51 protein-coding genes (2 of these 51 cut by a window edge) are annotated in these 57,204 nt (G+C 74.3%); 21 read left to right on the top strand and 30 right to left on the bottom strand.

What is annotated here, in order from left to right:
- The 4 genes from ACIQG9_RS09025 to lipA all read right to left on the bottom strand — a co-directional run.
- Positions 1-113, bottom strand: partial view of a DUF4191 domain-containing protein gene (locus tag ACIQG9_RS09025; protein ID WP_400399503.1) — the beginning only. It extends 577 nt beyond the left edge of the window; only the first 113 of its 690 coding nucleotides appear in the window; its start codon is at positions 111-113; its stop codon lies beyond the left edge, outside the window.
- Positions 114-123: 10 nt separating this feature from the next.
- A complete protein-coding gene (locus tag ACIQG9_RS09030; protein WP_400399505.1) occupies positions 124-1,608 on the bottom strand; it encodes an NAD(P)/FAD-dependent oxidoreductase in 1,485 nt (494 codons plus the stop codon).
- A gap of 72 nt (positions 1,609-1,680) precedes the next feature.
- Positions 1,681-3,405, bottom strand: coding sequence for a DUF423 domain-containing protein (locus ACIQG9_RS09035; RefSeq protein ID WP_400399507.1), 1,725 nt, complete (start codon positions 3,403-3,405; stop codon positions 1,681-1,683).
- Between the two features lie 79 nt (positions 3,406-3,484).
- Complete coding sequence (gene lipA / locus ACIQG9_RS09040; RefSeq protein ID WP_400399508.1) at positions 3,485-4,531, bottom strand: lipoyl synthase; 1,047 nt, start codon at positions 4,529-4,531, stop codon at positions 3,485-3,487.
- A 356-nt stretch (positions 4,532-4,887) separates the two neighbouring features.
- Between lipA and aspS the strand changes: the two genes are divergently transcribed.
- Entirely contained in the window at positions 4,888-6,174 is a 1,287-nt protein-coding gene (gene aspS / locus ACIQG9_RS09045) for an aspartate--tRNA(Asn) ligase (protein ID WP_400399510.1), read from the top strand.
- Between the two features lie 111 nt (positions 6,175-6,285).
- Here aspS and ACIQG9_RS09050 read toward each other — a convergent pair whose 3' ends face one another.
- The 3 genes from ACIQG9_RS09050 to ACIQG9_RS09060 form a co-directional block, all read right to left on the bottom strand.
- Positions 6,286-6,678, bottom strand: a complete 393-nt coding sequence (locus ACIQG9_RS09050; RefSeq protein ID WP_400399512.1) for a VOC family protein — start codon at positions 6,676-6,678, stop codon at positions 6,286-6,288.
- A gap of 4 nt (positions 6,679-6,682) precedes the next feature.
- Positions 6,683-7,321 (bottom strand): lipoyl(octanoyl) transferase LipB, encoded by a 639-nt coding sequence (lipB, locus tag ACIQG9_RS09055; protein ID WP_400399514.1) that lies wholly within the window; start codon positions 7,319-7,321, stop codon positions 6,683-6,685.
- 121 nt (positions 7,322-7,442) lie between these two features.
- Entirely contained in the window at positions 7,443-9,269 is a 1,827-nt protein-coding gene (locus ACIQG9_RS09060) for a DUF2079 domain-containing protein (RefSeq protein ID WP_400399516.1), read from the bottom strand.
- A gap of 134 nt (positions 9,270-9,403) precedes the next feature.
- On the opposite strand from ACIQG9_RS09060, the gene ACIQG9_RS09065 reads away from it, so the two are divergent.
- Together ACIQG9_RS09065 and ACIQG9_RS09070 are read left to right on the top strand one after the other, a co-directional pair.
- On the top strand, positions 9,404-9,793 hold the full coding sequence (locus ACIQG9_RS09065; protein WP_400399518.1) for an SCO5389 family protein: 390 nt from the start codon (positions 9,404-9,406) through the stop codon (positions 9,791-9,793).
- 191 nt (positions 9,794-9,984) lie between these two features.
- A complete protein-coding gene (locus tag ACIQG9_RS09070) occupies positions 9,985-11,202 on the top strand; it encodes an alpha/beta hydrolase family esterase (protein WP_400399520.1) in 1,218 nt (405 codons plus the stop codon).
- 128 nt (positions 11,203-11,330) lie between these two features.
- Here the strand turns inward: ACIQG9_RS09070 and ACIQG9_RS09075 are convergent, their stop codons facing one another.
- A complete protein-coding gene (locus tag ACIQG9_RS09075) occupies positions 11,331-12,230 on the bottom strand; it encodes a TIGR01777 family oxidoreductase (RefSeq protein ID WP_400399522.1) in 900 nt (299 codons plus the stop codon).
- Positions 12,231-12,282: 52 nt separating this feature from the next.
- Positions 12,283-13,281: an aldo/keto reductase gene (locus ACIQG9_RS09080; protein ID WP_400399524.1), complete on the bottom strand. Its 999-nt coding sequence runs from the start codon at positions 13,279-13,281 to the stop codon at positions 12,283-12,285.
- A 54-nt stretch (positions 13,282-13,335) separates the two neighbouring features.
- Between ACIQG9_RS09080 and ACIQG9_RS09085 the strand changes: the two genes are divergently transcribed.
- Positions 13,336-13,707, top strand: coding sequence for a MerR family transcriptional regulator (locus tag ACIQG9_RS09085; protein WP_400399526.1), 372 nt, complete (start codon positions 13,336-13,338; stop codon positions 13,705-13,707).
- A 9-nt stretch (positions 13,708-13,716) separates the two neighbouring features.
- Here the strand turns inward: ACIQG9_RS09085 and ACIQG9_RS09090 are convergent, their stop codons facing one another.
- The 5 genes from ACIQG9_RS09090 to lpdA all read right to left on the bottom strand — a co-directional run bounded on the left by ACIQG9_RS09090 (position 13,717) and on the right by lpdA (position 20,172).
- A complete protein-coding gene (locus ACIQG9_RS09090; protein ID WP_400399528.1) occupies positions 13,717-14,679 on the bottom strand; it encodes an LLM class flavin-dependent oxidoreductase in 963 nt (320 codons plus the stop codon).
- A gap of 113 nt (positions 14,680-14,792) precedes the next feature.
- Entirely contained in the window at positions 14,793-15,308 is a 516-nt protein-coding gene (locus ACIQG9_RS09095) for a hemerythrin domain-containing protein (RefSeq protein WP_400399530.1), read from the bottom strand.
- Between the two features lie 77 nt (positions 15,309-15,385).
- A complete protein-coding gene (locus tag ACIQG9_RS09100; RefSeq protein ID WP_400399532.1) occupies positions 15,386-16,723 on the bottom strand; it encodes a low temperature requirement protein A in 1,338 nt (445 codons plus the stop codon).
- Positions 16,724-16,894: 171 nt separating this feature from the next.
- Positions 16,895-18,712: a 2-oxoglutarate dehydrogenase, E2 component, dihydrolipoamide succinyltransferase gene (gene sucB, locus ACIQG9_RS09105; protein WP_400399534.1), complete on the bottom strand. Its 1,818-nt coding sequence runs from the start codon at positions 18,710-18,712 to the stop codon at positions 16,895-16,897.
- Positions 18,713-18,783: 71 nt separating this feature from the next.
- Positions 18,784-20,172, bottom strand: a complete 1,389-nt coding sequence (gene lpdA, locus ACIQG9_RS09110) for a dihydrolipoyl dehydrogenase (RefSeq protein ID WP_400399536.1) — start codon at positions 20,170-20,172, stop codon at positions 18,784-18,786.
- A 180-nt stretch (positions 20,173-20,352) separates the two neighbouring features.
- Here lpdA and ACIQG9_RS09115 point away from each other — a divergent pair, with 180 nt between their 5' ends.
- The gene (locus ACIQG9_RS09115) at positions 20,353-20,682 is read left to right on the top strand and encodes a hypothetical protein (protein WP_400399538.1); all 330 of its coding nucleotides are present in this window, start codon (positions 20,353-20,355) and stop codon (positions 20,680-20,682) included.
- 62 nt (positions 20,683-20,744) lie between these two features.
- Here the strand turns inward: ACIQG9_RS09115 and ACIQG9_RS09120 are convergent, their stop codons facing one another.
- Positions 20,745-22,316 (bottom strand): leucyl aminopeptidase, encoded by a 1,572-nt coding sequence (locus tag ACIQG9_RS09120; protein WP_400399539.1) that lies wholly within the window; start codon positions 22,314-22,316, stop codon positions 20,745-20,747.
- Between the two features lie 161 nt (positions 22,317-22,477).
- On the opposite strand from ACIQG9_RS09120, the gene gcvT reads away from it, so the two are divergent.
- Complete coding sequence (gene gcvT / locus ACIQG9_RS09125; RefSeq protein WP_400399541.1) at positions 22,478-23,608, top strand: glycine cleavage system aminomethyltransferase GcvT; 1,131 nt, start codon at positions 22,478-22,480, stop codon at positions 23,606-23,608.
- Between the two features lie 243 nt (positions 23,609-23,851).
- Here gcvT and ACIQG9_RS09130 read toward each other — a convergent pair whose 3' ends face one another.
- The 4 genes from ACIQG9_RS09130 to ACIQG9_RS09145 form a co-directional block, all read right to left on the bottom strand.
- Positions 23,852-25,147 carry a DUF2314 domain-containing protein gene (locus ACIQG9_RS09130; RefSeq protein ID WP_400399543.1) on the bottom strand — a complete coding sequence of 432 codons (1,296 nt, stop codon included), beginning with the start codon at positions 25,145-25,147 and terminating at the stop codon, positions 23,852-23,854.
- Between the two features lie 65 nt (positions 25,148-25,212).
- On the bottom strand, positions 25,213-25,986 hold the full coding sequence (locus tag ACIQG9_RS09135) for an adenosylcobinamide-GDP ribazoletransferase (protein WP_400399545.1): 774 nt from the start codon (positions 25,984-25,986) through the stop codon (positions 25,213-25,215).
- Positions 25,976-28,090 carry a bifunctional adenosylcobinamide kinase/adenosylcobinamide-phosphate guanylyltransferase gene (locus ACIQG9_RS09140; RefSeq protein WP_400399547.1) on the bottom strand — a complete coding sequence of 705 codons (2,115 nt, stop codon included), beginning with the start codon at positions 28,088-28,090 and terminating at the stop codon, positions 25,976-25,978. Before ACIQG9_RS09140 ends, ACIQG9_RS09135 begins: the two co-directional genes overlap by 11 nt.
- Before the next feature lie 48 nt (positions 28,091-28,138).
- Positions 28,139-29,770: a protein kinase gene (locus tag ACIQG9_RS09145; RefSeq protein ID WP_400399549.1), complete on the bottom strand. Its 1,632-nt coding sequence runs from the start codon at positions 29,768-29,770 to the stop codon at positions 28,139-28,141.
- A gap of 138 nt (positions 29,771-29,908) precedes the next feature.
- Here ACIQG9_RS09145 and ACIQG9_RS09150 point away from each other — a divergent pair, with 138 nt between their 5' ends.
- Positions 29,909-30,109: a hypothetical protein gene (locus ACIQG9_RS09150; RefSeq protein ID WP_400399551.1), complete on the top strand. Its 201-nt coding sequence runs from the start codon at positions 29,909-29,911 to the stop codon at positions 30,107-30,109.
- The gene (locus ACIQG9_RS09155) at positions 30,109-30,903 is read left to right on the top strand and encodes a site-2 protease family protein (RefSeq protein WP_400399552.1); all 795 of its coding nucleotides are present in this window, start codon (positions 30,109-30,111) and stop codon (positions 30,901-30,903) included. The genes ACIQG9_RS09150 and ACIQG9_RS09155 overlap by 1 nt, the downstream gene beginning before the upstream one ends.
- Positions 30,904-30,972: 69 nt before the next feature.
- On the opposite strand, the gene ACIQG9_RS09160 is transcribed toward ACIQG9_RS09155, so the two are convergent.
- Both ACIQG9_RS09160 and ACIQG9_RS09165 read right to left on the bottom strand, forming a co-directional pair.
- Positions 30,973-31,971 carry an aldo/keto reductase family protein gene (locus tag ACIQG9_RS09160; protein WP_400399554.1) on the bottom strand — a complete coding sequence of 333 codons (999 nt, stop codon included), beginning with the start codon at positions 31,969-31,971 and terminating at the stop codon, positions 30,973-30,975.
- A gap of 82 nt (positions 31,972-32,053) precedes the next feature.
- Entirely contained in the window at positions 32,054-36,997 is a 4,944-nt protein-coding gene (locus tag ACIQG9_RS09165) for a WG repeat-containing protein (protein ID WP_400399556.1), read from the bottom strand.
- 162 nt (positions 36,998-37,159) lie between these two features.
- Between ACIQG9_RS09165 and ACIQG9_RS09170 the strand changes: the two genes are divergently transcribed.
- From ACIQG9_RS09170 to ACIQG9_RS09180, 3 genes are read left to right on the top strand one after another with little or no spacing between them, the layout of a single operon-like run.
- On the top strand, positions 37,160-38,008 hold the full coding sequence (locus ACIQG9_RS09170) for an ABC transporter permease (protein ID WP_400399558.1): 849 nt from the start codon (positions 37,160-37,162) through the stop codon (positions 38,006-38,008).
- The gene (locus ACIQG9_RS09175) at positions 38,001-38,846 is read left to right on the top strand and encodes an ABC transporter permease (protein ID WP_400399560.1); all 846 of its coding nucleotides are present in this window, start codon (positions 38,001-38,003) and stop codon (positions 38,844-38,846) included. Before ACIQG9_RS09170 ends, ACIQG9_RS09175 begins: the two co-directional genes overlap by 8 nt.
- On the top strand, positions 38,843-39,823 hold the full coding sequence (locus ACIQG9_RS09180) for an ATP-binding cassette domain-containing protein (RefSeq protein ID WP_400399562.1): 981 nt from the start codon (positions 38,843-38,845) through the stop codon (positions 39,821-39,823). The genes ACIQG9_RS09175 and ACIQG9_RS09180 overlap by 4 nt, the downstream gene beginning before the upstream one ends.
- Before the next feature lie 19 nt (positions 39,824-39,842).
- Here ACIQG9_RS09180 and ACIQG9_RS09185 read toward each other — a convergent pair whose 3' ends face one another.
- From ACIQG9_RS09185 to nadA, 3 genes are all read right to left on the bottom strand, one after another.
- Positions 39,843-40,448, bottom strand: coding sequence for a DUF3043 domain-containing protein (locus tag ACIQG9_RS09185; RefSeq protein WP_400399564.1), 606 nt, complete (start codon positions 40,446-40,448; stop codon positions 39,843-39,845).
- An 80-nt stretch (positions 40,449-40,528) separates the two neighbouring features.
- Positions 40,529-41,884, bottom strand: coding sequence for a UDP-N-acetylglucosamine 1-carboxyvinyltransferase (murA, locus tag ACIQG9_RS09190; RefSeq protein WP_400399566.1), 1,356 nt, complete (start codon positions 41,882-41,884; stop codon positions 40,529-40,531).
- A 236-nt stretch (positions 41,885-42,120) separates the two neighbouring features.
- Entirely contained in the window at positions 42,121-43,320 is a 1,200-nt protein-coding gene (gene nadA, locus ACIQG9_RS09195; RefSeq protein ID WP_400399568.1) for a quinolinate synthase NadA, read from the bottom strand.
- 94 nt (positions 43,321-43,414) lie between these two features.
- On the opposite strand from nadA, the gene ACIQG9_RS09200 reads away from it, so the two are divergent.
- The 4 genes from ACIQG9_RS09200 (at position 43,415) to ACIQG9_RS09215 (ending at position 46,752) form a co-directional block, all read left to right on the top strand.
- Positions 43,415-44,551 carry a glycerate kinase gene (locus tag ACIQG9_RS09200; RefSeq protein WP_400399570.1) on the top strand — a complete coding sequence of 379 codons (1,137 nt, stop codon included), beginning with the start codon at positions 43,415-43,417 and terminating at the stop codon, positions 44,549-44,551.
- Between the two features lie 159 nt (positions 44,552-44,710).
- Positions 44,711-45,079 (top strand): iron-sulfur cluster insertion protein ErpA, encoded by a 369-nt coding sequence (gene erpA, locus ACIQG9_RS09205; protein WP_400399572.1) that lies wholly within the window; start codon positions 44,711-44,713, stop codon positions 45,077-45,079.
- A gap of 192 nt (positions 45,080-45,271) precedes the next feature.
- Complete coding sequence (locus ACIQG9_RS09210; RefSeq protein WP_400399574.1) at positions 45,272-46,249, top strand: carbohydrate kinase family protein; 978 nt, start codon at positions 45,272-45,274, stop codon at positions 46,247-46,249.
- Positions 46,246-46,752 carry an AAA family ATPase gene (locus ACIQG9_RS09215; protein WP_400399576.1) on the top strand — a complete coding sequence of 169 codons (507 nt, stop codon included), beginning with the start codon at positions 46,246-46,248 and terminating at the stop codon, positions 46,750-46,752. Before ACIQG9_RS09210 ends, ACIQG9_RS09215 begins: the two co-directional genes overlap by 4 nt.
- 113 nt (positions 46,753-46,865) lie before the next feature.
- On the opposite strand, the gene ACIQG9_RS09220 is transcribed toward ACIQG9_RS09215, so the two are convergent.
- Positions 46,866-47,093, bottom strand: coding sequence for a sulfurtransferase TusA family protein (locus tag ACIQG9_RS09220; protein ID WP_400399578.1), 228 nt, complete (start codon positions 47,091-47,093; stop codon positions 46,866-46,868).
- Positions 47,090-48,241, bottom strand: a complete 1,152-nt coding sequence (locus ACIQG9_RS09225; protein ID WP_400399580.1) for a cysteine desulfurase family protein — start codon at positions 48,239-48,241, stop codon at positions 47,090-47,092. Before ACIQG9_RS09225 ends, ACIQG9_RS09220 begins: the two co-directional genes overlap by 4 nt.
- 170 nt (positions 48,242-48,411) lie before the next feature.
- On the opposite strand from ACIQG9_RS09225, the gene coxB reads away from it, so the two are divergent.
- Entirely contained in the window at positions 48,412-49,383 is a 972-nt protein-coding gene (coxB, locus tag ACIQG9_RS09230) for a cytochrome c oxidase subunit II (protein WP_400399583.1), read from the top strand.
- Positions 49,384-49,393: 10 nt separating this feature from the next.
- Positions 49,394-49,819, top strand: a complete 426-nt coding sequence (locus tag ACIQG9_RS09235; protein WP_400399585.1) for a cytochrome c oxidase subunit 4 — start codon at positions 49,394-49,396, stop codon at positions 49,817-49,819.
- Between the two features lie 318 nt (positions 49,820-50,137).
- Here ACIQG9_RS09235 and ACIQG9_RS09240 read toward each other — a convergent pair whose 3' ends face one another.
- The 4 genes from ACIQG9_RS09240 to ACIQG9_RS09255 all read right to left on the bottom strand — a co-directional run bounded on the left by ACIQG9_RS09240 (position 50,138) and on the right by ACIQG9_RS09255 (position 53,170).
- Positions 50,138-50,347 carry a hypothetical protein gene (locus ACIQG9_RS09240; protein WP_400399587.1) on the bottom strand — a complete coding sequence of 70 codons (210 nt, stop codon included), beginning with the start codon at positions 50,345-50,347 and terminating at the stop codon, positions 50,138-50,140.
- 119 nt (positions 50,348-50,466) lie between these two features.
- Positions 50,467-51,513: an anthranilate phosphoribosyltransferase gene (trpD, locus tag ACIQG9_RS09245; RefSeq protein ID WP_400399589.1), complete on the bottom strand. Its 1,047-nt coding sequence runs from the start codon at positions 51,511-51,513 to the stop codon at positions 50,467-50,469.
- Positions 51,514-51,598: 85 nt separating this feature from the next.
- Positions 51,599-51,994: a hypothetical protein gene (locus tag ACIQG9_RS09250; protein ID WP_400399591.1), complete on the bottom strand. Its 396-nt coding sequence runs from the start codon at positions 51,992-51,994 to the stop codon at positions 51,599-51,601.
- A 177-nt stretch (positions 51,995-52,171) separates the two neighbouring features.
- The gene (locus ACIQG9_RS09255; protein ID WP_400399593.1) at positions 52,172-53,170 is read right to left on the bottom strand and encodes a cytochrome c oxidase assembly protein; all 999 of its coding nucleotides are present in this window, start codon (positions 53,168-53,170) and stop codon (positions 52,172-52,174) included.
- 108 nt (positions 53,171-53,278) lie between these two features.
- Here ACIQG9_RS09255 and ACIQG9_RS09260 point away from each other — a divergent pair, with 108 nt between their 5' ends.
- The 4 genes from ACIQG9_RS09260 to ACIQG9_RS09275 form a co-directional block, all read left to right on the top strand.
- Positions 53,279-53,878 (top strand): heme-copper oxidase subunit III, encoded by a 600-nt coding sequence (locus tag ACIQG9_RS09260; RefSeq protein ID WP_400399595.1) that lies wholly within the window; start codon positions 53,279-53,281, stop codon positions 53,876-53,878.
- A 72-nt stretch (positions 53,879-53,950) separates the two neighbouring features.
- Positions 53,951-54,784, top strand: coding sequence for a cytochrome c (locus ACIQG9_RS09265; RefSeq protein WP_400399597.1), 834 nt, complete (start codon positions 53,951-53,953; stop codon positions 54,782-54,784).
- A gap of 67 nt (positions 54,785-54,851) precedes the next feature.
- Complete coding sequence (locus ACIQG9_RS09270) at positions 54,852-55,937, top strand: ubiquinol-cytochrome c reductase iron-sulfur subunit (RefSeq protein ID WP_400399599.1); 1,086 nt, start codon at positions 54,852-54,854, stop codon at positions 55,935-55,937.
- Positions 55,934-57,204: the 5' portion of a cytochrome b N-terminal domain-containing protein gene (locus ACIQG9_RS09275; RefSeq protein ID WP_400399601.1), read on the top strand. It continues 358 nt past the right edge of the window; the window shows 1,271 of its 1,629 coding nt (coding positions 1-1,271); the start codon lies at positions 55,934-55,936; its stop codon lies off the right edge, out of view. The genes ACIQG9_RS09270 and ACIQG9_RS09275 overlap by 4 nt, the downstream gene beginning before the upstream one ends.

The raw sequence follows: 57,204 nt of genomic DNA on the forward strand, positions 1-57,204 counted from the left end.
GCCGCGGCGGTCAGCGGCGCGAACCACCTGTCCTGCTTGGCGGTGAACCGGAACACCATCCCGATCTGCTTCAGCCGCTGGCCGAACGAGACCTTCTCCTGGGGCTTTGCCATGACCCAGAGTCTAGTGGGCGCCGTCAGGACGGATGATCCCCGGCCTGGCCGGGCGGGGCAGCACGGGTGCGGAGCGGCCGGTGCCGCCCTCCTCGTGGTAGTCGTCGTCGACGTTGACCGCCCACACGTCGTGACCGGTGCCGTCGAGGATGTTCTCCGCCGCCAGCATCGCGGTGAGCATCGAGTGGTCCTGGTTGTTGTAGCGGTGCATGCCGTTGCGCCCCACCGGGTGCACGTTCGGCGCGACCTCGGCCAGCCAGCGGCGGATCACCTCGACGGCCTCGGCGTACCCCTCGTCGTAGACCGGGTACGCCTTCGGCATCCGCACCACGTATCCGTCGGTGACCGAGCCGGGGCGGACCAGGCCGAGGCGCTCCAGCTCGGCGGTGCCGTAGCCGACCAACTCCGGGTCGGGGGCCGACCACAGGTCGTCGCCCTCGTTGACGAAGTACTCCAGCCCGAGGCAGGTGCCGCCGTCGCGGACCATCTCCGGCGACCAGGCGCCGAAGTTCTGGATCCGGCCGACCCGTACCCCCGGGGTGTGCACGTAGATCCAGTTGTCGGGGAAGCCGGCGTCGGCCGGCACCACCAGCGCGACGGTCAGGAAGTCCCGGTGCCGCAGCGCGTCGGCGGCGGCCCGTACCGGCTCGGGGGCCGGCGGGTCCATCGCCCGGACCAGGGCGGGCAGCGGCATGGTGGACACCACGTGGTCGGCGGCGATCCGCCGGTCGCCGTCCGGGCCGGTGACGGTCACCGCCACCACCCGGCCATCGGCCCGGTGCACCGCCCGGACGGTGGTGTCCAGCCGGACCGTGCCGCCGGCCTTGGTGACCAGTTCGGCGCAGCGTTCCCACATCATCCCGGGGCCGAGCCGGGGGTAGCGGAACTCCTCGATCAGGCTGGTCACCCCGGAACCGCCGCGCCGGGGCAGCAACGCCTCGCGGACCGCCGCGCCGAGCGAGAGGTTGCGGATCCGCTGGGCCGCCCAGTCCGCCCGCAGCGCCGTCGCGGGCAGGCCCCAGACCTTCTCGGTGTACGTCTTGAAGAACATCCGGTACAGCCGGGCGCCGAACCGGGCCGACACCCAGCCCTCGAAGTGGCTCTGGTCGGCCGGCGGGCGCACCCGCGCCCACAGGTACGACCCGACGCACCGGACCGCCTCGACCACGCCGAGGTTCCGCAGCGCGTTGCCGGCCCGCAGCGGGTAGTCGAAGAGCCGGCCCCGGTAGTGGATCCGGCTCATCCGGGGGCGCAGCGGGAAGTCGGCGGGTGGCAGCAGCTCGTGCCAGAACGCCTCGACCCGGGGCACCTTCGTAAAAAATCGATGCCCACCGATATCGAATCGCCAACCGTCCCGCTCTACGGTACGGCTGATGCCGCCGACCACGTCGTCGGCCTCCACCACCTCGGCCGGGGCGTGCCGTCGGGTCAGCTCGTACGCGGCGGTCAGGCCGGCGGGACCAGCACCGATGACGACCGTGTGCGGCTGGGCCATTAAAGACACCACCATCGATGCGTTGGGGTCGGGGTTGGCGGAATCTAGCACGATCGTGCCCGGTCTGGGGGGTCAGTGACCGGCCAGCCAGATCCGCCAGCCCGACACCGTCACCGGCGCGTACCCGGGCGGGGGCGACCGGTCGAGCCGGGCGGCCAGCGGCGAGCCGACCGGGGCCACGTAGCCGGGGTCCGTCGCCCCGGCCACCGCCCGCCGGTACGCCGGCACCCGGTCGAAGCCGGGCCGCAGCCGGTCGTCCAGCACCGCGCAGACGATCTCCTCGCGGGCGGCGAAGGTGAGCCGGTTGCAGGTCCAGTACTCGCCGTACACGTGCCGGACGTCGCGGGCCCGCAGCGCGTCGACCAGCGTCCGGTGCCGCTGCGCCTCCGCCCGGTTGCCCGGCACGGTGCCGACCGTGCCGGCCGTGGCCACCACGGCGGTACCGACCAGCGCGGCCAGGACGCCGACGGCCGCCACCCGGCCGACCCGCTGCCGGGGTGCACCGGAATCCACCCCGGCGCGGCCTGGTGCGCCGCCGTCCGGCGCGTCGACCCGGGCGGCACGTGGTGCGGTGTCGCGGGCGGCCCGCCACAGCGGCCAGAGCAGCGCGGGCAGCGAGACCGCCAGGCAGGACAGGTAGCGGGAACTCTCCACCGGGGTCCGGCCGGCGGCGCTGCTGACCGTGTAGGCCAACAGCGTTCCCACCGCGCCGGCGACCAGGGCGAGCCGGACCGCCGCCCCGGCCCGCGCCGGACCGCCCGGGTCCGAGGGCTGCGGGTCGCCCGCGCCGGGGCGCAGGGTGCGCCAGGCCGACCAGCCGGCCAGCGCCAGCAGCACCGGCAGGGCCACCGACCACCAGAGCTGCCAGGGCGCGCACCCGCCGGGGCCGCACAGGCCCATCCCGAGCGAAGGGCCCAGCAGCAGCCCCCCGGACAACCGGTCCGCCCAGCCGGCCGCCGCGTCCCCGCCGCTGGCCGCGAGCGCCGCCGCCACCGGGCTGCGGCCGGGCCCGACGCTGTGCCCGAGCAGCGGCGCGGCACCGAGCAGCAGCCCACCGGCCAGCAGGAAGCCGGCCCGGCCCCGCAGCTCCCGGCCGGTGGCGCCGACCAGCACCACGCCGAGGGCCAGCAGGTACGGCAGCAGCAGCGGGTCGACCCAGACGGTCAGCCCGGCGAGCAGCCCCCAGCCGGCGAACCGCCACCGCCGACCGCCCGGCAGCGCCCCCGTCCCGTCCGGTGCCGGGCGTACTCCGTCGCGAACGGCGCGGCGTCCGGTCGCCAGGTGGACGGTGAGCAGGGCCAGCGCCAGGCCGATCGGGTTCAGTTCGGGATACCCGCCGCCGGCGATGAGTTGGTTCTTGACCACCCGGTCCGAGCCCAGCGCCAGCACCGTCACCACCAGCAGCGCGAACCAGCGGTCCCCGCCGAGGCGGCGGGTCAGCCGCCAGCCGAGCGGCAGCAGGAGCGCGTACAGGGCCAGCAGCGGCAGGCGCAGCGCCAGCACCGAGGGGCCGGTGAGGGCGACCAGCGGGGCGGCCAGGTACGCCTCCAGCGTCCCCATGTACGCCTGGCCGTAGAAGAAGACGGGGAAGGCGTCGCCCCGGGCGATGTGCAGGGCGGCCAGCCCCATCGTCGCCTCGTCGCTGTTGGTGCGCGGGGTGTCGGCGAGCAGCAGGGCCAGCCGCCAGCCGACCGCGGCGACACCCACCAGCAGGGCGAGCAGCACCGGTGGCGACGGCCACCGGGGCGGGTGGGGGCGTGCCGTGTCGCGCGCCGGTCGGCGTACCCCGGTGGTCATGCCTGTGATCATGGCATCCGGTCACCGGCGGCGGTGGGTGACGCGGCGGTCGGCGGGGTGACGGGCCGACCGGGCGGGCTCAGCCGGTGACCGGGACCTGCTCGCGGGCCTCCAGGGCCTGCTTGTAGAGCCGCCCCGCCCGGTACGACGAGCGCACCAGCGGGCCGCTCATCACCCCGGCGAAGCCGATCTCCTCGGCCTCCTCGCGCAGCTCGACGAACTCCTCCGGCTTGACCCAGCGGCTGACCGGGTGGTGCCGGGGGGTGGGGCGCAGGTACTGGGTGATGGTGATCAGCTCGCAGCCGGCGTCGTGCAGGTCGCGCAGCGCCTGGGACACCTCGGCCCGCTCCTCGCCCATGCCCAGGATCAGGTTGCTCTTGGTGACCAGGCCGTCGGCGCGGGCCTGGCGGATCACGTCCAGGGAGCGCTCGTAGCGGAACGCCGGCCGGATCCGCTTGAAGATCCGCGGCACCGTCTCGACGTTGTGCGCGAGCACCTCCGGGCGGGAGCCGAAGACCTCGGCGAGCTGGCCGGGCACCGCGTTGAAGTCGGGGATCAGCAGCTCGACCCCGCAGCCGGACTGCAGCGCGTGGATCTGCCGGACCGTCTCGGCGTAGAGCCAGGCGCCGCCGTCGGGCAGGTCGTCGCGGGCCACCCCGGTGATGGTGGCGTAGCGCAGGCCCATCGCGGCCACCGACTCGGCCACCCGGCGCGGCTCGTCGGCGTCGAACTCGGCGGGCTTGCCGGTGTCGATCTGGCAGAAGTCGCAGCGTCGGGTGCACTGGTCGCCACCGATGAGGAAGGTGGCCTCCCGGTCCTCCCAGCACTCGTAGATGTTGGGGCAGCCGGCCTCCTGGCAGACGGTGTGCAGCCCCTCACGCGAGACCAGCCCGCGGAGTTGGGTGTACTCCGGCCCCATCTTGGCCTTGACCTTGATCCACGGCGGTTTGCGCTCGATCGGCGTCTCGGCGTTGCGCGCCTCGATCCGCAGCATCCGTCGCCCCTCGGGGGCGACCGTCGCGGAGCGCGCTGCCTGCTGGGTCGTCGGCGCGGAGTGCTCGATCGTCACAAAACCGAGCCTACGCCCGACGGCGGCCGTCGATGTACGTCGGGCGACGGGCGTCACGTCGCAGGTGTTGTGACACCGGCCACCGGCGGCCGGAAAAGCTCGTTACACCCGAGGGGCGCGGGTGCTAGCGTGCCCGGCAAAGCTGTGACGGAGCCGAGTACCGGCCCGATCCGCCAGTGCAGAGAGCCGCCGGTTGCTGGGAGGCGGTCTGGCGTCGGGCCGCGAAGACCCTCCCGAGCTGCGGGAAGAACGGCGCGTCCCCGCGCCCAGTAGAGCCCGTCCGGCTGGCCCCGGTCACCAGGCGACGAACGAGGCCCCCGTTCGCGGGGGCGAAGGTGTGGTGGCACCGCGAGGCTCCCGCTCGCCCACACCTCCCGGGGATCGCGTTGCGATTGATCGAGGAGGTAACCGCCGTGCAACGCATCCTGTCCGCCCAACTCCCCGCCCGGGTCGGCGCCGCCGTCCGGATCGCCGGGTGGGTGCACCGCCGCCGGCTGCTCAAGTCGGTGGCCTTCCTGATCGTGCGGGACGCCGCCGGCCTGGCCCAGGTGGTGGTCACCGACCCGGCCGTCCGCGCGGTCGTCGCGGCACTGCCCGAGGAGACCGTGGTCGAGGTGGTCGGCACGGTCACCGCTAACGGCACGGCGCCCGCCGGGGTCGAGCTGACCGACCCGACGGTACGTCCGCTCGGCCCGCCCGCCGAGCCGCCGCCGTTCGACCTGTACCGGCCGGCGCTCACCGCGACCCTGCCCACCCAGCTCGACCACGCGCCGGTGGCGCTGCGTCACCCCACCCGGTCGGCGGCGCTGCGGATCTCGGCGGCGGCGGTCGCCGGTTTCCGGGCCGCGCTGGACGCCCGGGACTTCGTGGAGGTGCACACCCCGAAGGTGGTCGCCTCGTCCACCGAGAGCGGGGCGAACGTCTTCGCGCTCGACTGGTTCGGCCGGCCCGCCTACCTGGCCCAGTCGCCGCAGTTCTACAAGCAGTTGCTGGTCGGTGTCCTGGAACGGGTCTACGAGGTCGGGCCGGTGTTCCGGGCCGAGCCGCACGACACCGTCCGGCACCTGGCCCAGTACACCTCGCTCGACGTCGAGCTGGGGTTCGTCGCCGATCACCGGGACGTGATGGTGGTGCTGCGCGACACCCTGGCCGGGATGCTCGCCGGGGTGGCCGGGCGGGCCGCCGGCGCGGTGGCGGCGCTCGACCTGGACCTGCCCGAGGTGCCGGCGGAGATCCCGGCCGTGCACTTCACCGAGGCGCTGCGGATCGCGGGCGCGCCGGCCGACGAGCCGGACCTGGCCCCCGCCCACGAGCGGGCGCTGGGCGAGTGGGCCCGCGCCGAACACGGCTCGGACTTCCTCTTCGTCACCGGCTACCCGATGGCGAAGCGGCCGTTCTACACCCACCCGGACCCGGCCCGGCCGGCGTACTCCAACGGCTTCGACCTGCTCTTCCGGGGTCTGGAGCTGGTCACCGGCGGCCAGCGGCTGCACCGGCACGAGGATTACCTAACGGCGCTCGCGGCGCGCGGGGAGCCGGTCGCCCGCTACGCCGGGTACGTCGACGCGTTCCGGCACGGGATGCCGCCGCACGGCGGCTTCGCCATCGGCCTGGAGCGTTTCGTGGCCCGGCTGGTCGGCGCGGCCAACGTCCGGGAGGTGACCGCCTTCCCGCGTGACCTGCACCGGCTCACCCCCTGAGCACCCGCCGGGACACCGGGCCGGGCACCCTCCGTGCCCGGTGTCCTGGGGCGGCCGGCCGGAGCGGGCGGGGGCGGTGGCGCGGTCCCGGACCGGGAGCGGTGCCGGGGGTCAGGCCGGGCCGAGCAGGTCCCAGCGGTTGCCGGCGATGTCGCGGAACACCGCGACCCGACCGTACGGCTCGGTGCGGGCGGGCTTCACGAACTCGACCCCGGCGTCGACCATCCGCCGGTGGGTGGCGTCGAAGTCGTCGACCTGGAGGAAGAAGCCGACCCGGCCGGCCACCTGGTCGCCCACGGCGGCCTGCTGCCGTTCACCGTCGGCGCGGGCCAGCAGGAGGCCGGTCTGCGCGCCCGGCGGGCGGACCACCACCCACCGTTTCGGGCGTCCGTCGTTGGTCAGCGAGGGCTCGTCCGCCACGAGGTCGAAGCCGAGCACCTCGGTGAAGAACGCGATGGCCGGGTCGTAGTCGGCGACGACGACGGTGACGAGGTCGATCCGCACCGGCTCAGCCGAGCAGGGTGGGCAGGCGGCGCTCGACCACCGGGAGGACGTCGGCAACGGTGACCGGGCGGCCCAGCTCGGCGGTGAGTGAGGTGGTGCCGGCGTCGGCGATGCCACACGGCACGATCCGGTCGTAGGACGACAGGTCGCAGTCGCAGTTGATCGAGAAGCCGTGCTGGGTCACCCCGCGGGCGACCCGGATGCCGATGGCGGCCACCTTGCGGGCCGGGCCCCGGTCGTCGGCGGGCACCCAGACCCCGCTGCGCCCCTCGACCCGGCCGGCGGTCAGCCCGAACTCGGCGCAGACGTCGATCAGTAGCTGCTCGGTGCGGCGGACGTAGGCGACCACGTCCACCGGGTCGGGCAGCCGGACGATCGGGTAGCCGACGAGCTGCCCCGGGCCGTGCCAGGTGATCTTGCCGCCCCGGTCGACGTCGACCACCGGCGTGCCGTCCATCGGCCGGTCCCACGGCTCGGTGCGCTTGCCGGCGGTGTAGACGCTCGGGTGCTCCAGCAGCAGCACTGTGTCGCCGCGCGCACCGGTCGCCACCGACTCGTGCAGCCGGCGCTGCTCATCCCAGGCGGCCAGGTAGTCGACCACGCCCGCCCGGACGGCCGTCAGGCCGGAAGTCGTCACGCTCACCCCGACAGCCTAGCCCCGCGAGGGCCAGGTCCCGGGCGTGAGCCTCGTCGCGCCGCCGCCCGCGATCGTGCCGTGGTGGCCCCGCCCGGGGCCGGTCCGGGCCGGAGGTGCGGGGCCGGGGTCAGGGAGCGGGGGTGGTGGTCCAGAGCCAGACGTCGTCGACCCGGCGGGGTGCGCCGAGCAGGGCGGTGGCGGTGCGGCGGAGGGCATCCTCGTCGAGGTCGTACTTGGCGCCGTGCACCTCGTCGGGGAGGACGACCGCCTGCACCCCCCAGTAGCGCAGGTCGGCGCGGGCGAGCCGGATGCTGCCCTCGGTGATGATCGGCACCAGTCCGGTCCGTCCGGCCTGGTCCATCAGGGTGTCGAAGGTGCGCGGCGGAGGGCCGATCCGGCCCCGGCCGTCGGGTCCGCCGGGGCCGAGGAAGAACCCGGCCGGAAGCCGGAACTCGCCCTGCCGGTGGGCCAGGGCGTACGCCTGCCAGCGCTGCCCGTCGGGGGTGACGTCGAGGGTGAGCGGGATCGGGGTGAGCACGCCGCCGGGTGAGACGTACTGGCGCCAGGTGCCGGCGGTGATGAACTCCGGCACCGGCGGGCGGGCGCTGGTCAGCAGCGGGGTCGGCAGCAGCGGCAGCAGCGCCGCGACGAAGCCGGCGACCCACGCCCACACCGCGCCCCGGCGCGGGGGCGTCGCCCGGAGCCGGTCGACGGTGTACGCCAGCAGCACCCCGATCACCGGGGCGACCACCAGCGCCAGCCGGGACGGCAGCGCGGCGTTGACCACCGGCAGGTTGTCCAGCACCCCGAACGGCAGCAGTTGGCCGGTGCGCCGCCCGTCCCACTTCGCCAGCGGCCCCCAGGAGAGCACCGCGAAGAGCGCGGCGGTCACCCCCAGCGCGGCCAGCGTGGCCCGGCGGCCGGGGGTGGCGCGGCGCCACAGCACGCCGAGACAGACCACCGCGAGCACCAGCAGCGGCAGCCCGAAGAAGCTGTTCTCCTCGGTCGGGTTGGGCGCCAGCGAGGTGCCCCACCCGGCCGCCCCGGCCAGCGACCGGCGCGGGAAGGCGCCGAACGCGGCGATGTCCTCGGAGTGGATGCCCGGGTCGAACCCGGTGCCGTGGAACCGCTGCGGCCCGGCGAAGTGCAGCCAGAGCGGGTACGCCAGCAGCACCCCGGCGACCAGCGCGGTCACCCCGAGCCCGCGCAGGAAGGTGGGCAGCGCGGCGCGCGCCTCGGCACGGCGGGCCGGGTGCAGCGCCCAGACGGCGAGGAACACGGCGAGCGCCAGGGCGGTGAAGAAGAGCCCCTCGGCGGCGATCGAGAAGGCGACCGCGACCAGTACGCCGAGGACGACCCCGCCGCGCAGCCAGCGTCCCGGCCGGCGCAGCGCGAACACGCCCTGCGCCAGCAGTGGCACCAGCCAGCCGGCGGTCCAGTTCAGATGGGCGTTGGCGTGCGCGACCATGCCGGGGGAGTAGGCGATGAACAGCGCGCCGACGCCGGCCGCGAGGCGGCTGCGGACCAGGTGCCGGGAGAGCAGCCAGTACCAGGCCAGCGCGGTGGCGGCCAGGTTGAGGGTGAGGATCACCAGGAACGTCGCCGGTGGCCCGATCAGGTACGTCAGCGGCGCGAAGACCGCCGCGTACACGGTGATCGAGGTGTTGACCGCGAGGTTCACCCCGTCGGGCACGTTGATCAGGTGGGTGAAGAGCGGGTTCTCCCCGTGGGTGAGCGCGTTCGCGCCGAAGGCGAGCAGCCACTCGAAGAGCGCCTGGTCGCTGGAGTTGACGGTGATCGCCCGGTTGTTCGGGTCCCGCCACAGCCCGCTGGTCACCCAGACCGCGAGCGCCACCGCGACGATCAACACGGTCAGGTCGGCGCGGCGGTCCCGGCCGGTGGGGGGCACGGCGGCGGGCGGCTGGTCGGCGGCCACGGTCGGGGAGGACGGCACGGAGCGGACGTTACCAACCGGATCTGGACACGCCGTCCGGACCCGGAACCTTGATTCCTTGTTGGAAATGACTTCCAATTGCATCAGTCGCGCCGGTACGCGGACCGCGTCAGTGCGCAGATCGGAGGAGAAGAATGTCTCTCGACGTACCCACCGCCCTGCTGGAGCGGGCCGAGACCGGTCGGGTGGACGACGACGAGTTCGTCGACTGCGTCCGGCGTTCGCTGCCGTACGCCTGGTCGGTGGTCGCCGACGTCGCCGGGCGGGCGGCCGGCGGCGGCCGGATGGCCGAGCACGCCGTGCCCCCGCCCACCGAGGTCGAGCGTGGGCAACTGCTGCGGGCGCTGGCCAGCGACGCGATCCGGGGTGGCCTGGAGCGGCACTTCGGCGTGACGCTGGCCTTCCAGAACTGCCACCGGGTGGCCGCCTTCCCGCCGGCGCTGGCCGGCGGTGAGGTCTGGCGGGAGTTCGTCTCGCCGCTGGCCCAGATCCGCAACCAGACGCCGGAGTTGCGCAACTGCTGACGCGTCCGGGGGTCCGCTCCGGCGGGCCCCCGGACCGGGTCCGCTCCCGGCGGCCGGCGGCCGGCGACCGCTGACCGCCACATCGGCGACAGCGAATGTGTGAGCGGCGGCCATGTCGCCACTTCGCAACACGGACGTAACGTCGCGGCAACTCGGGGTGACCCAGTTCACAGTCGCGACAGGAGGCCACCGTGCGCCGCTCCTCATCCATTCTCACCCGGCTCGCCGGGGCGGTCGCCGGGGCAGTGCTCGCGGCGACCGCCCTGGTCGCCGCCGCCGTGCCCGCCCAGGCCGCCACCCTGACCCAGGTCACCGGCTTCGGCTCGAACCCCGGCAACCTCGCCATGTACGCCTACCGCCCGGACGGCCTGCCGGCCAACGCACCCGCCGTGGTGCTGCTGCACGGCTGCACCCAGAACGCCGCCGGCTACTTCGCCAACTCCGGCTGGCAGAAGTACGCCGACCAGTGGAAGTTCGCCCTGATCGTGCCCCAGCAGTCCAGCGCCAACCAGGCGCTGAGCTGCTTCAACTGGTTCACCGAGGGGGACATCACCCGGGGCCAGGGCGAGGCCCTGTCGATCCGCCAGATGATCTCCTACGCGACGTCGACCTACGGTCTGGACGGCAGCCGCGTCTTCGTCAGCGGGCTGTCGGCCGGCGGCGCGATGACCTCGGTCATGCTCGCCACCTACCCCGAGGTGTTCGCCGCCGGCTCGGTCATCGCCGGCATCCCGTACCGCTGCTCGCCGCCGGCGTCGACCAGCACCTGCCAGTACAGCGGGGTGGACAAGACCCCGGCGGCCTGGGGCGACCTGGTCCGGGCGGCGTACTCCGGCTACACCGGCCGGCGACCCCGGGTGGCCATCTGGCACGGCACCTCGGACAGCACCGTCGTGCCGGCCAACGCCACCGAGTCCCGCGACCAGTGGACCAACGTGCTCGGGGTGTCCCAGACCCCGACCAGCACCTCGTCCCTGCCCGCCGGCACCAGCCTGGAGGTGTACGGCAACGACGCCGTCCGGGTCTACCGGGTCTCCGGCATGGGCCACGGCACCCCCGTCGACCCGGGTTCCGGCGCCGACCAGTGCGGCACCGCCACCTCGTACTTCCTGGACACCATCTGCTCGACGTACCGGGACGCGCTCTTCTTCGGCCTGAACGGCGGCGGCCCGCCCAGCCCCACCCCGACCGTCTCCGCCACCGCGTCGCCCACCCCCACGGCGTCGCCTACCACGGCCCCGACCTGCGTCACCGCCAGCAACTACGCGCACGTCGCCGCCGGCCGCGCCTACCAGTCCGGGGGCTACGCCTACGCCCTGGGCAGCAACCAGCGGATGGGCCTCTACAACACCTTCTACACCAGCACCCTCAAGCAGACCGCCCCCACCTACTGGGTCATCGGCTGCTGACCGACGCCCGCGGTCACCCGCACGGGGAGTGACCTTCCGCAGACCGGTATGCCGGTCCGGCATGTTCATGCCGGACCGGCATACCCGCCCCGGCCAGGTGACCGCCGAGGCGCACGCGCCGCCGAGTCCTAGTCGGTCAGGGCGGCGCGCAGCGCCGGGGGCAGGTCGGGGTGGGCCCACCGGAAACCGGCCTTCGCCAGCACGCCGGGGAGGACCCGGGCGCTGGTCAGGGCCTCCTGGGCGAAGCCGCCGAGGGCGACCCTGAGGGCGAGCCCGGGGATCGGGATGATCGCCGGGCGGTGGAGCTGGCGGGCCAGCTCCCGGGTGAACTCGGCGTTGGTGACCGGGTTCGGGCCGGCGCCGTTGACCGGGCCGGCGATCTCGTCGGCACCGAGCAGGAACACCACGGCGTCCAACCAGTCCCGCAGCGAGATCCACGGTAGCCACTGCCGGCCGCTGCCCAGCCGCCCCGCGATACCCAGTTTGAACGGCAGCAACTGCGGCTTGAGCAGCCCGCCGTCGCGGTGCAGCGGCAGCCCGGTCCGCAGCCGCACCACCCGTACGCCGGCGTCCTCGGCCGGCCGGGTCGCCGCCTCCCAGACCCGGCAGACGTCGGCCAGGAAACCCTCACCCGCCGGGGCGTCCTCCTCGACCACCCGGTCACCGGTGTTGCCGTACCAGCCGACCGCCGAGGCGTTGAGCAGCACCCGGGGCCGGTCCGCCGCCGGCAGCCCGGCGATGGTGATGGCCAGGGTGGTGGTGCTGTCCACCCGGCTCGACCGGATCAACCTGCGGTACTCCTCGTTCCACCGCCGGTCGCCGACCCCGGCGCCGGCCAGGTTGACCACCGCGTCGGCGGCGGCCACCAGGTCCGGGTCGAGCTGCGCGGCCGACGGGTTCCACTGCCGCTCGTCGGCGTTGCGTGGTGGCCGCCGGACCAGCCGGGTCACCTGGTTCCCGTCGGACGCGAGGCGGTCGACCAGCCGGGTGCCGAGGAAGCCGGACGCGCCGGCGATGAGGATCCGCATGTTCACATCTTCGGGCACGCGGGGGTGGTCGGATGCGGCGAACGCCCCCGACTCAGTGCACCGGGGTCGGACGGAGATCGGCGAGGAGCCGTTCCACCTCGGCGAACGCGTCCGCCGGCAGCGGGCCGAGGGCGAGGGTGGCGAAGTTCTCCGTTGCCTGCGCGACCGTCCGGCAGCCGGGGATCGGCACGGTCCGCGGGCTGCGGGCCAGCAACCAGCCCAGCGCGCCCTGGGCGAGGGTACGTCCGTCGGCGGTCAGCGCCCCCCGGATCGCCTCGACCCGGGCCGACCACTCGGGCGTGGGGCGGCCGTCGGTGAACCAGACCAGCCAGTCCGGCGCGATCCCGCGTACGTCGTCCCGGCCGACCGCCCGGTTCGACCCGGTGAGCAGGCCCATCGCCAGCGGCCCCCGGTTGAGGCTGGCCAGGTCGAACGTGTCGCAGACCGCCAGCATCTCCGCGTTGTCGTTCAGCACCGACTCGTCGTGCTGCACGACGGCGCAGTGCGGGCCCGCCTCGGCGAACGCCCGGGCCGACGCCGGGTTGTCGGTGCTCCAGCCGTACGACCGGATCTTGCCCTGGGTGACCAGGCCCTCCAGGGTGTCGACCAGGTCGAGCGCGACGGGCGCCGGCAGGTCGTTGATGTGGAGCTGGTAGAGGTCGACGTAGTCGGTACCCAGCCGGCGCAGCGACTCCTCCAGGCTGGTGACGGCGTACGCCGGGCTGGCGTCGGTGCCGGTCCACTGTCGGGTGGCCTCGTCCGCCCGGTTGGCGAACTTCGTGGCGATCACCGCCCGGTCCCGCCGGCCGGCGAGGGCCCGCCCGAGCACCCGCTCGCTGTGCCCGGCGCCGTAGTTGCTGGCCGTGTCGAAGAGGGTGACGCCCAGGTCGAGGGCGCGGTGGATGGTGGCGACCGACTCGTCGTCGTCCACCTGTCCCCACCCGAACGGCTGGCCGCCGTCGCCCCACAGCGGTCCACCGATCGCCCAGCAGCCCATGCCGACCGCGCTGGCCTCGATCCCGCTGCGGCCCAGAGTCCGTGTCATCGTCATGCCGTCCAGTTTTCAACCTGGAGCGCACTCCAGGTCAAGCGCTAGCATCCGGGAATGTACCCACCGTCGGAGGCCGCCCGCCGGAGCGGCTTCAGCCTCGACACCCTCCGCTACTACGAGAAGATCGGCCTGCTCAGCGACATCGGGCGTACCCTGGGCGGCCGTCGGGTCTTCACCGACGACGACCTGAGCTGGCTGCTGCTCTTCCGCTGCCTACGGGACACCGGCATGCCGATCGCCGAGATGTGCCGCTACGCCGAACTGGCCCGGGACGGGGAGCACACCGCCCGGGACCGGCAGGAACTGCTCGAACGGCATGCCGCCCGGGTCGAGGAGCAGATGGTGGTGCTCCAGCGCCAGCACGACCACCTGCGCGAGAAGATCCGCTTCTACCGCAGCGTCACCGGGGCCGCCCCCGCCTCCTGACCGGCCGGCTCACTCGCCGGTCCGGCCGTCGACCGGCTCCCGGAGGACGTCGGCGGGGCCGGCCAACCGGGCCAGCACCGGGGCCAGCGGTTCCCGCGCGTCCCGGCGGACCACGAACCGGGTGACCCCCCAGCGGCGCTGGTGCCCGGCGACCGCCGCGACGATCTCGTCCACCGTGCCGATCAGCACGAACGGGGTGGCCAGCAGTTCGTCGACGGTCAGGCCGAGCCGGGCCGCCAGGTCCGCGGCGGCGGCCCCGGCGTCGTCGGTGACCACCACCTGCTGCACCAGCGCCTCCAGCGCCGGTGGGTCGTCCCGCCCCGCGGCACCGGCGGCGACGTGGGCGAGCTGGGCCTCGATCTGGTCGGACCGCCAGCGCACGTCGTGGCGGTGGCCGTCGGCGAGGGTACGCCCGAAGCCGGTCAGCCCCACCACGTCGGCATGCGCGCCGGCCCACCGCAGCAGGGTCGAGTTGGCGGTGCCCACGGTGAGCGGGATGCGCCGCTGCACCGGCCGGGGCTCGGCCAGCCGGGCGGCCCGCATCGCCAGCTCGGCGGAGTCCACGCTGACCTCCGCCCCGTCCAGCAGGGCGCGGACCGCCTCGGCGACGGCGACGCAGCGGCGTACCCGGCCGGCGACGTCGGGGCGTTCCCGGCCGACGGCGGCCCACTCGGCGGGGGTGTGCCCGGCCCCGACACCGAGCCGCGCCCGGCCGCCGGAGACCAGGTCGAGGGTGGCCACGTCGGCGGCGAGCAGGATCGGTTCCCGGACGCCGAGGTTCGACACGTACGAGCCGAGCCCGATCGTGGAGGTCACCGACGCGGCGGCGGCCAGCGCGACGAACGGTGCCGTCACGTCACCGGGATGGTCGGCGGCGAGCAGGGCGTCGTAGCCGGCGGCCTCGGCGCTGCGGGCCAGGTCGACCCAGCTCGCCGCGTCGGTCGGGGTGGCCTGGAGGGAGAAGACGGTCACCGGCCCAGCCTGCGTGGTCACCGGCCGGCGGGCCAGCCCGGACCGGCCGATTCTGCCGACCGGCGAATTCGCCCACCGCTGAATCCGGTGCCGGACGGACCGCCCCGGTCACCTCAACCGGCGGGTGGGGCCAGGCCGAACAGCGCCTCGGCGTCGCCGGCCTCGGCGCGCAGCGCGTCGAGCGCGGCGACGATCCGCCGTTCCTCGAAGCCGAAGTGCGATTCGAGGATGGCGCCGAGCCCGTCCAACTCGCCGCGTACCCGCTCGGTGGCGGCCGGGTCACCGGTCGGTGGCTCGGCGACCAGCTCCTCGATCCGGCGCACGATCGCGTCGACCATCCGATGGTCGTGGGCGAGCTGCGCCAGCACCGGGCGTAGCTGTGGGGCCTCCTCGGCGAGCACCCGGAACGCCCCGGCGTCCTCGCCGGTGTGGTGCCGGGTCAGGGCGGCGCAGAAGGTGAGGCAGTGGGCCCGCAGGCCACGCAGCCGGTCGCCGCCGCCCGGCGGCCCGCCGGCCGGGTCGAGGCCGGCCCGGAGCCGGGCCAGCTCCTCGCGGAGCCAGTCGTGGATCTCGATCAACTGGGTGCCGAGTGCCGCGAGGCGGTCACCGGGTGCTGCGGAGGGGTGCACGTGGGTCCCATGCCGTCCCGCGCCTCCATGCCCTCGGCGGTCTCCTTGCCGGGTGCACCGCGACGCTGGAACGGAGTCTACGCCGGACCCGTCGTGTCGCGGGGCTCGTCCTCGTGCCAACGGGCCCGCCAGGCGGCCTCCTGCGCCTCGTGGTTGACCCGTTCGTCGTGCACCGCCTTGCGCAGGGCATTACGGGAGTCGGCCATGGTCGCCACCTCCACCGCGATCAGGCCGACGCAGATGGCGGTCAGCAGCGCGAGCGCGGCCAGCGCCGGCAGCCGCCCCGCGACCGGCATGCCGGCGGCCAGCACCACCAGCACGCCGACCCGGCTCCAGCTCAGCGTGTGCAGGGTGCGGAGCTGGAACAGCATGTTGGTGGCGAGATAGCAGATCACCCCGCCGAACAGCAGCGGCACGGCCGGTCCCTGGGCCTTCTCGCCCACCCCGCCCGCCGGGTCGGTGACCGCCCGGACCAGCTCGTCGCTGCCGATCGCGAACAGGATGATGCCCGCGATCATCGGCAGGTAGAGGTACGCGTAGGCGTCCCGGGCCATGGTCATCCGGGCGTGGCCGGTCGCCGCGTGCAGCGCGATCCGGGCGGCCGGGCCGATCAGGTCGAAGTGCGCCCACCAGAGTGCGGCGGTGAAGACGATGCCGAGCGTGGCCGCGGCGATCGCCGGCCAGGTGACCGGCTTGCCGAGCACGTTGCCCCCGACGCCCACCGAGATGATCGACTCACCCAGCGCGATGATCAGGATCAGGTCGTACCGCTCGGTCCAGTGTTCGGCGGAGGTCACGCTCCAGCCCCAGGTGCCGGCGACCAGCCCGGTGCCGTACTGGACCAGGACCACCAGGATCCAGAGCACGTCCCGGACGATCCCGGCCCGGCCCGGATCGCCGATCGCCACCGGGACCAGCGCCGCCGCCAGCAGCAGTACGACGCTGGCCACCAGCTCCGGCATGAAGTGCAGCAACTGGCGGCGGTCGACCGGATTGTCCCGACCGGCCCGCAGGAACAGCACCAGGTGCACGCCCCGGACGGCCACGTAGCTGACCGCCACCACCATCGGCCCGGCGAGACCCCCGTGCGGGGTGCCGAACGCCTGCGGCAGGGCCAGCGCGAAGGCGAACAGGGAGGCCATCGCGGCCACCATCAGCACCGGGACGAAGCCCTCGCCGAGCCGCAGCCGGGTGGCGGCCATGCTGTGCACCACATAGCACCACCAGAGCACGGCGAGCACCAGGCCGGCGTGCAGCAGCTCCTGACCACCGATCTCGGCCACGGTGGACCGGGTGATGATGAAGAACGAGACGACGAAGACCAGGTCGAAGAAGACCTCGAACTTGTCGACCCGGGCCCCGGGGGCGACGGCCACGGCCGGGCCCAGCCGCCCGCTCCACCGGTAGTCGCCCATTGCCCCACTCTCGCAGCGTCCGGCCGGCCGAGGGGCGGGATTCGGCTCAGCCAGCCCCCGGCCGACGCGGGCCTGGACGGTCTCCCGAGGACACCCCGCGCGGCGGACCGGCCGCACAGCCGCCGAGGGCGCCCCGGTCGACCGACCGGGACGCCCTCGCGGGTACGGGTGTTACAGGCCCAGCTCGGCCTCGAAGTTGCCGGCCTCCAGCCGCTCCTTGACCGCGACCAGGAAGCGGGCCGCGTCGGCGCCGTCGATCAGCCGGTGGTCGTAGGACAGGGCCAGGTAGACCATCGAGCGGATCGCGACGACCTCGCCCAGGTCCGGGTCGTTCACCACGACCGGACGCTTCACCACGGCACCCGTACCGAGCATCGCGGACTGCGGCGACGGCACGATCGGGGTGTCGAAGAGCGCGCCCCGGCTGCCGGTGTTGGTCAGCGTGAAGGTCGCCCCGGCGATCTCGTCCGGGCTGATCTTGTTGGTCCGGGTGCGCTCGGCCAGGTCCGCGACCCGCTTGGCGATGCCGCCCAGGTTGAGGTCACCGGCGTTGTGGATGACCGGCGTCAGCAGGCCCCGCTCGGTGTCCACCGCGATGCCGAGGTTCTCGCCGTCGGGGTAGGTGATGGTGCCCGCGTCGAGGTCCATCCTGGCGTTCACGATCGGGTACGTCTGCAGGGCCTCGATAGCCGCCAGGGCGAAGAACGGCAGGAACGACAGCTTCACCCCGTGCCGCTGCTGGAACGAGTCCTTCGCCTGCGCCCGCAGCTTGGCGACCCGGGTGACGTCCACCTCGATCACCGTGGTGAGCTGCGCCATCTCGTGCAGCGACTCCTGCAACCGGGTGGCGATGGCCTTGCGGATGCGGGTCAGCTTCTCGGTGCTGCCCCGCTTGCCGCTCGGCTGCGGCTTGGTGGCCGGCTTCGCCGGGGCCGCCGCCGCGGCGGCCGGCTGGGCGGCCGGAGCCGGGGCGGCCTTGGCCGCCTTGGCCTTCGCCGCCGCCTCCAGCACGTCCTGCTTGCGGATCCGGCCACCGACGCCGGTGCCGTTGACCGAGGCGAGGTCGACGCCGTGCTCGCCGGCCAGCTTGCGGACCAGCGGGGTCACGTAACCGGCGGCCTCCTCGCCGCCACCCTGGGCGGGGGCGGTCGGCCGCTGCGCGGCGGCCGGCTGGGCGGCCTGCTCGGCCCTGGCCGGCTGCGCCGCCGACTCGGCCTCGGCGGCCGGCTCGTTGTACGCCGCACCCGGGGTCGGCTCGGCGACCTTCTGCTCCGGCTCGGCCTTCGGTGCGGGCTTGGCCTCCGCCTTCGGCTCGGGCTTCGGCTCCGCCTTCGGCTCGGGCTTCGGCTCGGCCGGGGCCGCGCCCGCCGCACCGATGATCGCCAGGTCCGCGCCGACCGCGGCGGTCTCGTCCTCGGGGACCTTGATCTCCAGGACGGTGCCGGCGACCGGCGACGGGATCTCGGTGTCGACCTTGTCGGTGGAGACCTCCAGCAGCGGCTCGTCCACCTCGACGGTCTCGCCGACCTGCTTGAGCCAGCGGGTGACCGTACCCTCGGTGACGCTCTCGCCCAGGGCCGGCATCTTCACCGCGGTGCCCTCGCCCGACCCGGCCGGCGCGGCCTGCGCCGCCGGCTGCTCCTGGGTCGGCTGCTCCCGCTCCGGCTCGGGGCCGGTGCCCTCGGCGGCGGCCGTCGGCTCGGCGGCCGGCGCGGCCTGCTCCTGCGGGGCGGCTCCGCCGGCCGACTCGCCCTCACCGGAGATGACGGCCAGCTCGCTGCCCACCTCGGCGGTCTCGTCCTCACCGACCACGATCCGGCTCAGCACACCCGCCGCAGGGGACGGGATCTCGGTGTCGACCTTGTCGGTCGACACCTCCAGCAGCGGCTCGTCGACCTCGACGGTCTCGCCCTCCTGCTTGAGCCAGCGGGTGACGGTGCCCTCGGTGACGCTCTCGCCGAGCCGAGGCATGGTGACCGATACCGGCATGTTCTGAAACTCCTTCGTGGCCTGGTGCGATCCTCGCCCGCTTGCCGCCGGCGTCGCGGATTGAGTGTGGGTCAGGCGTGCGCGTGCAGCGGCTTGCCGGCCAGGGCCAGGTGCGCCTCGCCCAGGGCCTCGTTCTGGGTCGGGTGGGCGTGCACGAGCTGCGCCACCTCGCCCGGGTACGCCTCCCAGTTGTAGATGAGCTGCGCCTCGCCGATCAGCTCACCGACCCGCGCGCCGACCATGTGCACGCCGACCACCGGGCCGTCCTCCACCCGGACCAGCTTCACGAAGCCGGCGGTCTTGAGGATCTGGCTCTTGCCGTTGCCACCCAGGTTGTAGTTGTAGGTCTTGACCTTGTCGCCGTACTGCTCCTTGGCCTTGGCCTCGGTCAGGCCGACCGACGCCAGCTCCGGGTCGGAGTAGGTGACGCGCGGGATGCCGGCCTCGTCGATCACGGCCGGGTTCAGGCCGGCGATCTCCTCGGCGACGAAGATGCCCTGCTGGAAGCCCCGGTGGGCGAGCTGGAGGCCGGGCACGATGTCGCCGACGGCGTAGACGTTCGGCACGCCGGTGCGCAGCCGCTCGTCGGTCAGCACGAAACCCCGGTCGAGCTTGACGCCCTGCTCCTCGTAGCCGAGGTTGGCGGTGTTCGGGCCCCGGCCGACGGCGACCAGCAGCAGCTCGGCCTCGATGGTCTCGCCACCGGCGATGGTCAGCCTGACCCCGTTGTCGGTCTTCTCGACCTTCTCGAACGGCTTGCCGACCTTGAAGTTGATCTTCCGCTTGCGGAACGCCCGCTCCAGCGCCTTCGACGACTCCTCGTCCTCGGCGGCGACCAGCCGGGGCAGCGCCTCGACGATCGTCACGTCCACCCCGAAGGACTTCCACACGCTGGCGAACTCGACGCCGATCACGCCGCCGCCCAGCACGATCACCGACGACGGGACCCGGTCCAGGGTCAGCGCGTGGTCGCTGGTGATGATCCGCTCGCCGTCGACCTCCAGGCCGGGCAGGCTCTTCGCGTACGAGCCGGAGGCCAGGATCACGTTCCGGCCGGTGTAGCGCTTGCCGTCCACCTCGACGACGTTGCTGCCGACCAGCTTGCCGGCGCCCGCCACGAAGGTGATGTTCTTGGCCCCGCCCACCAGGCCCTGCAGGCCCTTGTACAGCCGGGAGATCACGCCGTCCTTGTACGCGTTGACCCCGGCCATGTCGATGCCGACCAGCTCGGCCTTGATGCCGAACTGCTCCGACTCGCGGGTCTGGTCGGCGATCTCCGCCGCGTGCAGCAGCGCCTTGGTCGGGATGCAGCCGTTGTGCAGGCAGGTGCCGCCGAGCTTGCCCTTCTCGATCAGCGCGACGGAGAGGTCAAGCTGGGCGGCACGCAGCGCCGCCGCGTAGCCGCCGCTGCCACCTCCGAGAATGACGATGTCGAAGGTTGCGTCGTTCGGCTCGCTCACGTCCAACTCCCAGGTCGCTTCGCTGCATCGGGGGTCACGGCGGGGCGGCACGGGCAGACCCCACCTCGGTCATCTTGTCACTTAGCTGTCCGAAGCGCGTAGTGAGGTGCCCAACGACACGTCATCGACACGTACTCTTGGCACCGTCTTCGATGACGGACGGGGGAGGGGAGGAGTCCGGTGGCGCTCTTCCGGCGACGCAAGCAGCCGGCCTCGGCCAACCACGACCGGCCGGCCGATCGCGCCGACCTGGACCATCTGGCGAACTTCGCCCGGACCCGGCGCGGGGTCGAGGCGTACCTGGAACCCCGCACCACGGTCACCGAGACCACGGTCATCATGATCGCCGACGACGGGGAGTGGACCCGGCGCCGCATCGACGGCCCCGAGGGTGCCCGCCGGTTCGCCCACGCCCTGGCCATCCCGATCTACGACGTCCGGCTGATGGGGTACCCGCAGCGGATGCGCGACTACAACGAACGCCGCAAGCGCCGCCCCGAGCTGTTCTGACCGCAGCCACGACGGCGGGGCGCCCCCGTGGGAGCGCCCCGCCGTCAGGTGTCGGGTGTGGGTCAGCCGTTCGCGGCGACGTCCTCCACCAACTGCACCAGGGTGCGGACCGGGACGCCGGTGCCGCCCTTGGTCCAGTAACCGGTCGCCTCTCCCGAGTGGTAGCCCGGCCCGGCGATGTCGATGTGCGCCCAGGCCACCTCGTCGGTGACGAACTCGCGCAGGAAGACCCCGCCCTGGAGCATGTGACCGGCCCGGTCCATGCCCGCGTTGACCTGCGAGATGTCCGCCACGTCCGAGTCCATGCCCTTGCGGACGTCGTCCGGCAGCGGCATCGGCCAGGCCGGCTCGCCCACCGAGTCGCCGACCACCTGCACCCGCTCGCACAGCTCCGGGGTGCCCATCACACCGGCGATCCGCTTACCCAGCGAGATCACCTGGCCGCCGGTGAGGGTGGAGGTCTCGAAGAGGTAGTCGGTGCCGTCCTCGCAGGCCCGGGCCATCGCGTCGGCGAGGATCATCCGGCCCTCGGCGTCGGTGTTGAGCACCTCGACCTTCTTGCCGTTGTACATGGTGATCACGTCGCCCGGCCGGTAGCTGGTGCCCGACGGCATGTTCTCCGCCATCGGCAGGTAGCCGGTCACCGCCACGGACGGCTTGAGCGCCGCGACGGCCAGCATCGCCGCGCCCACGGCGGCGGCGCCGGCCATGTCGGACTTCATCTCCCACATGCCCTGGGCCGGCTTGATCGAGATGCCGCCGGTGTCGAAGGTGATGCCCTTGCCGACCAGCGCGACCCGCTTGCCGGACCCGCCACCGGCCGGGGTGTAGGTGAGCTTGACCAGGCGCGGCGGGGCCTCCGAGCCCTGCCCCACGGCCACGATGCCGCCGTAGCCACCGGCGCGCAGCGCCTCGAAGTCCAGCACCTCGACGTCGAGCCCGGCGGCCCGGGCGGCGGTGGCAACGGCGTCGGCGAAGGCCGGCGGGCGCAGCTCGTTCGGCGCGGCGTTGACCCAGTCCCGGCTGGTCCGGACCGCGCCGGCCACCGCCGTGGCCCGGTCGACCTCGCCCCGGGCGGTCGCGTCGGTGGCGTCGGGCACGGCGATCAGCACCTCGGCCACCGGCTCCCGCCGGGCCGGCTGCGGCTTGGTCTTGTAACCGGCGAACCGGTAGCCACCGAGCAGCGCGCCCTCGGCGACCGCGCGCAGCGCGGCCGGGGCGTCGGCGTCGTCCGGCAGCGGCAGGCTCAGCGCCACCCGGGGTGCCCCGGCCAGCGCCCGGACCACCGCGCCGGCGGCCCGGCGCAGGGTGTCCGGGGCGGGGGCGGCGCCGGTCGGCTCCGGACCCAGCCCGACCGCCGCGACCACCGGGGCGGTGATCGTGCCCAGCGTGGCCAGCTTGATCACCTCACCGGGGGCACCGGTCGCGCCGAGCAGAGCCAGCGTCTCGGTCAGCTTGCCGTCGAAGGCGGCCGCGATGCTCTCGGCGCCGTCGGCCAGCAGCAGGGGTCCGACGGGGCCGCTCGTGGCGTCCTGCCCGCCGGTCTGGCTGTGCACGCCGATCACGATCGCGTCGACGGCGAGTTCGGCGGGGTCGGTGTCGACCAGGCTGAGGGTGGTGCTGGGCGATGTCACTGAAGCTACTCCGGGCGGGCCGGGCCGGCCGCGTCGTCGCGTACCGGCGGTGATGGTCTCCGGCGGAACCTACCCCCCGGAGCGCGGGTGCGTCCCGCCGATGTTGCCGACGGGTCCCGCCGATGCTAACCAGCGGCGCACCCCCCGGTAAGTTGCCACCCATGACGGACGTGACCACCGACGCCGCCGCGACCCGGCTGCGCCGTTCCCCGCTGCACGCGCGGCACACCGCGCTCGGCGCGAAGTTCGCCCCCTTCGGGGGCTGGGAGATGCCGCTGGAGTACACCGGTGGCGGCGTGCTCAAGGAGCACACGGCGGTCCGCACCGCCGTCGGCGTCTTCGACGTCTCGCACCTGGGCAAGGCGCGGGTCACCGGCCCCGGCGCGGCGCGGTTCGTCAACTCCTGCCTCAGCAACGACCTGGGCCGGATCGGGCCGGGGCAGGCGCAGTACACGCTCTGCTGCGACGACGCCACCGGCGGCGTGGTGGACGACATCATCGCCTACCGGTACGCCGACGACCACGTCTTCCTCATCCCGAACGCGGCGAACACCGCCGAGGTGGTCCGCCGGCTGCGCGCCGCCGCGCCGGCCGGCGTCGAGGTCACCGACGAGCACGAGCGGTACGCCGTGCTGGCCGTGCAGGGCCCCCGCTCGGCCGAGCTGCTCGACGCGCTGGCCCTGCCCACCGGGCACGACTACATGAGCTTCTCCCCGGCGACGCTGGCCGGGGCCGAGCTGACCGTCTGCCGCACCGGCTACACCGGCGAACTGGGCTACGAACTGGTGGTACCGGCGGCGCACGCGGTCGCGGTCTGGGACGCGCTCTTCGCCGCCGGCGAGGGCTTCGACCTGCGCGCCTGCGGGCTGGGCGCCCGGGACACGCTGCGCACCGAGATGGGCTACCCGCTGCACGGGCAGGACCTCTCCCTGGAGATCACCCCGGTGCAGGCCCGGTCCGGCTGGGCGGTCGGCTGGGACAAGCCGGCCTTCTGGGGCCGCGCCGCGCTGCTCGCCGAGAAGGCCGCCGGCCCCCGGCGTACGCTGCGCGGCCTGGTGGCCGTCGACCGCGCCATCCCGCGCGCCGGCATGACCGTGTACGCCGGTGCCGCCCCGGTCGGGACGATCACCAGCGGCACCTTCAGCCCGACCCGGAAGCAGGGCATCGCCCTCGCCCTGCTCGACACCGACCCGAAACTCGCCGACGGCGACCTAGTCGAGGTCGACATCCGCGGCCGCCGCGCCGAGATGCGAGTAACCCGCCCCCCCTTCGTCACCCCCTCCGTCAGATAACCCGTCACCCCCTGCCCCCTGCCCCCTGCCCCCTCGCCCTGCCCCCTGCCCCCTCGCCCTCGGCCTGCTCTCGGTGATCAAGAGGTTTGTGTCATGGGGAGCCCTGGATTTTGCCGCAAACCTCTTGATCACCGGGCGCGGCGGGGCGCGGCGGGGCGCGGCGGGGCGGGGCGAGGGGCGGGGCGCGGCGAGGGGCGGTGGGGCGAGGGGCGGCGCGGTGGGGTGGGGTGGGGGCGGGTGGGGTTAGTGGGAGGGGTGGGGGCGTTCGCCGGCGTCGAGGACGGCCTGGGTCCAGCCGCCCTCGATGACGCCGGTGCCGTCCAGGACCGCCCAGTCGACGACGTCGGACACCGCCACCACGACCGGTGAGCCGATCCGCACGGTCGGGTCGCTGTCGGCATCGCTGGCGCTCACGCCGACGATCCGCTCCGGGGCGTCCCACGAGGTCACCTCGGCCCAGACGTACTCGGGGCCCTCCTCGCCGGGCAGGCCGTACTTGACCACGAGCTGTGATTCCGAGGGCAGCGCACCGGCGCGGAACCGGGCCCGGATGTCGTCCAGCCCGGACCGGGCGGTGGCGACGGCCCGGCTCATCGCGTCGCCGGAGCGGGCGTACCGGACGTCCGGCTGGATGCCGGAGAAGAGGGTGGCGCAGGCGGCGGCGTAGTAGCGGCCGTCCGGCCCGGGGTGGCCGGGGGGCGGGCGCAGGCTGAGGAACGAGTCGGCCTCCGGGTCGGTGGCCGGGTCCAGCTCCAGCCGCAGCAGCACCGGAGCCGTCGCGCCGTGCTGCTCCGGGTTGCCGTACGCCACCGCGATGTCGTGCCCGGTCACCGTGGCCAGCACCGGTAGCTGCACGAACGCCGGTACCTCGTCGCCGGCCAGCCCGTCGGTCCAGTCCCGCAGCAGCCGACGGGCCGCCCCGGTCATCACCGCGCCCCAGGCCCGGGTGAGGTGGTCGGGCACCCCCTGGGCCTGCAACTCCAGCAGCCCGAACCGGCGCAGCCCCTTGGTGGTGAACCAGAGCCCCTCGGTGTCGGAGGAGTAGGGGACCAGTACCCAGTCGACCAGCCGGATCCGGCCCTGGGCGTCCGGCAGCGACCGCAGCGCCGTCGCCGGGTCCAGGAACTGCAGCCCGAACACGTCCACCACGTCGCCGTCGACCGACTCGGCGACGGCGGCGGCCACCGCGCGGGCCGCCCACTCGTGCGCCGGCGGCCAGCCCGGCCGGTACTCGGCCTGCACCACCACCAGGTGGCTGGCCGCGGCGAGCCGGCCCAACTGGGCCTCGGTCGCGCCGAACGCGGTGAGCAGGTCCGGTGGCAGCTCCGGGAACTCGTCGATCGAACGGGTGTCCACCGACATCAGCGGGCTGTCCAACATCTGGGTGGCCAGCCCGTGCACCGGCTCGGCGAGCCGACCCTCCAGCGCCCGGACCGCCGTCCTCGGGCTCACCCGCGGCAACCCCGCCATCGGCACCAGATAGGTCGCGCTGAGCGACTCCGGGACCGGTACGGGCAGGAAGTCGTCCGTGATGAGCAAGTCGTCCCCCGGAAGGCCGTGCCGGTGCTGTCGGGGCAAACGCTACCCGGCCCGGCGCGGCGTCCTCAGCCGGACAGCACCACTCCCAGGTAGACCAGCGTGGTCACCAGTTCCACGACGGCGCCGAGCACGTCGCCGGTGATCCCGCCGAGGCGGCGTACCAGGTGCCGGAGCAGCCCGGCGGCGACGGCGAGCGCGGCCAGCACGGCGACCGGCCCCTGCCACGGGCGGCCCGGCACGGCCGGCACCGCCAGCAGCGCGACGGCGGCGGACCCGGCGACCAGCGCCACCGGCCCGACCGTCCCGGCGACCAGCGCGCCCAGCCCCTCCGGCCGGGCCGCCGGCACGCCGCGCCGGCAACAGACAGCCACCCCGAGCCGGCCTGCCGCCGTCGCGGCCACCACCGCCGCGAGCGCCGCCGGCCACGGCCGCCCGACCAGCTCCGCGAGCGCCGCCGTCTGGAGCAGCAGTACGAGCACCAGCGCGACCACCCCGAACGGGCCGACGTCCGGCTTCTTCATGATCTCCAGCGCCGCCGCCCCCCGCCGGTACGACCCCAGCGCGTCGACGGTGTCGGCCAGCCCGTCCAGGTGCAGCCCCCGGGTGAGCAGGGCGGCGCAGCCGACCGTCACCCCGGCGGCGACCAGCGGTGGGGCCAGCGCGGCCAGGAGCAGCAGCACCCCGCCGAGCACCGCCCCGAGCAGCGCGCCGACCAGCGGGCCGAGCGCCATCGCCCGGCCCGCCGTCACCCGGTCGATCCGGCCGGCGCGGATCGGCGCGATGGTGAAGGTGGTCAGCGCCAGCCGCAGCCCGTCGGCCCGCCCCGGCTCAGCCGGCACGCCAGCCGGACGGGTCGTGCTCCGGGCCCGGGCCGGTCGGGCCCGGCGTCGTGGTGGTCGGCCCCGGCGTCGTGGTGGTCGGCCCCGGGCCGGAAGGTGCGGGCTCGGCGAAGTCCGGCTCGACGGAGTCCAGGCCAATGGAGTCCAGGCCAACGGAGGTTAGGCCGACGGAGTCCGGCTGATCGGTCTCCAGGCCGGACTCCGGGCCGGCCGGTTCGGTGCCGATGGTGGTCGGTTCGGTGCCGGTGGTGGTGGGTTCGGTGCCGGTGGTGGTCGGGTTGGAGCCGGTGGTGGTCGGGCCGGGGCCGGCCGGCTCCGGCTCGGCGAAGTCCGGCTCGTCCGCGTCGGGCTCACCGCCCAGCCGGGGGTGGGTGGGCAGCGCGGCGGCCAGCGCCAGCACCGAGCGCAGCAGCGGCAGCACGGCCAGCGCGTTCGCCCCCTCGCCGAGGTCGAGCCGCAGGTCCAGCAGCGGGGTCAGGCCGAGCACGTCGGCGGCGAGCCGGGCCGCCGGGTGGCCACCGTGGTCGGCCAGCAGGCACCAGTGCCGGGCCTGCCCGGCCAGGTCCCGGCTGACCATGCCGGCGGCCAGCCCGACCGGCCCGTCCAGCAGCACCGGCACCCGGCGGGCGGTCGCGCCGAGCAGCACGCCGGTGGCCACCGCCACGTCACCGCCGCCCAGCTCGGCCAGCACGTCCTTGGCGTCGCGCGGGGACCGGCGGGTGCGGTGCAGGGCGTCGCGGACCGCCGCGCAGCGGATCATCCAGGCCGCGTCGTCGATCTCCCCGTCGGGGGTGAACACCCGCCCGAGTACGGCCGGCGCCTCCGCGCCCGCGGTCGCGGCGAGCACCGCGGCGGCGGCGGTCTCGGTGCCGGCGCCGCACGCCCCCAGCACCAGCAGTCGGACGCCCGCGTCGGCGGCCTCCTCGGCCAGCCGCCAGCCGTAGCGCAGGGCCGACTCGACGGCGGCGACGCCCAGCGCCGGCTCGTGCTCCATCGGGGCCGAGGACGGGGTGTCCACCACCTGGAGGCTGGCCCCGCTCTCGGCGGCCAGCCGGGCCAGTGCCCCCCGGCCGGCCCGGGCCTGCCGGGCCCGGCGGGACGACTCCCCGGCCACCGTCCCGGCGGCGGCCCCGCCGGTGTGGTCGCCGTGCAGCAGCAGCACCCGCACCTCGGCCCACGGTGCCGGGGTCGGGGTGCCCTGGGTCGCGGCGGCGAAGCCGACCACCCGCTCCAGCACTCCCAACCCGACCCCGGGCAGGTCCAGCGTGCCGAGTCGGTCCACCGCCTGCGGGCCGGCGTACTCGTCGGGCATGGGCAGCTCCATGCCGGGCTGGATGACCAGCCCGGTGGCGACCATCGGCAGCGCCATGGTCGGTGCCGCCCAGCCGGTGCCGGCGGCGGTGGCCGTGGTGGCGGGGGCGGCCGGCACGGTCGGCGTCAGGACGTCCGGCAGCGGGGCCTCCGGCACGGCGGCGCTCGCGGTGGTCGGGGCGGTCGCGGTGGCCCCTCCGCTGGTCGCGGTGGTCGGGGCGGGTACGTCGGCGGGCCGGGCGGGTGCGGCCGGCTTGAGCCACGCCGGTTGGCCGGCGACCACCAGCACCACGGCGTCGCAGGCGTCCGCGACCGCCCGGTTGGCGGCGCCCAGCGCGTCGGTGAAGGCCCGCCCGAGCGGGGTGGTCGGCACCAGCGACAGCCCCACCTCCGGGCTGACCAGCACGATCCGCGCCTCGCTGGCGCGTACCGCGTCGGCCAGCTCGGCGATGGTGGCCACGTCGTCGGCCGGCTGGTGGGCCGGGTCGAGCAGCACCGTCACCCAGCCGCCCAGGTCGTCCACGAGCAGCGTCTCGTTCGGCCCGGCCGAGGCGAGCACGTCGGCCAGCCGGCGCGGGTCCGTCGCGGTCTCCTCGGTGGTCCAGCTTCCCGGCCGGCGTTCCCGGTGCGTGGCCAGCCGGGCGGCCCACTCGGTGTCCTCCGGGTCACCGGCGGCCGAGGTCGCCACATACCGCACCGTGGCGGCGTCACCCACCAGGGACTCGGCGAACTCCGACTTGCCCGAACGGATACCGCCGAGCACCAGGACCGTGTTCCACCCGTCAACGGACATGCCCGTACCTTAAGGCCGCCCGGCGTGACGTCGCCCGCCGGCCCGTGCTCAGCCGCAGTGCGAGAAGCCGCTGCCGTAGCTGGCCCCGCCGGTCGACCCGCCCCACTTCACGCAGACCCCGCCGGCCCCGGCCCGGACCGGCCCCGCGTAGTACTCGAAGGAGCCGCTGTCGGTGCTGCGGGTCTTGCCCTGCACCTCCAGGTATGCCGTCGTCGCCGTCCGCCGACCGGTTGCCTGCTCCTTCATGGTGACCACGCAGTTGGCCTTCGCCGTCTCGTTCCACAGCAGGTAGACCCGGCCCTGCCGGACCCCGCCGGCGGTCAGGGCCGCCGAGTCGATCACCTGGTAGCCGCTGCCGCAGACCTGGCGGGCCGTGTACGGGTTCGGCTTCGCCGGGCTGGTCGTGGTGGGCCCCGGCTGCGGGGCGGCGGTGGTCGCCGGGCTGCCCGGCGGCTGCCCGCCCGCCCCGGGGGTGCCGCTGGTCGTCGGCCCGCCGGACGGGGTCGGCGCGGCCGTGCGGACGGCGCTGGCGCTGGTACCGGGCTTCGGCATCCCGCTCCGGGTGCCGGCGACCGGACTCGACGGGGCGGTGGCTGCCTCCGCCGACTCGGCGGCCAGCTCCGGGCCGCGCTGGGTCGGCTCGCCGGGCTGGAACGCCAGCACGGCGCCCACCGCGGCCAGCACGGCCAGCACCGCCCCGGCGACCCCGGCGAACTCCCGGCGGCGCCGCCGACGGTCGACCGGCGGGTCCGGCCGGCCCGCCCCCTGGTACGTCTCCTGCTGGGCCCCCACCACCGCGGGGTACGGCGGCAGCGGCTGCCCCGCCGGTGGCGTCCCGTCGGCCGGGCCGGCGGCGTCGCCGGCCGCCAGCGCGGCGGTGGCGAGGGCGGCGGCGTCCGGCCAGCGGTCGGCGGGGCGCTTGGCCAGGGCCCGCGCGATCACCGCCGCCACCGCCGGCGGGGTGCCCGGCGGCAGCGGCGGCGGGGCGTCGTTGGCGTGCCGCAGCGCCACCTGCAACGGGTTGTCCCCGACGAACGGGGGCCGCCCGGCCAGGCAGAAGTAGGCCACCGCGCCGAGCGCGTACACGTCGGTGGCCGCCGAGACCGGCAGCCCGACGGCCTGCTCCGGCGACATGTACGAGGCGGTGCCGAGCACCATGTGGGTGGCGGTGATGCCGGCCGTCGCGGTGGACCGGGCGATGCCGAAGTCGACCAGCACCACCGTGCCGTCCGGCTGGACCAGCAGGTTGGCCGGCTTGACGTCCCGGTGCACGATGCCGGCGGTGTGCGCGGCGTGCAGCGCGGCGGCGGCCTGGGCCACCACCGCCATCGTCGCGGCCGGGTCGAGCGGGCCGGCCCGGCGCACCCGGGCGGACAGCGGCTCGCCGTCGACGTACTCCATCACCAGGTAGCTGACCCGGCTGCCGTCGGCGAGCGCGGCGGTCCCGACGTCGTGCACCGCGACCACCCCCGGGTGGCGCAGCGCGGCCAGCATCCGGGCCTCGGCCTGGAACCGGGTGGTGAACTCGGGGTCGGCCACCAGCGCCGGCAGCAGCACCTTGACCGCGACCGCGCGGTCGAGCAGGGTGTCGACCCCCCGCCACACCGCCCCCATGCCTCCGGTGGCCACCCGTTCGCCCAGCCGGTACCGGTCGCTGAGCAGCACCCCTCGATTCAGCACCGCGTCACCGTACCGGCCGGGAGCGACGGCGGTGACCACCCCGTCCGGGACGTGCGTCGGATGCGTTCCGCGGGCGGCCGACTACGCTTGCGGGGATCCGTCCCCCGGGGGCGGCGGAGCGGCGAGGGGAGACGCGGCATGGCGTGGAGCTGGCGGTACGAGGGCACGGACGGCGCGTCGGTCGACGGACCGGCGGAGACGTTCAGCAACCAGGCGGACGCCGAGTCCTGGATCGGCCAGACCTGGCGGGAGCTCGCGGCGTCCGGCGTCACCTCGGTCGCGCTCGTCGAGGACGACCGGGTGGACTACCGGATGAGCCTGCTGCCGACGGCGGAGTGATGGGGTACGACCGTCCGGGCGAGCCACTGGTGCTCGGCGTGCCCCGGGCGGCGTTCCGGCCCAGCCCGATCTTCCTCGCCCTGGTCGCGCTCTTCGTGGCCAGTGGCGTGCTGGCCTGGAACGGGTTCGGCAACGTCCGGCTCGACGTGTTCCTCTTTGTGATCTCCGGCTGGCTGGTCTCGCTCTGTCTGCACGAGTACGCCCACGCGGTGGTCGCGTTCCGGGCCGGCGACCGGGACATCGCGCACCGGGGCTACCTGACCTTGAACCCGTTCAAGTACACCCACCCGCTGCTGTCGATCGTGCTGCCGGTGGTCGTGGTGCTGCTCGGCGGCATCGGCCTGCCCGGCGGGGCGGTCTGGGTCGACCGGCACGCCATCCCGGGCCGGCTGCGCCACACCCTGGTCAGCCTCGCCGGCCCGGCCACCAACGTGCTGTTCACCCTGCTGCTGGTGGTGGTGCTGCGGGTCGGCCTGGCCACCGGCGGCCCGGTGCAGTTCTGGGCGGGCGTGGCGCTGCTGGCGTTCCTCCAGCTCACCGCGAGCGTGCTCAACCTGCTCCCGGTGCCCGGCCTGGACGGCGGCAACATGATCCAGCCGTGGCTCAACCCGCAGTGGCGACGGATGTACGACCTGTTCGCGCCGTTCGGGTTCGTCCTGCTCTTCGCGCTGCTGTGGAACCCGCGCATCGGCGGCGGGTTCTTCGCCGCGGTCCACTGGGTCAGCGACCTGCTCGGCCTGCCGCCGTGGCTCTACGCCACCGGCCTGGAACTGATCCGCTTCTGGCAGGGCTGACCGGGGCCGGCACGGGCTGACCGTGCTGACCCGGGCCGGCACGGGATGCCGCGCCGGCCCGGGGAGGCGTCACGGCCGCTGGGCCGGGCTCTCGGTCTTGGCCGGGTCCCGTTCGGTGACCGGCTCGACGATCTCGTCGATCGCCTTGAGCAGTTCGGCGTCGAGCCGCACGCCGGCCGCCTTGACGGTGTCGTGCACCTGCTCCGGCCGGGACGCCCCGATGATCGCCGAGGCGACGTTCGGGTTCTGCAGCACCCAGGCGACGGCGAGCTGCGGCAGGGTCAGCCCGGCCTGCTCGGCCAACGGCCGGAGCCGCTGCACCCGGGTGAGCACCTCGTCGGTCAGCCACTTGGCGATGAACGCGGCGCCGGACTTCTCGTCGGTGGCCCGGGACCCGGCCGGCGGCGGCTGGCCCGGCAGGTACTTGCCGGAGAGCACGCCCTGCGCCATCGGCGACCAGACGATCTGCGACACGCCCAGCTCCTCGCTGGCGGGAATCACCTCGGTCTCGATGACCCGCCACAGCATCGAGTACTGCGGCTGGTTGGAGACCAGCGGGACGCGCAGCTCCCGGGCCAGGCCGTGGGCCTCCCGGAGCTGCGACGCCTTCCACTCCGAGACGCCGATGTAGTGCGCCTTGCCGGAGTGCACGACGTCGGCGAACGCCTCCATCGTCTCCTCCAGCGGCGTGCTGTAGTCGTACCGGTGGGCCTGGTACAGGTCCACGTGGTCGGTGCGCAGCCGGCGCAGCGAGCCGTTGATCGACTCCATGATGTGCTTGCGGGACAGGCCCCGGTCGTTGCGGCCCGGACCGGTCGGCCAGAAGACCTTCGTGAAGATCTCCAGCCCCTCGCGGCGCTCCCCGGCGAGCGCCCGGCCCAGCACCTCCTCGGCGCGGGTGCCGGCGTACACGTCGGCGGTGTCGAAGGTGGTGATGCCGGTGTCCAGGGCGGCCCGGACGCACGCCAGCGCCGCGTCCTCCTCGACCTGCGAGCCGTGGGTGATCCAGTTGCCGTACGAGATCTCGCTGACCATCAGGCCCGAGCGGCCTAGGTGTCGGAATTCCATGAGCTGACCCTAGCCCCGCCCGCTCCCGCACACCCACCGGCGCGACCGCCGGGTGGCTCAGCGCACGGGACGGCCGGCCGGCTCAGAGCACCGGGTGGGCGTCGGCGAGCAGCCGGTCGATCTCCGCCACCACCGCCGGCAGCCCCCGGTGCACCGGATCGACAATCGGCGCGCCCCGCCGGTCCAGCGCGCCCCAGCGGCCCCCGCCGCCGTCCACCAGGAACGCCACCGGGTGGATCACCAGCGCCGGGTGGACCGGCGGGACGCGCACCCGACCGGTCCGGTCCACCACGCCCTGGCGTCCGGCCAACTCCACCACGGCCAGCCCCTCGTCGGTGAAGCCGTCGAGCCGGCTGCCGTCGACCAGCGCGGTCGCCACCCGGTGGTAGCGCGGCGGGACCACCAGCCGTCCCTGCCGGTCCACCGCCCCCCAGCCACCCCGCCGGACGGCCGCCACGCCGCCCCGGAACGGCCGCACCTCGTCGAAGCCGCCGGGCACCGCCACCGTGCCGTCCGGCTCGATCGCCGACCAGTCCGCGTCGCCACCGCGCGACACCCAGGCCAGGCCGTCGGAGAAGGGCAGCACCCGGGCGTACGTGGGGCCGAGCAGGGTGGTGCCGGCCTCGTCGATCAGCTCCCAGCCGGTGCTGTCCGGGCGGCGTACCCAGGCCGACTGCTCGTGGAAGGGCTGCGCCTCGGCATACCGGTAGTCGACGACGAGGTCGCCGGCGGCGTCGGCGTACCCCCAGCGGCCGAGGCCGCCGTCGAGGGTGGGCGCGGGGGACCGGCGGCCGTGCCGCACCTCGTCCCGGCCACGGGGGTACGGCCCGAAGCCGTCCGGTCCCGCCGCCCGGACGTACACCGCGTCCAGCGCGATCCGGATCCGGGCGGTCAGCTCCGGGTCCTCGGCCCGGTGCAGGTCCAAGGCCCGCTCGAAGTGCTCGCACGCCTCCATCAGCCGGCCCTGGTCGTAGCAGCAGCGGCCGGCGTGCTCGTGCAGGGCCGCCCGTAGCCGGTCCGGCAGCTCCGTCGAGGTGGCCTCGGCGAAGAGCCGGTCCGCCTCGGCGAACTCGCCCTTCCACCGCAGCGCCTCGGCCAGCCGGGCCCGGGCCAGCGCGGTACGGCGCAGCTCGCCGGTGGCCTCCGCGTAGGTCAGCGCGAGCCGGCCGTCGGCCAGCGCGTCGTCCAGGTCGTCCACCAGCCGGGAGACCACCGCCCGCAGGCTGAGCAGCCGGGCCCGGGTGCGGTTGTCGAGGGAGGAGCCGAGCTTCTCGGTGAGCCGGCGTCGGATGACCCGCAACTCGTCCGGGTCGTCGACGATCTCGCGCAGCGTCTCCGGGTCCAGTCGCCACCGGTACCCGGCCAGGATCTGCTCCGGGTCGCCCTGGAGCACGGCCGCCTTCCCGGGTGCCGGCCCGGCCCGGTCCGGCTGCCCGTCGGCCGACGGCAGCACGGCGCCGGCCGGTTCCGCCGCCGGGTCGACCGGGTCGGCGGCGGTGCCGGTCGGCTCCGCCGTCGGGCCGGTGGCACCGGTCGGGGACGCAGCCTCGTCGGTAGCCTCGTCGGTGGTGTCGGCGGGGGACGTCGTCGTGCTGGTCGGGGAGTTCGCCGGAGCGGCCTCGACGGCCGGGTCGGCCGTGCGGGTGTCCGGGATGGTGGGACGCTCCACCGGGTCCGCGCCGTCGACACGTCCCGGGACGGGTGTGCGCTCGGGGTGGGCCGGCGGGTCCGTCGCCGCCGGCTCGTGGGTCCCGTCCAGGGTGCCGGCGGCGTCGGCCGGGCTGTCCCGGTGCCCGGTGGGGTGGGTGCCGGCCGGGGCCGTCGGAGTGGTCGGTGCGTCCGTGGTGGCCGGGTCGAGCCCGGGCACGGCGACGTCCACGGTGGCCGGCCGGTCGTCCCGGGCCGGGGAGTCGGCGGGCCGTCCCGTCACCGGGGCGGGCGGCCGGAACGCGGGATCCTCGGTGCTGTGTGGCGGCGGGAAGCCGGCCGGCGGGTCGACCGGGGCCGGTGCGGGCCGGTCGGCCCCGGCCGGCGGGTCGGTCGGGGTGGTCGCGGTGTGGTCGATGGCCGGCCGTGGGCCGCCGGCCGTGCGGTCCGACGGCGGCCCGGAGCCGGGCCGGTCGGCGGGGACCGGTGGCCCGGAGACCGGTCGTCCCGCCGCCGGTGGTGCGGAGACGGGCGGCTCGGTCGACGGCGGTGCGGAGACCGGGCGCGCGGTGACGGGGCGCGCGGAGAGGGGCGGCTCGGTCGACGGTGGCGCGGAGACCGGGCGCGCGGTGGCGGGCGGCGCGGAGACCGGGCGCTGCGCCCACGGCGGCGTGCCCGCCTGGTGCCGCGCCGGCGGCGGGGCGGAGTCCGGCCGGGCGGGTGCCTCGTCGCGTGGGTCGGCGGGGACCGAGCCCGGTGTGCTGGCCGTCGCCGGGCGGGTGCCTGCCGGTCCGGTCGTGCTGCCGACGGTCGGCTCCGCGCCGCCGGCCGGTGCCGGTTCGACCGGTCCGGGCCGGTCGGCCGGTGCCGGCGGGCCGGCGGCCTCCGGTGCCGGTGTGGCCCGCTCCGCCGGTGCGGGGCCGACCGGTTCGGACGCGGGCGGTGGCGTCGGCCGGGCGGGCCGGAACCACGCCTCGGCGCTGTTCGGCGCGGCACCACGGGCGGCGTCCGGCTGGTCGGCCGGGTCGGGTTCCTGCGTCGGGGGTACGTACCGGCGGGGCTTGTCCGGGGTGATGGCCAGGCCGGGCCGCTCGGTGGGGGGTGCCGGCGGCGGGCCGGCCCCGGGCACCCGGGACTGCCCGAGAGTGGACCGGTCGGACGGCGGTGCCGAGCTGGGTCGGTCGGACGGGGGCGTCGAGGTGGGTCGGTCGGACGGGGGCGTGGGGACGGCCCGGTCGGACGGCGGTGCCGAGGTGGGTCGGTGGGACGGGGGCGCGGAGGTGGGCCGGGTCGCTGCCGGCGGCTGTCGGAACTCCAGCCGTAGCCGGGCGGCCGGCGGCGCGGAGACCGGCGCGTCCTCGTCGAAGCCGGCGGGGACCGGCCGCTCCCCGGCGGCGCGATCGACGGGCGGCACGGTGGCGACGGGCGGCACGGTGGCGGCGGGCGGCACGGTGGCGGCGGGCGGCACGGGAGTGCGCCGGTCCGCCGCCGGACCGGCCTCGGCCGGCCGGCCGGGACCAGCGGTGACCGGCTGACCGGACCACCGGCCGTCGGCGGTCGCCGCGCCGTCGGGCCGGCTCGACACCGGCGCCCCGGAGACCGGTGCGCCGTACGGCGGGCGGGGCGCGGCGTCGCCGGGCGGTGGTCCGCCGGTGCCGGGACCACCCGGTCGGGTGGGTGCTGCGACGTCGCCCGGCCGGGGTGGGCCGGAGACCGGGCCACCGGAGCGGGGCCCGCCCGGCCCGGCCGCCGGGGAGACGGGTGCCGGGGAGACGGGTGCCGGGGAGATCGGCGCGCCGGACACCGGGCGGCCCGGGGCGGGCGTCCCCGGCGACGGCAGGCCGGAGGTCGGTGCGCCGGAGACCGGACGCCCCGGCAGCGGGCCCTCGCCCGGCCGGTGGTCCGGCGCGCGTACCGGAGCGACCCGGGCGGCCGGGCGTTCGTCGTACCGGTGCGGCGGGGTGTCCGGCCGGACCGGCTCCGCCGGGTGGCGCTGCGGTCGTGGCGGTGCGTGACGGCCGACGTCCTGGCCGTGCTCCGGGCCGGACGGGGTACGGCGTACGTCGTCCCGGTCCGCGCCGGGACGGCCCCACGGCTCGCGGTACGCCTCGACCGGTGGGGCCGCCTCGCGGGGCCGGCGGTCCGGGTACGCCTCGGTGCGGGCGGCTGCCTCGCGCGGGTCCGGCTGCCGGCGTTCGTCGGGGCCGCGCTGGTGCTGCCACCGCTCCTCGGGGATCCGGGCGGTGGAGCGGTGACCGTCGTCGAGGGGGTGTGGCCGGTGGTCGTCGTGGCCGCGTGCGGCGGGGCGCTCGTCGTCCTCCCGGCGGGTCGGCCGGTGCCGTTCGTCCTCCCGGTACCGCTCCGGGACGTCCCGTTCCGGCCGGCGACGGTCGGCCGGGTACGCCTCGTACCCGTCGCCGGGCGGACGACGACGCCCGTCGTCGCCGGGCCGGCGGTCCGGACCGGGGGAGTCGGCGGCCGGCCGCCGGTCGTAGCCCCGGCTGTCGTCGGTGGTCCGGCGGCCGTAACCAGCGTCGTCGGTGGGGCGTCGGTCGTAACCACCGTCGTCGGTGGTCCGGCGGCCGTAACCACGGTCGTCCGTGGGGCGGCGGCCGTAACCACCGTTGTCGGTGGTCTGGCGGTCACGGCCAAGGTCGTCGGTGGGGCGGCGGTCGGCGGCGGGACGCTCGCCGGTGCCCCGCCGGCGGGGTGGCCCGGACTCGTCCGGTTCGGGCATCCAGCCCGGTTCGGCGACGCCCCGTCCGGGCGCGGTCCCGCGCGGCGATTCGTGCCAGGGCGCGGGGGAGACCGGCGGGTGACCGGGGGAGACGGGCGTGACGCCGGGGGCGGGCCGGTCCTGGCGGGGGCGGACGTCGTACCGGTCGGGGGCGGTGCGGTCGCGGTGCCAGGCGGCCTCCCGGGCCGGCTCGGCGGAGCCGCGTCGCTGGTCGGACCAGCCGGGCCGGGCGTCGTAGCGGTCCGGCTCGGGGCGGGCGTCGAACCGGTCCGGCTCGGGCTGCCGTCGGTCGCGCTGCCGGGCGGGCCCGTCGGACGACCGCCGGTACCCCTCGTCGGCGGGCCGCCGGTACGCCTCGTCGTCGGCGTGGCGCTCGTCGGACGGGCCGCCCCAGCGGGGTGGCTCGTCGTCGTGGTCGGCCCAGGACCGGCCGAGGTACGTCCCGTCGGGCCGGGTCGGGGCGAGCGGGGGCACCTCGGCGCGACCGACGACGGTGGCCCGTCCACGCGGGTCGGGGGGCCGGTGGCCGATGTCGCCCGGGTAGCGCTGGCCGGGGAACTGGGGGTGCCACTCGCTGGTCGGCTCGATCACCCAGGACGGCTCCGCCGGGTCGTGCCAGCGGTCGTGCCAGCCGCCCGTCATCGCGGGCCTCCGTCGGCGCGCGTGCGGCGCGGCCCGATGCCCGGCTCGCGTCGCTCGCTCACGGCGGTGTCACCTCGTTGCAAATTGTCGTCGCCGGGCGCCCCGGGATGCCGGTAGAGTCCCCCGTCCGGCACGGCGTGGCTGCGGAAGGAGGGTAGCGGCGTGGGCTTGGTCACCGCCACTGTGGCACCGCCCACGGACTCAAACGTTATCCGATGGATCCGGACATTCTCGGCGATATCCCGTTCCGGCTTCCGACGATACGCCACCTACCGCCAGGCCGCGCTGGCCGGTGTCATCACCAACACCGTCTTCGGCTTCCTCCGCTGCTCGGTGCTGCTGGCCGCCGCCGGGACCGGCACCGTCGCCGGGTACGACCGGGGGCAGCTCGCCACCTTCGTCTGGGTGGGGCAGGGGCTGCTGGCCGTCGTCCTGCTCTGGGGCTGGACCGACCTGGCCGACCGGATCCGCACCGGCGACGTGGCCGCCGACCTGCTCCGCCCGGTGCACCCGGTGACCAGCTACCTCGCCACCGACCTGGGGCGGGCCGGGTACGCGGCGCTGGCCCGGCTGCTGCCGCCGGTCCTGGTCGGGCCGTTCTTCTTCGAGGTGCACCTGCCGACCCGGTGGCCCACCGTCGTGCTCTTCGTGGTCTCCGCGGTGACCGCCGTGGTGCTCTGCTTCAGTTGCCGGTTCCTGGTCAACGCCACCGCCTACTGGTTGCAGGACGTCCGGGGGCCGATGATCCTCTGGGCGCTCGGCTCGGGGGTGCTGGCCGGGCTCTACTTCCCGCTGCGGTTCCTGCCCGACTGGCTCCAGGTGGTCCTCTGGTTCGGCACGCCGTTCCCGAGCCTGTTGCAGACCCCGCTCGACGTGCTGGTCGAACGGGACCCGCCGGCCGTCCAGGTCGGCCTGGTCGCCCTCCAGCTCGGCTGGGCGGTGCTGCTGCTGGCCGCCTGCCGGCTGGTGCAGCGCCGGGCCGAGCGCCGCCTGGTGGTGCAGGGTGGTTGAGCGGCGGCCGGCGGGTGAGCCGGGGCAGGGTGAGCCGGCTGGGACGTTGGCCGCGTACCGGGCGCTACTCGGGGCGCAGGCCCGGTCGCAGACCGCGTACCGGACGTCGTTCGTGGTGGACCTGCTGGGCAACGTCGGGGCGACCGTCTTCGACGTGGTCACCGTCCTGGTGATCTACGGGGTGACCCGTGAGCTGGGCGGGTTCACGCTGCGCGAGACGCTGGTGATGGTGGGGCTGTCGGCGAGCGCCTTCGCCGTCGCCGACCTGCTGGTCGGCAACATCGAGCGGCTGCCCGGGTACGTGCGCACCGGACGGTTCGACGCGGTGCTGGTCCGTCCGCTCGGCGCGCTGCCCCAGTTGCTGCTGATGGACCTGCCGCTGCGCAAGGTGTCCCGGGGGCTGTTCGGCGTCGGTGTGCTGGTGGTGGCGCTGGCCTCGGCGGGGATCGACTGGACCCCGGCCCGGGTGGCGCTGGCCGTGGCCGCCCCGCTGGCCGGGGTGGTCTTCTTCGGGTCGGTCTTCGTCGCCACCGCCACCGTGTCGTTCTGGTGGGTGGACTCCGGCGAGCTGGCCAACTCGGTCACCTACGGCGGGCGGGACTTCACGTCGTACCCGGTCACCGTCTTCGAGGGCTGGTTCCGGGCGGCGTTCGCGTACGGGCTGGGGTTCGCCTTCGTCAGTTACCAGCCGGCGCTGGCGCTGCTGGGCCGCGCCGACCCGCTCGGCCTGCCGGCCTGGGCCGGCTGGGCCGCACCGCTGGTCGCGCTGGTCGCCGCCGGGGGCGCGGCGGCGGCCTGGCGCACCGGCGTCCGCCACTACCGGAGTACGGGGTCATGAGCGTCATCGAGCTGCGCGGGCTGCGCAAGGAGTTCACGGTACGGGTGAAGGCGGGTCGGCTGCGCCGCGAGAAGCGGACGGTCACCGCGGTGGACGGGATCGACCTGCGGGTGGAGCGCGGCGAGATGCTCGGCTACATCGGCCCGAACGGGGCGGGGAAGTCCACCACCCTGAAGATGCTCACCGGGGTACTGACCCCGTCGGCGGGCGAGGCCCGGGTCTGCGGTCTGCGTCCGGTCGCCGAGCGCACCCGGTTGGCGCTGCGGATCGGGGTGGTCTTCGGCCAGCGGTCCCAGCTCTGGTGGGACCTGCCGCTGCGCGACTCGTTCGACCTGCTGCGGCACCTCTACCGGGTGCCGGCCGCCGCGCACGCCGCCCGGCTGCGCCGCTGCCGCGGCCTGCTCGACCTGGACGAGTTCCTGGACACCCCGGTCCGGCAGCTCTCGCTGGGGCAGCGGATGCGCGGCGAGCTGACCGCCGCGCTGCTGCACGGCCCGCAGGTGCTCTTCCTCGACGAGCCGACCATCGGGTTGGACGTGGTGAGCCGGCAGGCCGTCCGGGAGTTCCTCGCCGAGTTGGGCCGGGCCGGCGACACCACGCTGGTGCTCACCACCCACGACCTGGCCGACATCGAGCGGCTCTGCCACCGGCTGGTGGTGATCGACCACGGCCGGGTGGTGCACGACGGCTCGATCGCCGCCCTGCACTCCCGGTACGGCTCCCGCCGGCTGGTCGTCGCCGAGCTGGACGCCCCGCTGGCGGTGCCGCCCGAGCCGCCGGGCGCGCCGCTGCACCGGGTGGAGGCCGACGGCCGCCGGCTGGTGTACGCGCTGGAGTCGGCGGGGGTGGCGGAGGTGGTCGCCGCGCTGGCCGGGCTGGCCGCGTTGCGGGACGTCTCGATCGTGGAACCGGACATCGAGGAGGTGGTGACCCGGCTCTACCGGACCCCCGCCCCCACCCCGCGCCACCCGGCCTGACCGCCGGGCGAGGGGTGGCTCAGATCGGGTCGCCGACGTTGACCCGGGGGGCCGGGGCGCGCATCCGGCGGAAGGTGATCGACCGCATGATCGCGTAGAGGTAGAGCGAGCCCATCCGCTCACCGCTGTGGGGGAAGCGACCCCGCACCAGCTTCCTGATCCGGCGGGAGATCAGCACCGAGTCGATCACCACGCCGAGCGCGAGCGCGCCCCACACCACGTTGGAGGCGAGCCGGATCGCCGGCGGCATCGCCGCGTTCGACCCGATCAGCACGATCAGCGCGCCGCCGAAGAACCAGGTGCCGACGGTACGCCGGGAGTCGACCACGTTGCGGGCCAGCAGCCGCTCCGGGCCCCGGTCGCGGGGGCCGCCCTCGCGGCGGAACTCGGCCGCCGCCTCGGTGCGCGCCTTGCGGCGCTGCTCCCGGGCCTCCTCCTTGGTCAGCGGCCGGGTCGGGCCGGCCGGACGGCGGCCGGCGACCGGCCGCTTCGGGGTCTCGACGCCCAGTTCCTTCTTGCTCGGGGTGTAACCCCGGGGGCGCGCGGCGGACGGCTCCTCGGTCACCACCGGGGCGGTGGCGGAGGAGTCGGAGTCGGTGGACTTGCGGCGAAACAGCGACGGCACGAGGTGAAGGGTAGCCAACCGACGGCGCCCGGTGCACATCACGGGTGCACCGGGCGCTCGACGGAGCGGGTGGGACCGGGTTACGGGCGCTCGACGTGCGCGCCCAGGCTGGCCAGTTTCGCCTCGAAGTCCTCGTAGCCCCGGTTGATCAGGTCGACGCCGTACACCCGGGAGGTGCCCTCGGCGGCGAGCGCCGCGATCAGGTGGCTGAACCCGGCCCGCAGGTCCGGGATGACCAGGTCGGCGGCGTGCAGCTTGCTCGGGCCGGCGATCACCGCGGAGTGCTTGAAGTTGCGCCGGCCGAAGCGGCACGGGGTGCCGCCGAGGCAGTCCCGGTAGACCTGGATGTTGGCGCCCATGGTGTTCAGCGCCTCGGTGTAGCCCAGCCGCTGCTCGTAGACCGTCTCGTGGACGATCGACAGGCCCCGGGCCTGGGTCAGCGCGACGACGAGGGGCTGCTGCCAGTCGGTCATGAAGCCGGGGTGCACGTCGGTCTCCAGCGCCACGGCGTTCAGCTCGCCGCCCGGGTGCCAGAACCGGATGCCGCCCTCCTGGCCCGGGTCGCCGAGCTTCGGGGGCCGGGCGTCGGTGACCTCGTACTCGCCGCCGACCGACCGGAAGATGTTCAGGAAGGTCATCATGTCGGCCTGCTGCGCGCCGAGCACCTCGACGTGGCCGCGGGTGGCCAGCGCCGCCGCCGCCCAGCTCGCCGCCTCGATCCGGTCCGGGATCGGCCGGTGGGTGTAGCCGTGCAGCCGCTTGACGCCCTGGATCTCGATCACCCGGTCGGTGTGCACCTTGATGATCGCGCCCATCTTCTGCAGGATGCAGATCAGGTCGATGATCTCGGGCTCGACGGCGGCGTTGCGCAGCTCGGTGACGCCCTCGGCCATCACCGCGGTCAGCAGCACCTGCTCGGTGGCGCCGACGCTCGGGTACGGCAGGGCGAACTTGGTGCCGTGCAGCCCGTTCGGCGCCGACAGGTGCAGGCCCTCGGGGGTCTTGTCGACGGTCGCGCCGAACTCGCGCAGCGCCTGCAGGTGGAAGTCGATCGGGCGCGGGCCGATGTGGCAGCCGCCCAGGTCGGGGATGAAGGCGTGGCCGAGCCGGTGTAGCAGCGGGCCGCAGAACAGGATCGGGATCCGGCTGGATCCGGCGTGCACGTTGATCTGGTCGGTGCTGGCGCTCTCGACGTTGGACGGGTCGAAGACCAGCTCGCCGTCCTCGGTGCCGTCGGTCACCTTCACCCCGTGCAGGCCGAGCAGCCCGCGGACCACCTCGACGTCACGGATCTTGGGGACGTCGAACAGCCGGCTGGGCGAGTCGCCCAGCAGCGCCGCGACCATCGCCTTGGAGACCAGGTTCTTCGCGCCGCGCACGCGGATCCGCCCTTCCAGCGGAGTACCTCCGTGTACGACCAGGACGTCGTCGGTCAACGCAACCTCCAGCGCGCGTCGGGTGAAGCCGTGTGTCGATGGTGGGGCAGGCTGTCCAGCTTCCCGGTACAGGCTGTCCAGCTACCCGGAACGGGGGCGGATCAAAACGGTCCCCGTGGATCGTCGCCCCGGCAGCATAGCCCTCCGTGACGTGAATGGAATCGGTCACAGCGCCAGGCACGGCACGAACCGGCAATTCCGGTGCGTTTACGTACCAGCGAGGTGACCGTACGTGATCAAGCGATGGTCGGCGGCGGGGTGTCGGCGCCCGGCAGCGCGAGCATCTGGTCCAGCGCCACCCGGGCGTGGTGCGCGGTGTCCGGGTCGACGGTGATCTGGTTGACCACCCGGCCGGCGACCAGCTCCTCAAGCGCCCAGACCAGGTGCGGCAGGTCGATCCGGTTCATCGTCGAGCAGTAGCAGACCGCCTTGTCCAGGAACATGATCTGCTTGTCCGGGTGGGCCAGCGCCAGCCGGCGGACCAGGTTCAGCTCGGTGCCGACCGCCCACGCCGAGCCGGCCGGAGCCGCCTCGATCGCCTTGATGATGTATTCCGTCGAGCCCACCTGGTCGGCGGCGGTGACCACCTCGTGCCGGCACTCCGGGTGCACCAGCACGTTGACCCCCGGCACCCGCGCCCGGACGTCGTCGACGCTGTCCAGGGTGAACCGGCCGTGCACCGAGCAGTGCCCGCGCCACAGGATCATCTTCGCGTCGCGCAGCCGCTCCGGGGTCAGCCCGCCGTTCGGCTTGTGCGGGTCGTAGAGCACGCAGTCGTCCAGCGAGAGGCCCAGCTCCAGCACCGCCGTGTTGCGGCCCAGGTGCTGGTCGGGCAGGAAGAGCACCTTCCCGCCCTGCTGGTAGGCCCAGTCCAGGGCGCGCCTGGCGTTCGACGAGGTGCAGACCACCCCGCCGTTGCGCCCGACGAAGCCCTTGATGTCCGCCGACGAGTTCATGTACGTCACCGGGACGGTGTCCGCCGCGACGCCCAGCTCGGTCAGCACGTCCCAGGCCCGCTCGACCTGCGACAGCACCGCCATGTCGGCCATCGAGCAGCCGGCCGCCAGGTCGGGCAGGATCACCCGCTGGGCGTCCGAGGTGAGGATGTCGGCGCTCTCGGCCATGAAGTGCACACCGCAGAAGACGATGTACTCCGCGTCCGGGCGGGCCGCCGCCTCGCGGGCCAGCTTGAACGAGTCGCCGGTCACGTCGGCGAACTGGATCACCTCGTCGCGCTGGTAGTGGTGGCCGAGCACGAACACCCTGGTGCCGAGCGCGGCCTTCGCCGCCGCCGCCCGGGCCACCAGGTCGGGATCGCTCGGCGCCGGCAGGTCACCCGGACACTCCACGCCACGTTCGGTGGCGGGGTCGCTGCCGCGGCCGAGGAGCAGCAGCGCAGTCGCGGTGTTGGAGGGTTCCACCCAGGTCGAAGTCACGCTCTCATGGTCCCACAGCGGGCCCGCCGCACGACCGCTGCCGGTGTGGGCTGCCACACTGCCCCGCCCCGATGTGGCCTGCCACACTCTGGGCATGCGCGTGCTGCTCTGTCCGGACAAGTTCGCCGGCACCCTGGAGGCACCGGAGGTGGCGGCTGCGGTCGCCGCCGGCTGGCGCGAGGTGGACGACTCGGACGACCTGCTCATCCGGCCCCTCGCCGACGGGGGACCGGGCTTCGTCACGGTGCTCGCCGACGCGCTCGCCGGCCGGCGGATCCCGGTGCCGACGGTCGACCCGCTCGGCCGCCCGGCCGCCGGTGAGATCCTGCTCACCGCCGACGGCACGGCGTACCTGGAGAGCGCCCAGGCGTGCGGGCTGCACCTGCTGGCCGCCGCCGAGCGCGACCCGAAGGCCACCACCTCGTACGGCCTCGGCGCGCTGGTCACCGCCGCCGTCGAGCACGGCGCCCGGACGGTGGTGATCGGGCTGGGCGGGTCCGGCACCAACGACGGCGGCGCCGGCCTGCTCGCCGCGCTCGGCGGCACACCGCTCGACGACGCCGGCCGGGCCCTGCCGTACGGCGGGGCGGCCCTGGCGGCGGTCGCCGCCCTCGACGGTGTCCCCCGGCTGCGCGGGGCCACCCTGGTCGCCGCCACCGACGTGGACAACCCGCTGCTCGGCCTGCACGGCGCCAGCAGCGTCTACGGCCCGCAGAAGGGCGCCGACCGGGCCGACGTGCTGCTGCTCGACGCCGCGCTGGAACGCTGGGCGGCGGTGCTGGAGCAGGATCTGCCCGGCTGCCCGCCGGGGCTCGGCACGCTGCCCGGCGGCGGCGCGGCCGGCGGCCTCGGCGCGGCGATCCTCGCCCTCGGTGGGCGCTGCGAGTCCGGCATCGACCTGGTCACCCGGGCGATCGGCCTGGACGCCGCGCTGGACGGGTGCGACCTGGTGATCACCGGGGAGGGCTCCTTCGACCACCAGTCGCTGCGCGGCAAGGTGGTCGCCGGAGTCGCCGGAGCGGCCCGCGACCGGGGCGTGCCCTGCGTGGTGCTGGCGGGACGGGTGAGCACCGGGCGTCGGGAGGCCGCCTCGGCCGGGGTGACCGAGGCGTACAGCCTGGTGGAGCACTTCGGCGGCGAGGAGCGCGGCGGGGTGGCGGCGGCGATGGGCCGGCCCGCCGAGGGGCTGCGCGCGCTCGGCGCCCGGCTGGCCCGGCAGTGGAGCCGCTGAGCGGGGGCCCGCCGGCCCCACCTGCGGCGGCGGTCACGCCAGCCGGGTGGCGGCGGTCGGGGCGGCGTACCATCGGAACTGGACCACACCGGGAATCACTGGGCGACGCGTGACGTTGGCCAGTGCGTCCGGACCCATACCGCGCAGGGAGATTTCCACGTGACCACGCCAGCGCAGACCGAGTCGACCGAGGCCCAGGCCCCTACTTCCGTCGTCCTGACCGACGTCGCGGCGCAGAAGGTCAAGGCCCTGATCGAGCAGGAGGGCCGCGACGACCTGCGGCTCCGGGTCGCGGTGCAGCCGGGCGGCTGCTCCGGCCTGCGGTACCAGCTCTTCTTCGACGAGCGTTCGCTCGACGGTGACGTCGTCAGCGACTTCGGCGGTGTCGAGGTCGTCGTCGACCGGATGAGCGCCCCCTACCTGACCGGGGCGACCATCGACTTCGCCGACCGCATCGACGCCCAGGGCTTCACCATCGACAACCCCAACGCGGGCAGCTCCTGCGCCTGCGGCGACTCGTTCAGCTGAGTCGAGACCGGCGCACCGACGGGGCCGTCCCACACCGGGGCGGCCCCGTCGTCGTGTCCGCCCCGCCGGCCGGTGGCCGAGGGGCGACGGGAGGATGAGCAGGTGGTGGCCGACGGACGGCTGACCCCCGTCCGTCGTCCGGGCGGGACCGGTAGGCTGACCGGCGCCGTGCTCCCGACCCCGAGGGTTGACATGAAGATCGCCGTGACCGGCTCGATCGCGACCGACCACCTGATGAGCTTTCCCGGCCGCTTCGCCGACCAGCTCATCGCCGACCAGTTGCACAAGGTGTCCCTCTCCTTCCTGGTGGACGAACTGGTGCTGCGTCGGGGCGGGGTGGCCGCCAACATCGCCTTCGGCATGGGGCAGCTCGGGCTGCGTCCGGTCCTGCTGGGCGCGGTGGGGGACGACTTCGCCGACTACCGCTCCTGGCTGGAGCGGCACGGCGTGGACTGCGACTCGGTGCACGTCAGCGAGGTGGCGCACACGGCCCGCTTCGTCTGCACCACCGACACCGACATGTGCCAGATCGCCTCGTTCTACGCGGGCGCGATGAGCGAGGCCCGCAACATCGAGCTGGCCCCCGTCGCGGAGCGGCTCGGCGGCCTGGACCTGGTGCTGGTCGGCGCGAACGACCCGGAGGCGATGATCCGGCACTCGGCCGAGTGCCGGGAGCGCGGCTTCGCCTTCGTCGCCGACCCGTCCCAGCAGCTCGCCCGGATGGACGGCGAGGACGTGGTCTCGCTGATCGACGGCGCCGAGTACCTGATGACCAACGAGTACGAGAAGTCGCTGCTCCAGAGCAAGGCCGGGCTCAGCGACACCCAGCTCCTGGAGAAGGTGAAGGTCCGGGTCACCACGCTGGGCAAGGACGGCGTCGAGATCGCCGGCCGGGATGTCGCGCCGTTCCGGGTGCCGATCGCCCGGGAGACCCGGGCCGTCGACCCGACCGGCGTCGGCGACGGCTTCCGGGCCGGGTTCTTCACCGCCCTGTCCTGGGGCCTGAGCCTGGAGCGCGCCGCGCAGGTCGGCTCGCTGCTGGCCACCCTGGTCCTGGAGACCGTCGGCACCCAGGAGTACGCGGTGCAGCGCGACCTGTTCGTCAAGCGGCTCGCCGATTCGTACGGCGCCGCCGCCGCCGAGGACGTCCGGCCGCACCTGCTGCCATGACGCAGCTCCTGGTCGTGTTCGCCGGCCTGCCGGGCGTGGGGAAGAGCACCCTCGCCGGGCGGGTCGGCACGGCGCTGGGCGCCCCGGTGCTTGCGGTCGATCCGGTCGAGCGGGCGCTGGCCCGGCAGGGCCTGGTCGGCGTCGGGCCCGGCCTGGCCGCGTACGAGGCGGTCGCCGGCCTGGCCGAGGTGCAGTTGGCGCTGGGGCTGAGCGTGGTGGTGGACGCGGTCAACCCGGTGGCCGGTGCCCGGGGCCTGTGGCGCGACCTGGCCGATCGGGCCGGGGTGCCGCTGCGGCTGGTCGAGGTGCACTGCGGTGACGAGGCGGAACACCGCCGCCGGGTCGAGGCGCGCGGCGCCGCCGCCCCCGATCCGCTCACCTTGACCTGGGAGCAGACCCTGGTCCGCCGGGCGGAGTACGAGCCCCTGATCGGCGCCCGCCTGGTCGTCGACACCGCCGTCGCCGTCGACCCCCTCCCCGCCCTGCTCGGCTACCTGTCCTGAGCCCGCCCCCGATGGTCCTGCCGGTCCGGCGGGGTGCGGCGGCCGGGGCGGTGCCGGGCGGTGGTCGCCGGGCGGCGGAACCGGCCCGGGTGCTGACCGACGGCGAGGCTGGATCAGTGGGCGCGGCGGACGTCGTAGCCGGGGCCGTCGGGCCACCCGGCCACGAAGTCCTGGCCGCGCATCCGGCACCAGGCGGGAATGTCGACGGCCGCCGCCGGGTCGTCCGCGAGGACCCGCAGCACCGCGCCGACCGGCAGTTCCGGCAGCCGGCGGGCCAGCGCGATCACCGGCAGCGGGCAGCGCTGGCCCCGGCAGTCCAGCACCTCGGCCGGCCCGCTCACAGCCCCACCACCCCCGCCTCGGCGCGCAGCCCGGCGACGATCCCGGGCAGTTCGGTGAGGAACCGCTCGACGTCCGTCTCGGTGGTCTCCCGGTGCAGGGAGACCCGGACGTTGCCGTGCGAGAGCACCCCCATCGCCTCCAGCACATGCGACGGGCGCAGCGTCGAGGAGGTGCAGGAGGAACCGGAGGAGACGGCGAAGCCACGCCGGTCCAGCGCGTGCAGCAGCACCTCGCCGTCGACGTACAGGCAGGAGAACGTCACCAGGTGGGGGAGCCGGTCGACCGGATCGCCGACCACCTCCACGTCGGGCACCTCGGCGGCCACCCGGGCCCGGATCCGGTCGACCAGCGGCGTCAGCCGGGCGGCCTCGGCCGCCGCGTCGGCCGCCGCCGCGCGCAGGCTCGCCGCCGCCGACACCACCGCCGGCAGGTTCAGCACCCCCGGGGTACGTCCCGACTCCCGCTCGTCGGCCGGCCAGGGCGACTCCCAGCGGGTGCCCTTGCGTACCACCAGCAGCCCGACGCCGGGCGGTCCACCCCACTTGTGCGCGCTGGCGGTCAACACCGACCAGCCGGTCGGCACCGGGATCCGGCCGACCACCTGGGCCGCGTCCACGTACAGCGGCACTCCGGCGGCGGCGCAGGCGGCGGCGGCCTCGGCGACCGGCTGGACGGTGCCCACCTCGTGGCTGGCGGCGATCAGCGCGGCCAGCGCCACCCCCGGCGCGCGTACCGTGTCGGACCAGGCGGGCAGGTCGAGCCGGCCGGACCGGTCCACCGGCACGGACACCGCCGCGCCGCCGCCGGCCGTGTGCCGCTGCGCGGCGTGCAGCACCGCCGAGTGTTCGATCGCCGAGTGCACCAGGGTGCCGCCGGCCCGGTGCCGGCCGGCGAGACCGCCCAGCACCGCCCCGTGCGCGGCGGTCGTACCGCTGGGGGTGAAGGAGAGTTCGTCGGCGCGGACACCGAGCGTGGTCGCGGTGGCCTCGCGGGCGGCGTCGAGGAGTTGGCGGGCCCGGCGAGCCTGGGTGTAGAGCCTGCCGGGGTCGGCCCAGCCGTCGTCGAGGGCGGCCAGCAGCGCCTGCCGGGCGACCGGATGCAGCGGCGCGGCGGCGGCCGCGTCCAGGTAAACCGGGGGAGCACTCACGGCTGACCACGCTATCGCGCCGGTCCGCCCAAGATCCCCCGATGGGGGCGGACAGTGACCCCAACACGGTCGAGCCCGCCATGGTCGAGTAATCTGCGACCGTCGGTGACGCCTTTGCCGTCGGTGCTGATGGAAAACCCCACCGCGGCGCGCTAGGGAGGCAGGACCAGGTGGTCGCAAGGAGTTCGGAGGTACGGCCGTCGGCCGTACGGCACAGCGCTTCCCCAGGAGCCGGTGAGCGCCGGCGGCGTGGCGCTGGTCGGCTCGCCGGGCTCGGTCTCGGCGGAGCTGCGCTGCTGGTTCTGCTCACCGGGTGCGACGTCGGCAGTTCGGTCGCCGGCTTCGGCTGGCCGCAGGGCGGCATCACGCCCGAGTCGCACCGGATGTACGACCTGTGGATCGCGTCCTGCGTCGCCGCCCTGGCGGTCGGTGTCTTCGTCTGGGGCCTGATCTTCTGGTGCGTGGTGCGCTACCGCAAGCGGGGCAACGAGCTGCCGGTGCAGACCCGCTACAACCTGCCGATGGAGTTCCTCTACACCATCGCGCCGATCCTGATCGTCTCCGTGCTCTTCTACTACACGGCGATCATCCAGACCGACGTGGACAAGACGACGAAGAACCCGGACATCACCGTCGAGGTCGTCGCCTTCAAGTGGAACTGGCAGTTCAACTACCGCGACGGCCAGGGCCGGGACGCCAACACCGTGGCGTCGGTGCTGGGCACCAGCGAGGTCATCCCGGTGCTGGTGCTGCCGACCGACCGGTCGATCCGGTTCGAGGAGACCAGTCGCGACGTCATCCACTCCTTCTGGGTGCCCGAGCTGCTCTTCAAGCGCGACGTGATGCCCGGCAAGATCCGTAACGTCTTCGAGGTCTCGAAGCTGGAGTCCGAGGGCGCGTACGTCGGCCGCTGCGCCGAGCTGTGCGGCAGCTACCACGCCTTCATGAACTTCGAGCTGCGGGTCGTCTCCCCGGAGAAGTACGACCAGTTCCTGGCGGCCAAGCGGGGCGGCAAGTCGACGCAGGAGGCGCTCACCGCCATCGGCGAGGACCCGTACGCGCAGACCACGCAGCCGTACGACACGCGGCGCACCAAGGACAACTTCAACCCGGACGACGCGTCCGCCAGCGCGGGAAGCTGAGGTAGCCGGCATGAAGACCGAGTGGCGTATCTTCCTGATCATCGCCGGGTTCCTGTTCGGCGTGACCGTCCTCTACGCTGCCTGGACGTACGGGGACTCCGGCGGCGTCGAGTGGGTCGGCACGGTGGCCCTGCTGCTGTCCTTCCTGCTCTGCTCGATGTGCGGCGGCTTCTTCTGGTTCGTCTCCCGCCGTATCGACCTGCGCCCCGAGGACCGGCCGGACGGCGAGATCGCCGACGGCGCGGGCGAGATCGGCTTCTTCAGCCCGGGCAGCTACTGGCCGTTCGGCCTGGCCCTGGCCGCCGCCCTGGCCGGCCTGGGCCTGGTCTACTGGCAGTTCTGGCTGCTCGGCCTCGGCCTGGTCGCGGTCATCTTCAGCGCCTGCGGCCTGCTCTTCGAGTACTACTCCGGCACCCGGCGCACCGCCGAGCACTGATCCGAACCTCTGCACCGGCCGTCTGAGCCGTTGCCCGCAGGCCCGTGTCCCACCCTGGGACGCGGGCCTGCGGCGTCATTCCCGCAGGTGGGTAGCGGGGCCGGGCGGAGGACGGGGTTGCCGTTCGCGCCCTTTGGAGCTGATGGTGGTGGGAGTCCTCGTCGCCGCTGCTCGGACGGATCCCCGGTTCGGCCGAGGCACGACGTGCGGCAGGGTGACGATGTCCTGCCCAGAATCTGCTCAGGGTGTGATCAGGTTCTGCTCAGGGCATGGTCAGATCCTGGGCAGGGCATGGTCGGGATCTGCCTCAGCGCGTTCTCACGCGGCGCGGTGGTGGGGCGTGGGCCGGCGGCGGCGCCGGTCGGTCAGCCGGGTGGCCTGGAAGGCGAAGGTCGCGATCAGCACGGCCGCGCCGCAGCCGGTGCAGACCAGCTCGGGGCAGTCGGCGCCGTGGCCGTCCACGCAGGGCGGCGCCTCGAACGGCTGAACGCCCTCGCAGATGTCGCAGTGGAGTTCGCGGTCCGACACGGGCGTCTCCTCTCGCTCCGGAACCCGCCGACGGGCTTCGCCGCCATCGGTGGAAAACGGAAAATTACTCCCGTGTAGTTTCGCACGCCCCACCGACAGGCCCCAGCCGGGCCGGCCGGTCAGAGTGAGCGGGCGACCTCGACCCAGCGGTCCAGGGCGGCGGCAGCCGCCCCCGAGTCGACGGACTCGGCCGCCCGGTCCATGCCGGCGCGTACGGCCTCGGTGAGGTCACCGTCCAGCGGGGCCTGGGTGGCGAGCGCGACGGCCGCGTTGACCAGGACGGCGTCGCGGACCGGGCCGGTCTCGCCGGCCAGCAGCCGGCGGGTCACGCCGGCGTTGTGGGCGGCGTCACCGCCGCGCAGGTCGGCCAGGGTGGACCGGGGCACCCCGAGGTCGGCCGCGTCCAGCAGCGCCTCCCGGACGGTGCCCTGCTGGGCCACCCAGACGCGGGTGGGCGCGGCGGTGGTGAACTCGTCCAGGCCGTCCTCGCCGCGCATCACGACGACCGAGTCGCCACGGGCGGCGAAGACCTCGGCCATGACCGGGGCCATCCGGGCGTCGAAGCAGCCCACGGCACCGGCGCGCGGGCGGGCCGGGTTGGTCAGCGGGCCGAGGAAGTTGAACGCGGTCGGCACCCCGATCTCCCGCCGGACCGGGCCGGCGTGCCGCATGCCCGGGTGGAACCGGGCCGCGAAGCAGAAGCCGATGCCGGTCTCGGCCACGCAGCGGGCCACCTGCTCCGGGCCGAGATCCAGCGGTACGCCGAAGAACTCCAGCAGGTCGGCGGTGCCGCACAGGGACGAGGCGGCCCGGTTGCCGTGTTTCACCACCCGGACGCCGGCGCCGGCCACGACCAGCGCGGTCATCGTCGAGATGTTGACCGTGTGGGCGAGGTCACCGCCGGTGCCCACCACGTCGACCGCGGTGCGGCGCAGCTCCTCCGGGAGGTTCACCGCGACCGAGTGGCCGAGCATCGCCTCGACCAGGCCGGCCAGCTCGGCCGGGGTCTCACCCTTGGCGCGCAGGGCGACCGCGAAGCCGGCGATCTGGGCCGGGCTGGCGGCGCCGGCCATGATCTCGTTCATCGCCCAGGCGGTGTCGGCGGTGGAGAGCTCGTCACCGCGTAACAGCGCGTTGAGCAGGTGCGGCCAGGTCCGTTCGCCCATGGTGGGCCTCCCGAGCGGGCGTGGGGTGCGGGTGGACGGGCGCGCCCGTCACCCCGGGCGCCAGGGGCGCCGCCGAGTGTGCGACTCAGGCGGCGGCGTGCGTACGCAGCAGCTCGGCGACCGTGGTGCCGGTGGCCACCGGGTCGAGCGGGTGCATCAGCACCCCGTCGACCTGCGCGTACGAGGCGAGCCATCGGTCGGCCGCGCGGGCGATGACCAGGCAGGTGGGCGGGGCGTCGTCCCGATCGTCCTTGATCTGGCGGGCGATGCCGAGGCCGCCACCGGGCGAGGCCTCACCGTCGAGCAGCATGAGGTCGATCTCGTAGTCGTCGACCAGCCGGATGCAGCCGGCGTAGTCGGACGCGTCGACGAACTCGATCTGTAGCCCGGGTGCGGGGCGGGTGCCGACGGCCAGCCGCATCCGGTCCCGGACCTGCGGGTCGTCGCTGTAGAGCAGGACGGTGCAAAGACGATCGCTCATGCCGGCACTCCGCTTCGCTCCGTGCCGTGATGAGGCACCGTCACACTGCGCCTGACTCGCTCGCTGCGCTCACTCATTTGGCTGTACTCCTCGTAGCTGCCCGTTGATCGTACCGGTCGGTGTGGCGTACCCGACATCCCGCCTGCCGGCTCCTCGCGGACCGGGCGTCGCGGCAGCTCAGACCGGGGTGCCGGGGGCCGCGGCGGGGGCGCCGGCGGCCTCGGCCGCAGCGGCGGCGGCCCGCTCCCGGGCCTCCTGCCGGTCCAGCTCGCGGTCGACCCGGCGGGCCTCCCGCTCGGACTGCTTGACCCACTGCACCACCAGCACCGCGATCATCGTGACGCTGACGAACTCGCCGCCGGCCCAGAGGATCCCGCCGGCGACGACCTGGTCGTTCCACGGGTCCGACCAGGTCAGGCCCAGCGACGGGTACCAGTCGCCGCCGAAGAGCGTGCTGCTCTGCATGATGGTCAGCCCGAGCACGGTGTGGAACGGCACCGACAGCAGCATCAGCAGCGCCCGGGCCGGGTACGGCCAGCGGCCGGGCAGCGGGTCCAGGCCGAGCAGCGGCCAGAAGAACACGCAGCCGGTCATGATGAAGTGCGCGTGCACCAGTTCGTGTGCCCAGGCGTGTTCGAGGGTGTAGCGGTACAGGTCGGTGAAGTAGAGCGCGAACGGGTTGACCACGAAGATGGTGAACGCGACCAGCGGGAAGCTGTAGACCCGGGCGATCCGGCTGTGCACGACGGCCAGCAGCCGCTTGCGCGGGCCGACCGGCAGGGTGCGCAGGGCCAGGGTGACCGGGGCGCCCAGGGCCAGGAAGATCGGGGAGATCATCGACAGCACCATGTGCTGGACCATGTGCACCGACAGCAGGGCGGTGTCGTACGCGTGCAGCCCGCTGACCGTCACCGCGGCGATGCCGCCCAGGCCCGGGCCGAGGAAGCAGACGGTACGGACCACCGGCCAGCGGTCCCCGCGCAGCCGCAGCCGGTGTACGCCGTAGAGGTAGAGGCCGGCGGCGATGACCAGGCCCAGGGCGAGCCAACTGTCCAGCCGGGTCTCGGTGAAGATCCGGGTGATGTCGAACGGCGGCGGTACCTCGTCGCCGCCCGCCGCGAGGCTGGTGGGCGGGACCGCCGAGGTGGCGGCGAAGATCGAATCGACGTGCAGCACGCTTTTCAGGCTAGGCCAGGCGAACCGGACCGCCACTATCGGGCCATCCCTCACCCCGGTTTGGCCCCCCGCTGATCGCCCGCCCCGGTCAAGGGCAATAATGACCGCGTGACTGCGGCCCCAGCCATTGACAAGAGCCGGATCCACTCCCTGACCCGACCCAACATGGTCAGCGTCGGGACGATCGTGTGGCTCTCCAGCGAACTCATGTTCTTCGCGGCGCTGTTCGCGATGTACTTCTCGATCCGTGCGGCGGCGCCGGAGCAGTGGGAGAAGCACACCGAGGTCCTCAACATCCCCTACGCGACCACCTTCACGGTGATCCTGGTGCTGTCCTCGGTGACCTGCCAGCTCGGTGTCTTCGCGGCCGAGAAGGGTGACGTCCACGCCCTGCGGCGCTGGTTCACGATCACCTTCGTGATGGGCCTGATCTTCGTGCTCGGCCAGGCGAACGAGTACCGCACCCTGGTGCACGAGGGCGTGAAGATCAACGAAGACGGTTACGGGTCGATGTTCTACCTCACCACCGGCTTCCACGGCCTGCACGTGACCGGCGGTCTCATCGCCTTCATCATCTTCATGATCCGCACCACCATGGGCCGGTTCACCCCGGCGCAGGCCACGTCGGCGATCGTCGTGTCGTACTACTGGCACTTCGTCGACGTCGTGTGGATCGGGCTCTACGCCATGATCTACTGGCTTCAGTGATCTTGGCGCGTCACGTACCGCGCCGCTGCTTCGTCCCCTGAGACAAGGTCCAACCGGTTAAGGACACAGGTCATGACTTCTGACAACGACCGCCGACGCGGTCTGCTCGCGCGGTTGCGCGGGCGGCCCGCGGCGCGCAGCAGGGGCCGCCGCCGGCTGGGCGCGGCGTTCCGGCTGATCGCCGCGCTGACGCTGGCCGGCGGCGCCTACACCGTCTTCGCCCCCGGCGTGCAGGCGCAGGAAAACCCGCCGCTGACCGGCGCCGCGGCCGAGGGCAAGGCGCTGTTCGACGTGAGCTGCGTGACCTGCCACGGTCGCAACGCGCAGGGCGTCGAGGGTCGTGGCCCGAGCCTGATCGGTGTCGGCTCCGCCTCGGTGGAGTTCCAGGTCGGCAGCGGTCGCATGCCGATGGCCCGGCAGGAGGCGCAGGCCATGCGCAAGCCGCCGGTCTTCACCGACGAGCAGGTGCGCCAGCTCGGCCAGTACATCCAGGAGCTCGGCGGGGGCCCGCAGGTCCCGCAGGGCGACCTCCGCGCGGGCGCCAACCTGGCGACCGGCGGTGAGCTGTTCCGGATCAACTGCTCGCAGTGCCACGCCTTCGGCGGTGGCGGCGGCGCGCTCTCCTCGGGCAAGTACGCCCCGAGCCTGAAGCCCGCCAGCGACGCGCAGATCTACGCCGCGATGCTCAGCGGCCCGCAGAACATGCCGGTGTTCGGCGACAACCAGATCACCCCGGAGCAGAAGGCGGACATCATCGCCTACATCCAGGAGACCCTGAAGGCCGACCAGGACCAGGGCGGCCTCAACCTCGGCCGGTACGGTCCGTCCACCGAGGGTCTGGCGATCTTCCTGGTGGGCATCGTCGCGCTGGTCTTCACGAGCCTGTGGATTGCGGGCAAGTCGTGACCGAGCGCATCGTCAACAGCATTGCCGTGGTGCCGTGCGCCGGCACCGCCCGTAGCGAGGTGACGGCATGAGCACCCAGACCGAGCACCAGGCCCCGCAGGGCCGGGAGCCGCTCGACGTCAACGACCCCCGGGTGTCCCGGTTCGACATCGTTCAGGAGGGCGCGCGTCGGGACGACATCGAGATCGTCCACTACGAGGAGCAGGTCGTCCCGGGCAGCAAGGCCGAGCGCCGGCTGACCCGTACGGTCGCGGCGATGTTCCTGCTGACCGGCCTGGCCGCCACCGCCTTCCTGGTCGTCTACATCTGGTGGCCGTGGCAGTACGAGCCGGGTCGCGGCGGCGACAAGTGGTACACCCCGCTGCTCGGGCTCACCCTGGGCGTCGCGCTGCTCGGCATCGGCTTCGGCATCCTCACCTGGGGCAAGAAGCTGCTGCCCAAGGAGGTCTCGATCCAGGACCGGCACGACGGCCCCGGGTCCGCCGAGGAGCGCAAGATCACCGGTGAGACGATGCTCTACCTGGCCGACGAGATGGGCGTGCGGCGGCGTCCGCTGCTCGGCGTCTCGCTGGTCGCCGGCCTGCTGCCGGTCGGGGCGGTGGCCGCGGCCCCGCTGGTCGGCGGGCTGATCTCCAACCCGCACAAGAACAACCAGATGTTCACCACCGGCTTCTCCCCGGCCGACGGCAAGAAGATCCGGCTGGTCCGTGAGGACGGCCGGCCGATCCGGCCCGCCGACGTCAGCGCCGGCGGTCAGCTCACCGTCTTCCCCGGCATCGAACACGGCGTGAGCAACAAGCACGCCGACTCGCCGACCCTGCTGATCCACCTGCGGGAGTCCGACGCGGAGAAGTCCCGGCAGGCCAACTCGCGGGTCGGCCACGGCGACTACATGTGGGGCAACTACGCGGCGTACTCCAAGATCTGCACCCACGCCGGCTGCCCCGCCAGCCTCTACGAGCAGCAGACCAACCGGCTGCTCTGCCCGTGCCACCAGAGCCAGTTCCTGATCACCGACAACGCCCGACCGGTCTTCGGCCCGGCGAGCCGGCGGCTGCCCCAGCTACCGATCGAGGTGGACGAGGAGGGCTTCTTCGTGGCGAAGTCCGACTACACCGAAACCGTCGGCCCCGACTTCTGGGAGCGGCCATGAAGCGCCGAAAGTTTGACGTAGCAGCGGTGCCGGGCAAGGCCGCCGGGGGAGTGGACGACCGCTTCCAGGTGGCCACCCCGCTGCGCAAGCTGCTGAACAAGGTCTTCCCGGACCACTGGTCGTTCCTGCTCGGCGAGATCGCGCTCTTCTCGTTCGTCGTGCTGCTGCTGACCGGTGTCTTCCTGACCTTCTTCTACGAGCCGGCGATGACCGAGGTGGTCTACAACGGCAGCTACGCCCCGCTGCGGGGCACCCCGATGTCGGCCGCGTACGCCTCCAGCCTGGACCTGTCGTTCGACGTCCGGGGTGGTCTGATCATGCGGCAGATGCACCACTGGTCGGCGCTGCTGTTCATGGCCGCGATCGTGGTGCACATGATGCGGGTCTTCTTCACCGGCGCGTTCCGCAAGCCGCGGGAGACCAACTGGATCATCGGTTCGCTGCTGTTCTGGGTCGGCTTCCTGGCCGGCTTCAGCGGCTACTCGCTGCCGGACGACGGCCTGTCCGGCACCGGTCTGCGGATCGCCTCCGGCATCATGCTGTCGATCCCGGTGATCGGCTCCTGGGTCACCTCGTCGATCTTCGGCGGGGAGTTCCCCGGTGAGATCATCATCAGCCGGTTCTTCATCGCCCACGTGCTGCTCATCCCGGGTCTGCTGGTCGCGCTGATCAGCGCCCACCTGGGCCTGGTCTTCAAGCAGAAGCACACCCAGTGGCCCGGCCCCGGCCGGACCAACGAGAACGTGGTCGGCGAGCGGATGTTCCCGCGCTACGCGCTCAAGCAGGGCGGCTTCTTCATGGTCGTCTTCGGCGTCATCGCGCTGATGGGTGGCCTCTTCCAGATCAACCCGATCTGGTACTTCGGCCCGTACGAGGCGTGGGTGGTCTCGGCCGCCAGCCAGCCCGACTGGTACGTCATGTTCCTCGACGGCTCGACCCGCCTGATGCCGGCCTGGGAGATCAACATCCCGATCGGCGACGGGTACGTCATCCCGCCGCTGTTCTGGCCGACGGTCGTGCTGCCGGGCATCCTGGTCGGGCTCTCCACGCTCTACCCGTTCGTGGAGGCGCGGCAGCTCAAGGACTACCGGCACCACAACCTGCTGCAGCGGCCCCGGGACGTCCCGGCCCGTACCGCGGTGGGCGCGATGGCGGTCTCCTTCTACATCGTGCTGACCCTCTCCGGCGGCAACGACGTCATCGCCGACAAGTTCCACATCAGCCTCAACGCGATGACCTGGGCGGGCCGGGTGGGCCTGCTGGTGAT

Origin of the sequence: Micromonospora sp. NPDC092111 (assembly GCF_044755745.1) — a bacterium.
In the GTDB taxonomy this organism is placed as follows: domain Bacteria; phylum Actinomycetota; class Actinomycetes; order Mycobacteriales; family Micromonosporaceae; genus Micromonospora.

Bases quoted from the DNA above. Each gene is read 5' to 3' on its own strand.
- ACIQG9_RS09030 (WP_400399505.1), bottom strand. From the start codon at position 1,608: ATGGCCCAGCCGCACACGGTCGTCATCGGTGCTGGTCCCGCCGGCCTG.
- ACIQG9_RS09035 (WP_400399507.1), bottom strand. From the start codon at position 3,405: ATGACCACCGGGGTACGCCGACCGGCGCGCGACACGGCACGCCCCCAC.
- ACIQG9_RS09065 (WP_400399518.1), top strand. From the start codon at position 9,404: ATGTCTCTCGACGTACCCACCGCCCTGCTGGAGCGGGCCGAGACCGGT.
- ACIQG9_RS09075 (WP_400399522.1), bottom strand. From the start codon at position 12,230: ATGCGGATCCTCATCGCCGGCGCGTCCGGCTTCCTCGGCACCCGGCTG.
- ACIQG9_RS09080 (WP_400399524.1), bottom strand. From the start codon at position 13,281: ATGACGATGACACGGACTCTGGGCCGCAGCGGGATCGAGGCCAGCGCG.
- ACIQG9_RS09085 (WP_400399526.1), top strand. From the start codon at position 13,336: ATGTACCCACCGTCGGAGGCCGCCCGCCGGAGCGGCTTCAGCCTCGAC.
- ACIQG9_RS09100 (WP_400399532.1), bottom strand. From the start codon at position 16,723: ATGGGCGACTACCGGTGGAGCGGGCGGCTGGGCCCGGCCGTGGCCGTC.
- sucB (WP_400399534.1), bottom strand. From the start codon at position 18,712: ATGCCGGTATCGGTCACCATGCCTCGGCTCGGCGAGAGCGTCACCGAG.
- gcvT (WP_400399541.1), top strand. From the start codon at position 22,478: ATGACGGACGTGACCACCGACGCCGCCGCGACCCGGCTGCGCCGTTCC.
- ACIQG9_RS09140 (WP_400399547.1), bottom strand. From the start codon at position 28,090: ATGTCCGTTGACGGGTGGAACACGGTCCTGGTGCTCGGCGGTATCCGT.
- ACIQG9_RS09150 (WP_400399551.1), top strand. From the start codon at position 29,909: ATGGCGTGGAGCTGGCGGTACGAGGGCACGGACGGCGCGTCGGTCGAC.
- ACIQG9_RS09155 (WP_400399552.1), top strand. From the start codon at position 30,109: ATGGGGTACGACCGTCCGGGCGAGCCACTGGTGCTCGGCGTGCCCCGG.
- ACIQG9_RS09160 (WP_400399554.1), bottom strand. From the start codon at position 31,971: ATGGAATTCCGACACCTAGGCCGCTCGGGCCTGATGGTCAGCGAGATC.
- ACIQG9_RS09165 (WP_400399556.1), bottom strand. From the start codon at position 36,997: ATGACGGGCGGCTGGCACGACCGCTGGCACGACCCGGCGGAGCCGTCC.
- ACIQG9_RS09180 (WP_400399562.1), top strand. From the start codon at position 38,843: ATGAGCGTCATCGAGCTGCGCGGGCTGCGCAAGGAGTTCACGGTACGG.
- ACIQG9_RS09200 (WP_400399570.1), top strand. From the start codon at position 43,415: ATGCGCGTGCTGCTCTGTCCGGACAAGTTCGCCGGCACCCTGGAGGCA.
- ACIQG9_RS09210 (WP_400399574.1), top strand. From the start codon at position 45,272: ATGAAGATCGCCGTGACCGGCTCGATCGCGACCGACCACCTGATGAGC.
- ACIQG9_RS09215 (WP_400399576.1), top strand. From the start codon at position 46,246: ATGACGCAGCTCCTGGTCGTGTTCGCCGGCCTGCCGGGCGTGGGGAAG.
- ACIQG9_RS09235 (WP_400399585.1), top strand. From the start codon at position 49,394: ATGAAGACCGAGTGGCGTATCTTCCTGATCATCGCCGGGTTCCTGTTC.
- trpD (WP_400399589.1), bottom strand. From the start codon at position 51,513: ATGGGCGAACGGACCTGGCCGCACCTGCTCAACGCGCTGTTACGCGGT.
- ACIQG9_RS09250 (WP_400399591.1), bottom strand. From the start codon at position 51,994: ATGAGCGATCGTCTTTGCACCGTCCTGCTCTACAGCGACGACCCGCAG.
- ACIQG9_RS09265 (WP_400399597.1), top strand. From the start codon at position 53,951: ATGACTTCTGACAACGACCGCCGACGCGGTCTGCTCGCGCGGTTGCGC.
- ACIQG9_RS09270 (WP_400399599.1), top strand. From the start codon at position 54,852: ATGAGCACCCAGACCGAGCACCAGGCCCCGCAGGGCCGGGAGCCGCTC.